Source organism: Diaphorobacter sp. ED-3, assembly GCF_027625375.1.
Classification (GTDB): Bacteria; Pseudomonadota; Gammaproteobacteria; order Burkholderiales; family Burkholderiaceae_C; genus Diaphorobacter; species Diaphorobacter nitroreducens.
Map to the genome: position 1 here is coordinate 3028604 of NZ_CP115182.1, position 56363 is coordinate 3084966.

A 56363-nucleotide genomic window follows, 5' to 3' on the forward strand; every position below is an offset into this window, starting at 1 on the left:
GATGGGCTTCATGTGCGGGCAGGCGTGAGGAGAGGGGCACAAGTGGGGCTGCGGCCCCGCCGGGCGCAGGGCGCCTCGGTCAAACCTATAATTTGACCACAGTTCCACCCAAGGCCCCGGCCGCCCCACAACCGCGCAGGGTGCGGGCAGCCTCCGCAACGCCCATGAAATTCCAGCCCGAACGCCCCGATACCCAGTCCATCACCGCCTACGGGCCGGACTGGATCGGCGTGGACGCCGATCGGGTGACCGAGAGCGTCATCATCGGTGCGCGCGGCCAGCGCATCGCCTGGAACTGCCGCCGCTTCGAGGACCTGACTGCCGCGCACTTCGCGCAACTCGCCGAACTGGACGCCGAGGTGGTGATCTTCGGCAGCGGCCTGCGCAACCGCTTTCCACCGCCCGCCTGGTTGCAGCCACTGATGGCGCGGCGCATCGGCCTGGAAACCATGGACACCCAGGCCGCTTGCCGGACCTACAACGTCCTGGCAGGCGAAGGGCGCAACGTGGTCGCGGCGCTGCTGTTGGAAACCGAGTAACGGCAGATTCCCCCTGGCGCCGTATCCGAGTGCCAGGGCGTCGGTTCTCCTGGAGGGGGTTTCGGGGTAAAATAGTCTGTTGCGGTCGGGGGCACCACCCAAAAAAGAGTACACCCCCACTCCCCCGGCTTTTCTTCGACTAATTCGTGAGAGATAGAAGTGCCATGGCGATCGTTGTCAACAAACCCCTTCCTGAATTTGAAGCCAACGCGACTGGCGGAATCAAGGTTTCCAACGTCTCGCACCAGGGCCAGATTCTGATTCTGTATTTCTACCCGAAGGACAACACCCCGGGCTGCACCACTGAGGCCATGCAGTTCCGCGACAAGTTCAAGGATTTCGAGAAGGCCGGTGCCGTGGTCTTCGGCGTGTCGCGCGACAACATGAAGTCGCATGACGACTTCAAGGAAAAGCTGGAGCTGCCCTTCGAGCTGATCGCCGACACCGAAGAGAAGATGTGCCACATGTTCGGCGTAGTGAAGAACAAGATCATGTACGGCAAGAAGGTCAAGGGCATCGAGCGCAGCACCTTCCTCGTCAATCCCGAAGGCATTCTGGTGCAGGAATGGCGCGGCCTGAAGGTGCCGGGCCATGTGGACGAGGTATTGAAGGCCGTGAAGGCGATCAAAGCCCCTGTCAAGAAAGCCGCCTGAACACCTGACGGCTCTACCGTGGGCCGCCACGGGGAGCATGCATAATGGGTCAATGCTGCTGAGAAACGCAACACGCTCCCCGCAATCCAAAGCCGCCTCGGTCTCCTAGGCGGCTTTGTGCTTTTTGAACGTTACTTTCCTCAAGGCTCCCTGCAATGCCCCTGCCCCCCGCCCCGACCCAGCGCGCCGCCCTGCTCAAACCAGACGCCTATCGCATGACGGTTTTCGAGGATGACGAGGCCGCGGAGGCTTCCGCGGCCCCGCCCGCTACAGCGGCCGCTCCCACTCGCAAGCGCGCGGCCACCAAGACCAGCGCCGCCAAGAAAGCCGCCGCACCTGATACCGCCATCCCATCCGGTGCAGGCCGCTCGACCAAAGCAGGGGTATCTGCTGCATCCGCCCATTCGCGCGCACGCCCTGCGGATGAGGGCGCAGTGCGCATGAGACCCCCTGTCACCGCAGTGCCCCCGGCTGCCCCGCCGCGCGCCGCACCGGACGCTGCACCTCGCAAGAAGCGTGCTGCCGGGCCGAAGAAGATGTTCGTGCTCGACACCAACGTGCTGCTGCACGATCCCACGAGCCTGTTCCGCTTCGAAGAACACGACATCTTCCTGCCAATGATCGTGCTGGAGGAACTCGACGGCCACAAGAAGGGCATGACCGAGGTGGCCCGCAACGGCCGCCAGGCCAGCCGTACGCTGGATGCGCTGGCGGCAGCCCATGGCAGCGCCGACATGGCCTTGGGCCTGCGCCTGGATTCCACGGGCCAGCGCGCCGCCGGCGGTTGCCTGTACTTCCAGACCGCCCCCCTGAACTACCAGTTGCCCTCCAGCCTGCCCCAGGGCAAGGCCGACAACCAGATCCTGGGCGTGGTGGAAGCGCTGCGCAAGCTGCATGCGCCGCGCGAGGTGGTGCTGGTGTCCAAGGACATCAACATGCGCGTGAAGGCGCGCGCCCTGGGCCTGGTCGCGGAGGATTACCAGAACGACAAGACGCTGGAAGACGGCGACCTGCTCTATTCGGGCAGCCTTGCGCTGCCAACGGACTTCTGGACCAAGGCCGGCAAGAACGTCGAAAGCTGGCAGAGCGGCGTGCACATGTACTACCGCATCAACGGCCCCGTGGTGGCGCAGCTGATGATCAACCAGTTTGTGTATTTCGAGGCGCCGGGCGAGCCCAGCCTGTATGCGCGCGTGACCGAGATCCGGGACAAGACGGCGGTACTGGAGACGCTCAAGGACTATGGCTCGTCCAAGAATACGGTCTGGGGTGTGAACACCCGCAACCGCGAGCAGAACTTCGCCATGAACCTGCTCATGGACCCCGACGTGGACTTCGTGACGCTGACCGGCACGGCCGGCACCGGCAAAACGCTGATGGCACTGGCCGCGGGCCTGACCCAGGTGCTGGACGAGCGCCGCTATACCGAGATCATCATGACCCGCGCCACGGTGAGCGTGGGCGAGGACATCGGCTTCCTGCCCGGTACGGAGGAAGAAAAGATGGGCCCCTGGATGGGCGCGCTGGACGACAACCTGGAATTTCTTGCCAAGGGCGACGGGGGCAATGCTGGCGAGTGGGGCCGCGCGGCCACCAATGAGCTGATCCGCAGCCGCATCAAGATCAAGAGCATGAACTTCATGCGCGGGCGTACCTTTCTGAACAAGTACGTCATCATCGACGAGGCGCAGAATCTGACGCCCAAGCAGATGAAGACGCTGGTCACCCGCGCGGGCCCCGGCACCAAAATCATCTGCATGGGCAACCTGGCACAGATCGACACGCCCTATCTCACGGAAGGCTCCTCCGGCCTGACCTATGCGGTGGACCGGTTCAAGGGCTGGCCGCACAGCGGGCACATCCTGCTCGCGCGCGGCGAGCGCTCGCGCCTGGCCGACTTCGCCAGCGAGGTGCTCTGATGGCCGTGGGCTGGATGTCCGCGCTGAAGCTTGTGCCCTGGGGCGACGTGATCGAGGCCACGCCCCAGATCATGCAGGCCGCGCGCAAACTCATCAGCAACACGCGCAAGGCGCCGCCGCCCGAGGCGCCCGCGCAGCGGATCGATAGCACGCCCGATCAACTGGCAGTACTGCAAGCGCGGATGGCCCAGCTGGAGGAAGACCAGCGCGCGTCCGCCGCGCTGATCGAATCGCTGGCCGAGCAGAACGCCCAACTGGTGCGCGCCGTCGATGGGTTGCGCCGGCGCAGCCTGCACCTGCTGCTCGCCGTCTGCGGGCTCGGCGTATGCACGCTGGCGCTGCTCGCCTGGGCACTGTCGCGTTAAGACCGCTCAATCACTACTAAATAAATAGCTACTAGCGCTTACCCAGTAAGCGCTAGAGCCATTTTTGACTCTTAATAGTAATCGTCACCTGCGCCCACCGCCAGGTTCTCAAAGCGCGTCTGGTTCTTCTGGAAGAACAGCTTCACCGTGCCCGTGGGGCCGTTACGCTGCTTGCCGATGATGACTTCGGCAATGTTCGGCTCCTTGGACTCCTTGTTGTAGTAGTCGTCGCGGTAGATGAACATGATGATGTCCGCGTCCTGTTCGATGGCGCCCGATTCGCGCAGGTCACTCATCATGGGACGCTTGTCGGTGCGCTGCTCCACCGAACGGTTGAGCTGCGACAGTGCGATCACCGGGCACTGCAGCTCCTTGGCCAGCATCTTCAGGCCCCGCGAGATCTCGCCCAGCTCGGTGGCGCGGTTGTCGGAGCTGTTGCTGCCCGAGCCGCTCATGAGCTGCAGATAGTCGACCACGATCAGGCCGAGCTTGCCGCACTGGCGCGCCAGGCGGCGCGCGTTGGCGCGCAGCTCGGATGGGGTCAGGCCCGGCGTTTCGTCGATGTGCAGGCTCACGGTGCGCAGCCGCTCGATGGCTTCGGTCAGGCGCGGCCACTCCTCGTCGCTGAGCTTGCCGGTGCGCAGGTTGCCCTGATTCACGCGCCCGATCGAGCCCACGATACGCACCGCCAGCTGGGCGGCGCCCATTTCCATCGAGAAGATGGCCACCGGCAGGCCCTCGTTGAGCGCCACATGCTCGGCAATGTTCACGGCGAACGAGGTCTTGCCCATGGAGGGGCGTGCCGCGAGCACCACCAAGTCGCCTGCCTGCAGACCGCTGGTCATGCGGTCCAGGTCGGCGAAGCCCGTGGGCACGCCGGTCACGTCCATGGGGTTGTCGGCCATCTCCTGTACGCGGTCCAGCAGGTCGATCACGAGCGAGTCAAGCGACTGGAAGCCCTGCTTCATCCGCGAGCCCTCTTCGCCGATGGCGAAGATCTTCTGCTCAGCCTCGTCCAGGATGCGCTCCACCGGCCGGCCCTGGGGATTGAAGGCGTTGGTGGCGATGTCGTCGCTGGCGGTCACCAGCTTGCGCAGGATGGCGCGCTCGCGCACGATCTCTGCGTAGCGGCGGATGTTGCTGGCACTGGGCACGTACTGGGCCAGGCTGTTCAGATAGGCCAGCCCGCCGATCTCCTCGGCCTTGCCCATGCCCTGCAGATGCTCGTAGACCGTGATCACGTCCGCAGGCTTGCTGGCGTTGATCAGCGCGCCGATGGCGGCGTAGATCTGCTGGTGCTCGTGGCGGTAGAAATCGCCATCCACCAGCAGGTCACCCACGCGGTCCCACGCCATGTTGTCCAGCAACAGGCCGCCCAGCACGCTGGACTCTGCCTCGATGGAATGGGGCGGAACGCGCAACTGGGCCACCTCGCGATCCAGCGATGGGACGGCATAACCGTCAGGAAGGGTGGGCACAACGGCAGACATGGGACTCAGGGGCTTTCAGGAGGGCAAGCAGACGATGCTAGCGGGCGGTGCCACGCCCGTCATTGCACAACTCTGTGGATAAGGCGTGCAAAGGCAGTGGGCAGCAGGTGCACAGGTGCGGGTGAAAAAACAAAAGCCGCCCAAGGGCGGCTTTGTATGGCAGAGCCAGGGTGTGAACCGATCAGGCCGTTTCGCCGTAGACGGACACGGTGACTTCAACGGCCACGTCGGTGTGCAGGGCCACCGTGACGGTGTTGTCGCCCACGACCTTGATCGGGCCGTTGGGCAGGCGGACTTGCGACTTCACCACGTTGTAGCCTTGCTTGTTCAGCTCTTCGGCGATGTCATGGTTGGTCACGGAGCCGAACAGACGGCCGTCCACGCCAGCCTTCTGGGTCAGCTTGACGGTGGTGCCGGCCAGCTTTTCGCCTTGTGCCTGGGCGGCAGCCAGCTTCTCGGCGGCGGCCTTTTCAAGTTCGGCGCGCTTGGCCTCGAACTCGGCCTTGGCGGCTTCGGTGGCGCGGCGGGCGCGACCCGTGGGGATCAGGAAGTTGCGGGCGTAACCGTCCTTGACCTTGACGATCTCGCCGAGGTTACCGAGGTTCACGACCTTGTCGAGCAGGATGATTTGCATGGTAATCGTGCTCCTTAGATCTTGTGCTGGTCGCTGTAGGGCAACAGGGCCAGGAAGCGGGCGCGCTTGATGGCGGTGTTGAGCTGGCGCTGGTAGATCGCGCGCGTGCCGGTCAGGCGCGCGGGGATGATCTTGCCGTTCTCGGCGATGAAGTCACGCAGGGTGTCGACATCCTTGTAGTCGATTTCTTCGACGCCTGCGACCGTGAAGCGGCAGAAGCGCTTGCGCTTGAACAGCAGCGACTGGGTGTTGCGCTTCGGGCGCTTGTCCTTGTTGAATTTCTTGAACGTGGCCATTTTCGGACCTCTTGAAAATTAATCTTGTTGAATATCCTGGATGTGGAACACCAATCCCTTGCCGCCGCGCCCCGTAGCCAAGAAGCCCTGGAACCTCCAGACGCTTCCCAGTGCTTGCCGGGCCAGGCGCTCCGCAAGAGCGCCAAATGCGAGGGCTTTCACGCTGGCCTTGACCTGCCGATCCGCCCCGGCTTCCCGCTGGAGCGACTCGTGCTCGAGTCGTATATCCAGCGCCGGCAGGCCGGCGGGCGTGTAGCGCAGAGGCTGGACCTCGGCGATACAGGCTGTCAGGACCCAATGGTTGTTCACACCTCCTGGCTGACAGGCTGGTCGATCAGCGCTCGTTCGAAGCGGCAAACTCGGCCTGGCTGGCCTTGCGTGCTTCTTCGCGCTCGACGGTCTTCATCATGGAGGACGCGCCCGTTTCGGCCTTCTTCTTCTGCACCGTCAGGTGACGCAGCACGGCGTCGTTGAACTTGAAGGCGTGCTCGAGTTCGGCCATCACAGCCTGGTCGGCTTCGATGTTCAGGCACAGGTAGTGGGCCTTGGCCAGCTTGTTGATCAGGTAAGCCAGTTGACGGCGACCCCAATCTTCCACACGGTGCACCTGGCCGCCGCCGGCAACGATCATGCCCTTGTAGCGCTCCAGCATGGCCGGAACCTGTTCGCTCTGATCCGGATGGATCAACAAAATGATTTCGTAGTGACGCATGCAAACTCCTTTTGGATGACACCACCCGCCGCGTCGTGTAGCGGTGTGGCAAGGCAAAGCGCGAGATTATAGCAACGCGCGCTCACCTTGTACACTGCGCACCGTCCACACTCCTGCACGCGGCACGCCAAAGCCCCCGCGTTGCACGCAAAGAACGCCATTTGCACCATTCGCGCTTGAAAACCGCGGATGCGCCCCTAACTGGCGCGCATAAGCATTCCAATTCAACCCAAGTCGACATGTCCGAGAACCAGAATCCCCCTCCCTCTCCTGAAGAGATTGAAGCAGCGATGTCCGCCAATGCCGCCGACGAACTGAACCGCCTGCAGGGCGAACTGGCCGAACTCAAAGCCAAGAGCGCCGACCTGGCCGATCAATTTTTGCGCGCCAAGGCCGAGGCCGAGAATGCCCGACGGCGTGCGGAGGATGAGGTAGCCAAGGCCCGCAAGTTCGGCATCGAGAGCTTCGCCGAAAGCCTGCTGCCTGTCTGCGACAGCCTGGACGCCGCCCTGGCCATCGAGAACGCCACGGCCGAGCAACTGCGCGAGGGGTCGGACGCCACCCTGCGCCAGCTGATGTCGGCGCTGGAGCGCAACAAGGTGGTCATCGTGAACCCCGAGGCCGGCACCAAGTTCGACCCGCACCAGCACCAGGCCATCAGCATGGTGCCCGCCGACCAGGAAGCCAACACCGTCGTGAGCGTGCTGCAAAAGGGCTATCTGATCTTTGACCGCGTCCTGCGCCCAGCGCTGGTCACGGTGGCCGCGCCCAAGTAAATAAATCTCAGCACCGCCGCTTGAAGACGGGCAAGTTATCCACAAGTTACTGGCTATCAGCCATTTCAGACATCACGGAGAAAAACATGGGAAAAATCATCGGTATTGACCTGGGCACCACCAACAGCTGCGTGGCCATCATGGAAGGCAACAACACGCGCGTGATCGAGAACAGCGAAGGCGCGCGCACCACGCCGTCCATCGTCGCGTACCAGGAAGACGGCGAGATTCTGGTCGGCGCCTCGGCCAAGCGCCAGGCCGTGACCAACCCCAAGAACACGATCTACGCCGCCAAGCGCCTGATCGGCCGCAAGTTCGAGGAAAAGGAAGTGCAGAAGGACATCGACCTGATGCCCTTCACCATCACCCGCGCCGACAACGGCGATGCCTGGGTGGAAGTGCGCGGCCAGAAGCTGGCCCCCCCGCAGATCTCCGCGGAAGTGCTGCGCAAGATGAAGAAGACCGCCGAGGACTTCCTGGGCGAGCCGGTGACCGAGGCCGTGATCACGGTTCCCGCGTACTTCAACGACGCCCAGCGCCAGGCCACCAAGGACGCCGGCCGTATCGCGGGCCTGGATGTGAAGCGCATCATCAATGAGCCTACCGCCGCCGCGCTGGCTTTCGGCCTGGACAAGCAGGACAAGGGCGACCGCAAGATCGCCGTGTATGACCTGGGTGGTGGCACGTTCGACGTGTCCATCATCGAGATCGCCGACGTCGATGGCGAAAAGCAGTTCGAAGTGCTGTCCACCAACGGCGACACTTTCCTGGGCGGCGAGGACTTCGACCAGCGCATCATCGACTACATCATCGGCGAGTTCAAAAAGGAACAGGGCGTGGACCTGTCCAAGGACGTGCTGGCCTTGCAGCGCCTGAAGGAAGCCGCCGAGAAGGCCAAGATCGAGCTGTCGAACTCCTCGCAGACCGACATCAACCTGCCCTACATCACGGCCGATGCCTCGGGTCCCAAGCACCTGAACATCAAGCTGACCCGCGCCAAGCTGGAATCGCTGGTAGAAGACCTGATTGAGCGCACCATCGCGCCCTGCCGCACGGCCATCAAGGACGCCGGCATCTCCGTGTCCGACATCGACGACGTGATCCTGGTCGGCGGCATGACCCGCATGCCCAAGGTGCAGGAAAAGGTCAAGGAATTCTTCGGCAAGGAACCCCGCAAGGACGTGAACCCCGACGAAGCCGTGGCCGTGGGCGCAGCCATCCAGGGCCAGGTGCTGTCGGGCGACCGCAAGGACGTGCTGCTGCTGGACGTGACGCCGCTGTCGCTGGGCATCGAGACCCTGGGCGGCGTGATGACCAAGATGATCACGAAGAACACCACGATCCCGACGAAGTTCGCGCAGACCTTCTCGACGGCCGAGGACAACCAGCCCGCCGTGACGATCAAGGTGTTCCAGGGCGAGCGCGAGATTGCCAGCGCCAACAAGCTGCTGGGCGAGTTCAACCTGGAAGGCATTCCCCCGGCGTCGCGCGGCACGCCCCAGATCGAAGTGACCTTTGACATCGACGCCAACGGCATCCTGCATGTGGGCGCCAAGGACAAGGGCACGGGCAAGGAGAACAAGATCACCATCAAGGCCAACTCCGGCCTGTCCGAGGACGAGATCCAGAAGATGGTGAAGGACGCCGAGCTCAACGCCGCCGACGACAAGAAGAAGCTGGAGCTGGTGCAGGCCCGCAACCAGGGTGAGGCCGCCGTGCACACGGTGAACAAGAGCCTGTCCGAGCACGGCGACAAGCTGGACGCCGGTGAGAAGGAAAAGATCGAGGCCGCCGTGAAGGACCTGGAAGCTGCCCTCAAGACCGAGGACAAGGCCGCCATCGACGAGAAGACCACCGCACTGATGGCTGCCAGCCAGAAGCTCGGCGAGAAGATGTACGGCGATGCGCAGGCCGCTCAAGGGGCCGAGGCTGCCGGTGCGCAAGCTGCCGCCAGTGGCTCCGCCGGCGCCGCCGCGCAGGACGACAACGTGGTGGATGCCGAGGTCAAGGAAGTCAAGAAGGGCTGATCGCGCCAGCGCATCCCGTGCCTAGCCGCCGCGTCGAGCCCCGCCAGCCGGGGTTCGCGCGGCGTTCGTGCTCCCAACCGGCCTGAAGATTGCCCATGTCCAAGAGAGATTTTTACGAGGTCCTTGGCGTTCCCAAGAACGCCTCGGACGATGAGATCAAGAAAGCCTATCGCAAGCTCGCGATGAAGTACCACCCTGACCGCAACCAGGGTGACGCTGCCAAGCCTGCCGAAGAGAAGTTCAAGGAGGCCAAGGAAGCCTACGAGATCCTGTCCGACGCACAGAAACGCGCCGCCTACGACCAGTACGGCCACGCGGGCGTAGACCCCAACATGCGTGGCGGCATGGGTGGCGCCGAGGGCTTTGGTGGCTTTGCCGAAGCCTTCGGAGACATCTTCGGCGACATGTTCGGCGGCGCGCGCGGGCGCGGCGGCCGGCAGGTGTACCGCGGCAACGACCTCTCCTACGCGATGGAAATCACGCTGGAGGAAGCCGCCAAGGGCAAGGAAGCGCAGATCCGCATTCCCAGTTGGGAAAGCTGCGAGACCTGCCACGGCAGCGGCGCCAAACCCGGCACCAGCGCCAAGACCTGCGGCACCTGCCAGGGCTCTGGCACGGTGCAGATGCGCCAGGGTTTCTTCAGCGTGCAGCAGACCTGCCCCCACTGCCGCGGCACGGGCAAGATCATTCCCGAGCCCTGCACGGCCTGCCACGGCCAGGGCCGGGTCAAGAAACAAAAGACGCTGGAGGTGAAGATCCCCGCCGGCATCGACGACGGCATGCGCATCCGCTCCACCGGCAACGGGGAACCGGGCACCAATGGCGGGCCGCCGGGCGACCTGTACATCGAGATCCGCATCAGGAAGCACGACATCTTCGAGCGCGACGGCGACGATCTGCACTGCCAGGTTCCGGTGAGCTTCATCACCGCGGCGCTGGGTGGAGAGATCGAGGTGCCCACGCTGCAGGGCAAGGCGGCCATCGATATCCCCGAAGGCACACAGGCCGGCAAACAGTTTCGCCTGCGGGGCAAGGGCATCAAGGGGGTGCGCTCCAGCTACCCCGGCGATCTGTACTGCCACATCATCGTGGAAACCCCGGTCAAGCTCACCGAGCACCAGCGCAAGCTGCTCAAGGAACTGGACGAGTCGCTCAAGAAGGGCGGTGCCAAGCATTCGCCGTCCACCGAGAGCTGGACCGACCGGCTCAAGAGCTTCTTCAGCTGACCCCCTGGACAAGGCCCGCGGACAGCGGGCCTTTTTTTGCCTGGGCTTTGGTCAATCCCGATCTGTTTATTCAGGAACGACCGGCCCATCGTTGACAAAAATCAGGTTATGGGTATTCACCGCGACCTAAGGTACGCAGCCTGCGCAGGATCAGACGATCCGCGCACAAGCCAGCCGAAAGAGCGCCCCCGTGACCGACCCAGCCCGCCAACCGACTTCCCCCGACATCCCTTCCGCACCCGAACTGGTCTGCCCCGCCGGCAGCCTGCCTGCACTCAAGGCGGCCGTTGACGGCGGAGCCGACTGCGTCTACCTCGGACTGCGCGACGCGACGAATGCACGCAATTTCGCGGGTCTGAACTTTGACGAGGCGGCCATCCAGAACGGCATTGCCTACGCCCATGCGCGCGGGCGCAAGGTGCTGCTGGCACTCAACACCTACCCGCAGGCCGCCAACCCCGCCCCCTGGCGCGCCGCCCTGGACCGCGCGGCCGCCTGGGGGATCGACGCCGTGATCATGGCCGATCCCGGCCTGATGCAATACGCCATGCGCCACCATCCGCAGCTGCGGTTGCACCTGTCGGTGCAGGGCTCGGCCACCAACCACGACGCCATCAACTTCTACCACCAGCAGTTCGGCATCCAGCGCGCCGTGCTGCCGCGCGTGCTCTCGCTGGAGCAGGTGCGCCAGGTGATCGACCGCACGCCGGTGGAGATCGAGGTGTTCGCCTTCGGCAGCCTGTGCGTGATGGTCGAAGGGCGCTGCGCGCTGTCGTCTTATGCCACGGGTGAGTCGCCCAACACGCACGGCGTGTGCTCACCCGCGAAGTTCGTGCGCTGGCAGGAGACGCCCAAGGGCCTGGAGTCGCGCCTGAATGGCGTGCTCATCGACCGCTACGGCAACGGCGAGAACGCCGGCTACCCCACGCTGTGCAAGGGCCGCTTCGACGTGGGCGACGAGAGCAACTACTACGCGCTGGAGGAACCCACCAGCCTCAACACGCTGGAACTGCTGCCCAAGCTTGTGAAGATGGGCGTGCGTGCCTTCAAGATCGAGGGCCGTCAGCGCAGCCCCGCGTACGTGGCCCAGGTGACCAAGGTCTGGCGCGAGGCCATCGACCACTGCATGGCGCAAGGCCACCTGTACAGCCCCAAGACCGCCTGGATGGCCAGCCTGGACCAGGTGGCCGAGGGCCAGCAGCACACGCTGGGCGCCTACCACCGCCCCTGGAAATGAAGTGCGAAGAACACCCCCCTGTGCCGTTGCCCGGCAGCCTGGGCCTGGGTCACGCCGATTTATGCGGCGGGGACTGCGCTTGGCCCCCTGAAGAACTGAGAGCATCAAGATGAAATTAGCCCTGGGCCCGCTGCAGTACTACTGGCCGCGCGATACCGTTTTTGATTTTTACCAGGCCATGGCCGAGACGTCGGTGGACGTCGTCTACCTTGGCGAAGCCGTGTGCTCGCGCCGCCGCGAGCTGCGCCAGAGCGACTGGATCGACATCGCACGCATGCTGCGCGACGCCGGCAAGCAGGCTGTGCTCTCCACCATGGTGCTGCTGGAGTCCACCTCCGACGTATCTGCCATGCACAAGATCGCCCAGGACGAGGAATTCCTCATCGAGGCGAACGACATGGGCGCCGTGCACCAGCTTGCAGCCAAGCGCGCCTTCGTCGCCGGCCCCCAGCTCAACCTGTTCAATGCCGATTCGCTGAACTGGATGGTCGGCCTGGGCGCCAGCCGCTGGGTCATGCCATTGGAGATGCGCCAGGCCGACCTGGCCGTGCTGCAGCAACACAAACCCGCGGGGCTGGAAACCGAAGTCTTCGCCTACGGCCGCATGCCCTTGGCGTTCTCGGCGCGCTGCTTCACGGCACGCCACTACAACCTGCCCAAGGACGACTGCGGTTTTCGCTGCATCGAGCACCCGGACGGCCAGCTGCTGGCCACCCGCGAAGGCGAGGGCTTCCTGGTGCTCAACGGCATCCAGACCCAGTCGGCGCGCGTGCACAACCTCATCCAGGACGTACCTGCGCTGCGCGTGCTGGGCGTGGAACTGCTGCGCCTGTCCCCCCAATCGCAGCATATGACAGAGGTCATTGCCGCCTTCGACGCGGCCCGCAAGGCGCCCCAACCCGATGCAGGTGCCCTTGACCGCATGCGCCCCCTGATGCCCGAGGCCCCCTGCAACGGTTACTGGCACGGCAAGCCCGGACTGGATCTGGTGCAGCCCGCCGTGACATCCTGAGCCACCGCACTTACTCCTTCAAGCCATGACCGCTACCCCACCCGCACCGTTCACCCTGCCGCGCCCCGTGGGCGCCGTGCTCTCGCGTTTGCCCGCCTATCCGGGCTCGGTCCTGCTGGTTACGGCCATCAACCTGGCCCTGTCGCGCCACCTGCCGCAGGACGTGAAGGACCTGCTCAAGGACAAGCGCCTGTCCATCCGCGTGCGCGACGCGCGCGTGGCCTTCGACTTCACCTGGAACGGCCAGCGCTTTGCGCCCAGCGCGCCGCAGGCCAACCCGGACCTCGCGATCAGCGCCAATGCGCAGGACTTCGTGCTGCTGGCGCAGCGTCGCCAGGACCCGGACACACTGTTCTTCAACCGCCGCCTGGTGATGGAGGGCGACACCGAGTTGGGCCTGGTGGTCAAGAACGCGCTGGACGCCATCGACCTGCCCGTGCTCGACCCGCGCCACTGGGCGCCGCGCGCCGTGCTCTCGCGCTGGGCCCCGCAGCTTGCGCGACAATTGCCGCCTCTTCCGCCCTTCTTTGGAGGTCGTTCGTGACGGAACCTGCCCCTTGCGATGTCCACCCGCTGGTCTATTCCTGCTCCGGCTGCTCCAGCGCCGCGCAGCTGGCCAACCATGTCGCCGTGCGGCTGGACCGTGAGGGTGTGGCGGAAATGTCGTGCATCGCTGGCGTGGGGGGCGACGTGCCCAAGCTGGTCAAGCTGGCGCGCTCGGGCCGTCCCATCATCGCGCTCGACGGCTGCCCCCTGGTGTGCGTGAAGAGCAGCCTGGCGCGCCACGGCATTACGCCGGCACGCCACTTCCAGTTGCATGAATACGGCGTGAAGAAGCGCAACCACCAGGACTTCGACCCGGCCGAGGCCGCCCAGGTGCTGGCGCGCATCCAGGCCGACCTGCACGACCATCCCCTGCGCTCCAAGGCCGCCGCATGAGCCAGCCGCCCCGCCGCGTGATCGTGGGCATCTCGGGCGCCAGCGGCGCCGTGTATGGCGCACGCCTGCTGCAGGCGCTGCAAGACATGCCCAACGTGGAATCGCACCTGGTCGTCTCCGACGCCGGCTGGCGCAACCTGCGCCACGAGCTGGACATGGACCGCGCCAGCGTCGAGGCGCTGGCGGACGTGGTGCACGACCTCGCCAACGTGGGCGCCAGCATTGCCAGCGGCTCGTTCGCCGCGCACGGCATGGTGGTGGCGCCCTGCTCCATGCGCACGCTGGCGGCCGTGGCCCACGGCCTGGCGGACAACCTGCTCACGCGCGCGGCCGACGTGGTGCTCAAGGAGCGGCGTCGCCTGGTGCTGATGGTGCGCGAATCCCCTCTGCACCTGGTGCATCTGCGCAACATGGCGACGGTGACCGAGATGGGCGGCATCGTGTGCCCGCCCATGCCCGCGTTCTACCAGCGCCCCACCAGCGTGGGCGAGATCGTGGACCACAGCGTGGCCCGCGTGCTGGACCTGCTGGGGCTGGAGCATGCCCTGGCGCCGCAATGGCAGGGCCTGCCGTTGGACTCCTGAAACAATAGCTGGTAGCGCTTACTGGATAAGCGCTGGAGCCTGATTTCATTCAAAGCATGCATTACCGCGACCTGCGCGACTTCATGGCCCAGCTGGAGGCCGCGGGCGAATTGCGCCGCATTGCCGAGCCCGTATCCCCTCACCTGGAAATGACCGCGCTGGCCGACCGCGTACTGCGCGCGGGCGGCCCCGCATTGCTGTTCGAGCACCCCACGGGCCATACCATGCCGGTGCTCGCCAACCTGTTCGGCACGCCCGGGCGGGTGGCGCGCGCGCTGGGCGTGGCCGGGCTGCCGGAGATCCGCGCCTTCGGCGAGGTGCTGGCGCAGCTCAAGGAGCCCGAGCCGCCGCGCGGCATGAAGGACCTGTGGGGCAAGCGCGATCTGCTCAAGACGCTGTGGAGCATGGCCCCGGCCACCGTGCGCCGCCCGCCCTGCCAGGAGGTGGTGTGGGAGGGCAGCGACGTCGACCTGACCCGCCTGCCCATCCAGCACTGCTGGCCTGGCGATGTGGCGCCATTGGTCACCTGGGGCCTCACTATCACGCGCGGGCCGCGCAAGGCACGCCAGAACTTAGGGATATACCGCCAGCAGCTGCTGGGCAAGAACCAGCTCATCATGCGCTGGCTGTCGCACCGCGGCGGCGCGCTGGACTTTGCCGACCACTGCCGGCTCAACCCCGGCCAGCCCTATCCGGTGGCCGTGGCCATCGGGGCCGACCCGGCCACCATCCTGGGCGCCGTCACGCCCGTGCCCGACACGCTGTCGGAATACCAGTTCGCCGGGTTGCTGCGCGGCGCGCGCACCGAGGTGGCGCCCGCTTTAGGCGTGCCGCTGTCGGTACCGGCCAGCGCCGAGATCGTGCTGGAAGGCCACATCCATCCCGACGCCAACCACAAGAGCGGCTGGCAGCACGCGCTGGAAGGCCCCTACGGCGACCACACTGGCTACTACAACGAGTGCGCCGAGTTCCCGGTGTTCACCGTCGAGCGCATCACGCAGCGCCAGGACGCCCTGTACCACAGCACTTACACCGGCAAGCCGCCCGACGAGCCGGCCATGCTGGGCCTGGCGCTCAACGAGCTGTTCGTGCCGCTGCTGCAGCGCGCCTTCCCGGAGATCATCGACTTCTACCTGCCGCCCGAGGCGTGCAGCTATCGCATGGCGGTGGTGCGCATCCGCAAGGCCTATGCGGGCCATGCACGGCGCGTGATGATGGGCGTGTGGAGCCACCTGCGCCAGTTTCTGTACACCAAGTTCATCGTGGTGGTGGACGAGGACGTGGACGCACGCGACTGGAAGGAAGTCATCTGGGCCCTGACCACACGCATGGACCCGGCGCGCGACACCCTGTTGATCGAGCACACGCCCATCGACTACCTGGACTTCGCCTCGCCCGTGGCAGGCCTGGGCAGCAAGATGGGGCTGGACGCCACCAACAAATGGCCCGGGGAGACCCAGCGCGAATGGGGCCGCCCCATGGCCATGGATGCCGGCGTGAGCCAGCGCATGAACGCGCTGGCCGACGCGCTGGGACTGTAGAACCCGTCTGCGATCGCCTCGCCGGGTGGGCGAAGCCGCAGGAAGCCCTCCAAGGAGACTGCCATGACCACGACACCGCCCCGCTGGGACCCGCAAGCCCCCGAAGTCCTGCGCGACCAGCGCGCCGCCTACGACCAGCTGCGCGAGCGCTGCCCGCTGGCGCACAGCGACGCGCAGCACTGGTCCGTGCTGCGCCACGCCGAGGTCATGCAGGTGCTCAGCGACCATGCCACCTTCAGCAGTGCGGTGTCCGCCCACCCGGCCGTGCCCAACGGCTACGACCAGCCCCTGCACACGCAGTACCGCCGCGCGCTCGACCCGTTCTTCGCCCCCGAGCGCATGGCGCACTTCGAGCCCGTGTGTCGCGCGCTGTCGGCCGCCACGGTGCAGGAGGCCCTGGCCCTGGGCGGCGAACTGGAGATCACCCACGAGTTCGCCCTGCCCTTCGCGGTGCGCGTGCAGTCCGCGTTCCTCGGCTGGCCCACGCTGCTGCAGGACGAGCTGCTCGGCTGGCTGCGCCGCAGCCAGGCCGCCACCCGCTCGGGCGACCGCACGCAGACCTCGGCCGTTGCGCAGGAGTTCGAAGACCTGGTCGGGCGCGTGCGCCAGGCCCGCCTGGAGGCGCCGCCCACGCAGGACATCACCAGCGAACTGATGCACACCCGTGTGGAGGGCCGCCTGCTGGACCTGCGCGAGCTTGCCAGCGTGCTGCGCAACTGGACGGTGGGCGAGGTCGGCACGATTGCCGCCTCCATCGGCATCCTGCTGCACTGGCTGGCGAGCCACCCCGACTGGCAGCAACGCCTGCGCGCGCAGCCCGGCCTCTTGCCCACGGCCATCGACGAGGTGCTGCGCATCGACGGCCCGCTCGTGGCCAACCGCCGCATCACCACCCGCGACGTGACGCTGGGCGGCTGCCCCGTGCCGATGGGCGAGCGCCTGTCCATCCACTGGATCGCCGCCAACCGCGACCCGCGCGTGTTCGGCGACCCGGATGAATTTCGCATGGACCGCGACCCCGCGCTCAACCTGCTGTATGGCGCAGGCATCCACGTCTGCCCCGGCGCGCCGCTGGCGCGGCTGGAACTGCGGGTGCTGATGGAGGAGTTGCTGGCGCGCACCAGCGCCATCGCACTGCCCGCAGGCCATGCGCCTACGCGGGCCACAGCCCCGGACGCCGGCTACGCCGCGCTGCGGGTGCGTTTGCATCAAACACCCGCGTAGCGCCGCCTGCTACGCTGACGGTCGTCACTTCACAAAGCCATTCCATGTCCGTCAGCATCACTTTCCTCGGCGGGGCCGGCACCGTCACCGGCTCCAAATACCTCGTACGCCACGGCGGCCAGGCGCTGCTCGTGGACTGCGGCCTGTTCCAGGGCTACAAGCCGCTGCGCCTGCGCAACTGGAACCCGCTGCCGGTGGCGCCGCAGGACATTGACGCCGTGCTGCTCACCCATGCCCACCTGGACCACTCGGGCTACCTGCCGCTGCTGGCCAAGGACGGCTTTGGCGGGCCGGTGTTCTGCACGGCCGGCACGCGCGATCTATGCGCCATCCTGCTGCCCGACAGCGGCCATCTGCAGGAAGAAGACGCGGCTTTCCTCAACCGGCACAAGCTCAGCAAGCACGAACCCGCCCTGCCGCTGTACACGCGCCTGGACGCGCAGCACTGCCTGTCGCTGCTGCAAGTGCAGCCCACGCACCAGACCTTCGAGCCCATCCGCGGCTGGCGCGCCACCTTCCAGAATGCAGGCCACATCCTGGGTGCGGCCAGCGTGCTGCTGGAGGTGGGAGGGCGGCGCATCCTGTTCTCGGGCGACCTGGGCCGCCCGGACGACCTGCTGATGCACGCGCCCGACGCGCCGCCCGCGGCCGACACCGTGCTCATCGAGTCCACCTACGGCGACCGCAGCCACCCGCCCGGCACGGTGCTGGACGAGCTGGGGCCCGCGCTGGCACGCCTGGCCGCGCGTGGCGGCGTGGCGGTGGTGCCGGTATTCGCCGTGGGGCGCGCGCAGACGGTGATGTACGCCATCGCCCAGTTGAAGGCCCGCGGCGAAGTGCCTTCCGGACTGCGCGTGTACCTGGACAGCCCCATGGCCGTGAGCGCCACGGAGCTGTTCCAGAACCACCTGAGCGAGACCCGCATCAACCACTCCGAACTGCACGCCATGGCGCGCGGCACGACGCTGGTGCACAGCGTGGACGAATCCAAGGCGCTGGCCCGTCTGCACGGGCCGCGCGTGATCCTGTCGGCCAGCGGCATGGCCACCGGCGGGCGCGTGCTGCACCATTTGGCGCTGCACGCGGGCGACCATCGCAACATGATCATCCTCACCGGGCACCAGGCGGGCGGCACGCGCGGCGCCCGCATCGCCGCAGGCGAAAAAACCATCCGCATCCACGGGCGCGACGTGGCCATCCGCGCCGAGGTGGTGCAATTGGCCACGGCCTCGGCCCACGCCGATGGCGACCAATTGGTGGCCTGGCTGCGCTCCATGCCCTCCACACCCCGGCAGGTGTACGTGGTGCATGGGGAGATGGCTGCGGCCGACATGCTGCGCCAGCGCATCGACCACGCGCTGGGCTGGCCCGTGGAAGTTCCCGAGCATGGCGACAGCGTGACGCTCTAAAACAAGAGCCAAAACAGCCTCCAGCGCTTATTTGATGAGCGCTTCAAGCTATATTTTTCATAGCAAATCCGCCGCTATGCCCCATCCAGCGGCATGTGAGCCATCGCGTATCGCGATGACAAATGACAGACATAAGGGGGAAAATAGGGGACTCACCTCGTCAAACGAGAAGTCACCCACCCCCGATGAAAAGCTCAGAGCGCAGCTTTGCGCGCCGCATTGACCTCACCTCGCTGCAACTGTTCGTGGCCGTCTGCGAACTGGGCAGCATCGGCCGCGCGGCCGAGCGGGAGTTCATCGCCGCCTCGGCGGTGAGCAAGCGCCTGTCCGACCTGGAGGCTGCGGTCGACACGGCCCTGCTGTACCGCCACAGCCGCGGCGTGACGCTGACCCCCGCCGGCGAAAGCCTGCTGCACCATGCACGCAACGTGCTGTTCGGGCTGGAGCGCATGCAGGGTGAGCTTTCCGAGTACGCCGACGGCGTGCGCGGCCATGTGCGCATGCACGCCAACATCTCGGCCATCGTGCAGTTCCTGCCCGAGGACCTGGGCGCGTTCGCCCAGGCACACAGCCAGATCAAGATCGATCTGCAGGAGCACCTTTCGCCCGACGTGCTGCAGGCCGTGCACGAAGGCGCGGCGGATCTGGGGATCTGCAACGTGCCCGCCACGGCCGCCCACGAAGGCCTGCAAAGCCGCCCCTACCGCAGCGACCGGCTGGTGCTGGTCGTTCCCCAGACGCACGCCCTGTCGACCCGCGCATCAATCCGCTTTGAGGAAGTGCTGGACTGGGACATCGTCGGGCTGCACGCGGGCAGCAGCATCAGCCTGGCCATGCGCCAGGCCGCCGCGCAGGCCGCGCGCCCGCTGCGCCAGCGCATCCAGGTCACCAGCCTGGACGCGATGTGCCGCATGATCGACAACGGCCTGGGCGTAGGCCTGCTGCCCGACCGGGCGTTTTCGCTGATGCGCGGCGTGGGGCAACTGGCCGCCGTGCCGCTGGACGAACCCTGGGCCCGGCGCGCGCTGCGCCTGGTGGCGCGCGACTTCGAGGCCCTGCCCGTCACGGCACGGCTGCTGGTCGAACACCTGGCGCCCGCGCCTGCCGCGACGCCCGCCGAGGACGGCGACACCCCCACCTAGAATTCTCACCACCCCACTGAACCCAAGAAACGAGACTGCCATGGGACGCACCCTGTACGACAAGATCTTCGACGAGCACGTCGTCCACACGGAAGAGGACGGCACCGCCGTGCTCTACATCGACCGCCACCTGGTGCATGAGGTGACCAGCCCGCAGGCCTTCGAGGGTCTGCGCGAGGCGGGCCGCAAGGTCTGGCGCGTGAGCTCCATCGTGGCCACGGCCGACCACAACACTCCCACCACCGGTTGGGAGCGCGGCTACGACGGCATTGCCGACCCCATCAGCAAGGAGCAGATCGTCACGCTGGACAAGAACATCCAGGAGTCCGGTGCGGCAGCGTTCTTCCCCTTCCTGTCCAAGCGCCAAGGCATCGTGCACGTGATCGGCCCCGAGAACGGCGCCACCCTCCCGGGCATGACCGTGGTCTGCGGCGACAGCCACACCAGCACCCACGGCGCGTTCGGCGCGCTGGCCCACGGCATCGGCACCAGCGAGGTGGAGCACGTGATGGCCACGCAGACCCTGCTGGCCAAGAAGGCCAAGAACATGCTGGTCCAAGTGAATGGCAAGGTCGCCCCTGGCATCACGGCCAAGGACATCGTGCTGGCCATCATCGGCAGGATCGGCACCGCGGGCGGCACGGGTTACACGATTGAATTTGCCGGGGAAGCCATCCGCGACCTGAGCATGGAAGGCCGCATGACCGTGTGCAACATGGCCATCGAAGCCGGCGCGCGCGCGGGCCTGGTGGCAGTGGACGACAAGACGATCAACTACGTCAAGGGCCGCCCGCTCGCACCCACGGGCGTGGAGTGGGACCAGGCCGTGGCGTACTGGAAGACGCTGCACTCGGACGCGGACGCCAAGTTCGACGCGGTGGTGGAGTTGAACGCCGCCGAGATCGTGCCGCAGGTCACCTGGGGCACCAGCCCCGAGATGGTGCTGGGCATCGACGCCGTGGTGCCCGACCCGGACAATGAGAAGGACCCGTCCAAGCGCGGCGCCATCGAGCGTGCGCTGACCTACATGGGTCTGCAGCCCGGCAAGCCGATGGATGACATCTTCGTGGACAAGGTGTTCATCGGCTCGTGCACCAACAGCCGCATCGAGGACATGCGCGAAGCCGCCGCCGTGGTGAAGAAGCTCGGCCAGAAGGTCGCCAAGAACATCAAGCTGGCCATGGTGGTACCTGGCTCGGGCCTGGTGAAGGAACAGGCCGAACGCGAGGGGCTGGATGCGATTTTCAAGGCCGCGGGCTTTGAATGGCGCGAGCCCGGTTGCTCCATGTGCCTGGCCATGAATGCCGACCGCCTGGAGCCCGGCGAGCGCTGCGCTTCCACGTCCAACCGCAACTTCGAAGGCCGCCAGGGCGCGGGCGGGCGCACGCACCTCGTGAGCCCCGCCATGGCCGCGGCCGCCGCCATCCATGGCCACTTCGTGGACATCCGCCAGTTCGCTTAAGGAGCCTCCCACCATGAAAAAGTCTCTCGCCGCCCTGCTCGCGCTGGCCTTCGTGCTGGCCGGCTGCAACACCGTCAAGGGCATGGGCCAGGACGTGCAGCGCGCCGGCAGCGCCATCGAACGCGCCGCCAAGTAGGCCCCTCCACACCGCCATCCCAGGAGCTCCGCATGAAGAAAGCCCTCGCCTGCCTCGCCACCACGCTGCTGCTAGCCAGCCCCGCCCTGTCGTGGGCCGCCAACCGCGCCTGCGTCATCGAAGGCAGCATCACCTTCAGTGGCAAGACCACGCAGGTCAAGGACTGCATGGAATTCGCCGCCGGCGTGCCCGACGACCAGATCAAGGGCAGCTGCGGCGGCCTGGCGCAGATGTCCGCCCAACTGGGCGGCAAGCCCGGCAAGGTGAGCTACCTGCCGCAGTGCCCGCGCCCGGCCAGCGGCGCCTGCAAGGGGCTGATGGGTCAGCCCGTGGATGCCTACTACTACAACCTGACCGCCGATGCGCTGCAGGACAAGCGCAAGGCCTGCGAAACCTCCAGCGCACAGATCAAGGCCGGCACTTGGACCAACGGCCAGTAAGCCCGCGGGCCCCAACGCCACTTCTTTCCGGACACACCACCATGCAGAAATTCACCCTCCACAAGGGCCTCGTCGCCCCCATGGACCGCGAGAACGTCGATACCGACGCCATCATCCCCAAGCAGTTCCTCAAGTCGATCAAGAAGACGGGCTTCGGCCCCAACCTGTTCGACGAGTGGCGCTACCTCGACAAGGGAGAGCCGGGCGTGCCCGAATCCCAGCGCAAGCCCAACCCCGACTTCGTGCTGAACCAGCCGCGCTACCAGGGCGCGAGCATCCTGCTGGCGCGCAAGAACTTCGGCTGCGGCTCCAGCCGCGAGCACGCGCCCTGGGCGCTGGACCAATACGGTTTTCGCGCCATCATCGCGCCGAGCTTTGCCGACATCTTCTTCAACAACTGCTTCAAGAACGGCCTGCTGCCCATCGTGCTGCCCGAAGCCACGGTGGACCAGCTGTTCAACGAAGCGGCCGCCTTCCCCGGCTACCAGCTCACCGTGGACCTGGAGCGTCAGGTGGTGGTGCGTCCCCAGGGCGAGGAGATCCCCTTCGACGTGGTGCCGTTTCGCAAGTACTGCTTGCTCAACGGGTTTGACGACATCGGGCTGACGCTGCGCCATGCCGACAAGATCCGCGCGTTCGAAGCCGCACGCCTGGCCAGCAAGCCGTGGCTGAGCCACACCATGGCCGCGTGACCCACCACCGGCCCTGACCGATTGATTACAAGCAAAAACAGCCTCCGGCGCTTATCCATCAAGCGCCAACAGCTATCAAAACAGAAGTGAATGACCATGAAAATCGCAGTTCTGCCGGGTGACGGCATTGGCCCCGAGATCGTCGCCGAGGCCGTCAAGGTGCTCGAAGCCCTGGACCTGAAGCTGGAGATGGAGATCGCACCCGTGGGCGGCGCCGCCTACGAGGCCGCGGGCCACCCGCTGCCGGAGTCCACGTTGAATCTTGCCAAGAGTGCCGACGCCATCCTGTTCGGCGCCGTGGGCGACTGGAAGTACGACACGTTGGCGCGCCCGCTGCGCCCCGAGCAGGCCATCCTGGGCCTGCGCAAGCACCTGGGCCTGTTCGCCAACTTCCGTCCCGCGATCTGCTACGAGCAGCTCACGCATGCGTCCAGCCTCAAGCCCGAGCTGGTGGCCGGCCTGGACATCCTCATCATCCGCGAGCTGACCGGCGACATCTACTTCGGCCAGCCGCGCGGGCGTCGCACCGCCGCCGACGGCCACTTCCCCGGCGCCGAGGAAGCATTCGACACCATGCGCTACAGCAAGCCCGAGATCGAGCGCATCGCCCGCGTCGCGTTCGAGGCCGCGCGCAAGCGCAACAAGAAGGTCACCAGCGTGGACAAGGCCAACGTGCTGGAAACCTTCCAGTTCTGGAAGGACGTCGTGACCGAGGTGCACAAGGACTATCCCGACGTGGAGCTGCAGCACATGTACGTGGACAACGCGGCCATGCAGCTGGTGAAAGCGCCCAAGGCGTTCGACGTGATCGTCACCGGTAACATGTTCGGCGACATCCTCTCCGACGAAGCCTCCATGCTCACCGGCTCCATCGGCATGCTGCCCTCGGCCAGCCTGAACGACAAGAAGCAAGGCCTGTACGAGCCCAGCCACGGCAGCGCCCCGGACATCGCCGGCAAGGGCGTGGCCAACCCCCTGGCCACCATCCTCAGCGCCGCCATGATGCTGCGCTTCAGCCTGAACCAGGAAGAAGCCGCGCGCCGCATCGAAGCCGCGGTGCAGCAGGTGCTGGCCCAAGGCCTGCGCACGCCTGACATCTACAGCGACGGCACCACCAAGGTGGGCACGGCACAGATGGGCGATGCCGTGGTGAAGGCCCTCGCTGCCTGACAGGCGGCCTCCCGCACAACGCGCCAGCGGCCCTTCGGGGCCGCTTTTTCGTGGCGCGCAAGCGGCACCAGCGGCACAAGCGGCATCGCAAGTCCGGATCCGGCCAGACGCATCGCCCACGGGCCGGGAGACTCTTCCTTCACCCAACCCGAAGGAGCGTCCCATGTCCCAACCGTCCCTCTCCCATCGCGTCGCCATCGTCACCGGCGCCAGTTCCGGCATCGGCCGCGCAGCGGCCCTGCTTTTCGCGGAGGCCGGCGCGGCCGTCGTCGTGGGCGCACGGCGCCAAGCGGAGCTGGACCAACTCGTCGCTGCCATCACCCAGCAGGGAGGGTCGGCTGCGGCAGTGGCCGGCGACGTGCGCGACGAGGCCTACGCACAAGCGCTCGTCGCCACTGCCGTGGAGCGTTTTGGCGGCCTCGATATCGCCTTCAACAACGCGGGCACCATGGGGCCGCTGCAACCCACGCCGGACGTGCAGTCGAGCGATTGGCGCAACACCCTGGAGACCAACCTCACCAGTGCCTTCCTGGGCGCCAAGCACCAGATTCCCGCAATGCTGGCGCGCGGAGGTGGTTCAATCATCCTCACCTCCACCTTCGTGGGATATACCGCCGCATTTGCGGGCACGGCCGCGTATGCCGCGAGCAAGGCCGGCCTGATCGGCCTGACCCAGGCACTGGCCACGGAGTTCGGAGCGAAGGCCATCCGTGTGAATGCCTTGCTGCGCGGCGGCACCCTCACCCCCATGGCGCGCACCATGAACGGAACACCCGAGGCGCTGGCCCAGGTCGCCCAACTGCATGCACTCAAGCGCCTGGCGCAGCCCCGGGAGATTGCCCAGGCCGCGTTGTACCTGGCGTCCGACGCGGCATCGTTCGTCACCGGGACAGCCATGCTGGTGGATGGCGGGGTGTCCATCCAGCGGGGATGGCCGCAGCGCAGCGGCGATGGCGGCATGCCCAGCCATGGGCCTGCATGGGTTCCGCTACAATGCCCAGCTATGTTTGCCGCCCGCCCGTTCGCCCTGAACACCGCCTCTGCCGCCAAGGCACGCAAGGCTGCGCGCGCAATCACCAAAACCACGACCATTACGGGCTGATCCAGCTCCGGCATCGTCGTGCGCCCTCCCTGGCCTAGACGAGCCGGGGGCGGAAGAAAGCAGCCACCGGTCGCGTGCGTACTGTTTTTTACTTTGAAAGGGCGATGAAATGAGCAAGTTGGTAGGTTTGGTCGGCTGGCGCGGCATGGTCGGCTCGGTCCTGATGGACCGCATGGCGCAGGAAAAGGACTTCGATCTGATCGAGCCCCTGTTCTTCTCCACCTCGAACGCAGGTGGCAAGGCGCCCGCCCAGGCCAAGAACGAGACCACGCTGCAGGACGCGTTCGACATCGAACAGCTCAAGCGCTGCGACATCATCCTCACCGCACAGGGCGGCGACTACACCAACGAGGTGTACCCCAAGCTGCGCGCGGCCGGCTGGAACGGCCACTGGATCGACGCCGCCTCCGCCCTGCGCATGGAAAAGAACGCGGTCATCGTGCTCGACCCGGTGAACATGCCCGTCATCAAGAACGCACTGGCGAACGGCGGCAAGGATTGGATTGGCGGCAACTGCACCGTGTCCTGCATGCTGATGGGCGTGGGTGCGCTGTACAAGGCCGGGCTCGTCGAGTGGATGAGCACCCAGACCTACCAGGCGGCCAGCGGCGGCGGCGCGCAGCACATGCGCGAACTGCTGACGCAGTACGGCACGCTGAATGCCGAGGTGAAGGCCCTGCTCGACGATCCCAAGAGCGCCATCCTGGAAATCGACCGCAAGGTCATCGCCAAGCAGCGCAGCCTGTCGGGCGCGGAGACGGCCAATTTCGGCGTGCCGCTGGGCGGCTCACTCATCCCGTGGATCGACAAGGACCTGGGCAACGGCATGTCCAAGGAAGAGTGGAAGGGCATGGCCGAGACCAACAAGATCCTGGGCCAGGGGGAAGGCTTCAACACCGCCGCAGTGCCGGTGGACGGTTTCTGCGTGCGCGTAGGCGCCATGCGCTGCCACAGCCAAGCACTGACCTTCAAGCTCAAGAAGGATGTGCCCGTGGCCGACATCGAAGCCATGATCGCTGCCGACAACGACTGGGTGAAGGTGGTTCCCAATACGCGGGAGGCGACGCTGAAGGACCTGACTCCCGTGGCCGTCACCGGCACCATGACCATTCCCGTCGGCCGCATCCGCAAGCTGGCCATGGGTCCGGAGTATGTGGGCGCGTTCACCATCGGCGACCAGTTGCTGTGGGGCGCCGCCGAGCCGCTGCGCCGCATGCTGCGCATCCTGCTAGACGCCTGACGCAGATTCAACGCCACCTTCGGGTGGCGTTTTTTCGAGGTCATAGATTGATACGGCCCGTTACCGATCGTTGTCCATTACCAACAGGAATAAGGCCGTCCCGGCCTCTTCCCGCACCGTATAAAACGTGGCGCGACACCTCAGCTTGTCAGTGCAAAACATTGATGCTATGGTGCTTTTTACATATTTTCACGCGCCTGGGCGGCTCGATCACGACCAGAAAAATACCGCCCCCTCGGCACCATCCATCTCTTCATTCGTCGCACACATGCATCGCTGGAAATTTTCTGTCCTGGCCACCGCGGCCATCCTCTCGGCTGGTCTTTACACCACCGATGCAAGTGCTCTCGCCCTGGGCCGCGTGAATGTCCAGTCGGCGCTTGGCGAGCCCCTGCGCGCGGAAATCGAACTGCCCCAGATCACTGCTGCCGAGGCCGAATCGCTGCGCGTGAGCACCGCCAGCCCTGAAGTTTTCCGCAGCCAGGGCATGGAATATTCCCCCGCTGCGCACAGCGTGCAAGTGCAACTGCACCGCCGCACGAATGGCTCCATGGTGCTGCGCTTGAGCAGTACCCGCCCGGTCAACGATCCCTTCGTGGATTTGGTTATCGATGCGACCTGGAGTTCCGGCCATATCGTGCGTAGCTACACGATGCTGTTCGACCCGCCGGCGAGCCGCCCGCAGGCGGCGGTGACCGCCGCACCTCAGGTAACGTCACCCCGTGCCGCGGCAACTGCGCCGCGCACCCCCGCCACCACCGCGGCGCCCGCGCCTGTCGCACGCCCAGCAACCCCTCCCGCACCCGCCGTAGCCGGCCGTCCCACCCCCGCAGAGGCACCCGCGTTCGCTGGCGGTGACGAGATTCGCGTGCGCCCGGGGGATACGGCCGGCCGCATCGCGGAAGCCCATCGCCCCGCTGGCGTCTCGCTGGACCAGATGCTGGTAGCAATGATGCGCGCCAATCCGGACGCGTTCGTCAACAGCAATGTGAATCGTCTGCGTTCCGGCGCAGTGCTGCAGATGCCTAGCGAAACGGAGGCTCAAGCCACGGACGCCACCGAAGCTCGCAAGATCGTCGCTGCGCAAAGCCGCGATTTCAATGAATTCCGTCGCCGCATGGCTGCGACAGCTCCCAAGGCCGAGGTTGCGGCCGCAGAGCGCTCCGCGCGCGGCACTGTGCAGACCCAGGTGGACGAGAGCAAGCCCGCCGCTGCCGCCCCCGATAAGCTCACTCTCTCCAAAGGCAGCGTTCAGGCCCAGAAGACCGAGGAGCAGATGGCCCGCGACAAGCAGGCCGAACAGAACAGCGCCCGCATGGCGGAGCTGTCCAAGAACATCTCGGACCTGAACCAGCTCAGCGGCGCCTCCGCGCCAGCCGGCGCTGGCGCAGCTGCGCCAGGAGCCACAGCGCCTTCCGCCCCTGCCAGCCAGCCGGCGGTGGCAGTACCCGCCGCCGGGGGGTTGCCCGCGCCCGCTACCGCGGCTGCAAGCGCCGACATGAGCACTGCCACGGCAGAAGCTGCCGCGCCAGCGCCCGAGGCCTCTGCCGCCGAGGCGGCTGTTCCCGCCGAAGCAGCATCCCAGGCCTCTGCCGCAGCACCCGCTCCCGCCGCCGTGGCCCCGCGTCCAGCCCCCCAGCCCGTTCCCTACGACGAGCCCAGCTTCCTGGATGCCCTCACGGAGGACCCGCTGCTGGCAGGAGGCGCACTGGCGCTCGTACTTGCGTTGCTGGGCTATGGCGGCTACCGCGTGGTCCAAAGCCGCCGCAACCAGGGTGCCCTGGACAGTTCGTTCTCGGAAAGCAGCCTGCAGCCGGATTCTTTCTTCGGCGCCAGTGGCGGTCAGCGTGTGGATACGGCCAACAGCGAACTCACGACCGGCTCCTCGTCCATGACCTATTCGCCCAGCCAACTGGATGCCGGTGGCGATGTGGATCCGGTGGCGGAAGCCGACGTCTACCTCGCCTACGGCCGTGACCTGCAGGCGGAGGAAATTCTCAAGGAGGCGCTGCGCCACCATCCGGAGCGCGTCTCCATCCCCGCCAAACTGGCCGAGATTTATGCCAAGCGCCAGGACCGCAAGGCGCTGGAGTCCGTCGCCAACGACGTGTTCAGGCTCACCAACGGCCAGGGGCCCGACTGGACCCGCGTGTCCGACCTGGGCCGTACGCTCGACCCCGAAAATCCGCTGTACCAGCCCGGTGGCCGTCCTGCCGTTGCCGCCAGCGCCACAGCGGCCGCTGCATCGACCGCGGCCTTTGCAAGCACGCTGGGCGCAGCAACTGCTCCCGCGACACCCACGGGCGGACCGGACTCTGTGCTGCCAGACCTCGATCTGGACTTGGATCTCGACCTGCACGAAGCACCGTCGGCCCCGGCGCCAAGCACGTTTGCCATGGCCGCAGCCAACAACACCGCCGCAGCCGCGCCGGTAGTGCCGGCCGCCCAGGCGCCCGTCCCGTCCCTGGATCTGGGCGACTTGGAACTACCCCAGGCCTCCTGGGACGAGCCAGCGGTGACGCCGCAGACGACGACAGAGCCCGACGTGCAAAGCGAGTCTCTTCCGTTGAACCTGGACGATGACTTGTCCCTGATGGACTCCGGCGTCGCCCCCCTGACCAGCCGCGACGCGAAGGCCGCCACCTCGGAATCCCTGGAATTCGACCTCGGCGATCTGTCGCTGGACCTTGACACCCCCACGGCGGCCGTTCCCGTCGCGCCCTCGGTCGCCGCCAAGGCAGCGTCCTCCGCTGCCGACGCGCTGCCGGACGACCCTCTGGCCACCAAGCTCGCACTGGCGGAAGAGTTCAACACCATTGGCGACAGCGAAGGCGCGCGGGCCCTGGTGGAAGAGGTCATCGCCGAATCGTCCGGTGAGCTGAAGGCCCGCGCCCAGCGACTGCTCGCCGAACTGGGCTGATGTCCATGCGGCGGTGGGCACGCGGCCATTGCCGCGCTGACGTGCCATTGCCCTCCGAAAGGAGCATCCGATGAGGATGGCCCTGGGCGTCAGTTACAACGGCCAGGCGTACAACGGCTGGCAAAGTCAGCCCTCTGGCAACACGGTACAAGACCGTCTGGAAGCGGCCCTGGGCCGCTTTGCCACGCAGGAGGTGCACACAATCTGTGCCGGGCGCACCGACGCCGGCGTGCACGGGCTGATGCAGGTGGTGCACTTCGATACGGAACTGCAGCGTGCGCCGTTTTCATGGGTCCGCGGTACCAACACCTTCCTGCCGGCGGACATCGCCGTGCAGTGGGCGCAACCCGTTCCCGATGCCTTTCATTCCCGCGCCTGCGCCGTGGCCCGGCGCTATGCCTACGTATTGCTGCAGTCGCCCGTACGCCCCAGCGTTGATGCCGGGCGCGTGGGTTGGGTCTTTCATGCCCTCGATGAGCAGGCCATGCACAAGGCCGTGCAGCATTTGCTGGGCGAGCATGACTTCACGTCATTTCGCGCCTCGGCCTGCCAGGCCAAGTCGCCGGTGAAGACATTGCACCGCATCGACATCACACGCCGGGCTCCGCCAGCGGGCGAGTCCACCGGCACCCACGGGTGTGTCCCCTGCTACTGGCGCTTTGAATTCGAAGGCAATGCGTTCCTGCACCACATGATCCGCAACATCATGGGCTGCATCGTCGCCATCGGCCAGGGGCTGTATCCGCCCGAATGGATGCGCACGGTGCTGGAGGCGCGGTCGCGCGACGCGGCTGCTCCTACCTTTTCGCCCGATGGCCTGTACTTCCAGGGCCCGGTATACGGCGCGGAATGGGGCCTGCCGACGCGCACGGCTGCGTATGATTGGCTGCCATGAGCAGCCCGACCGCGCCACTGAGCACCCCCGTCCACTCCACCGCGCGCACACGCATCAAGATCTGCGGCCTCACGCGCGAGCAGGACGTGGACGCGGCCGTCGCCAGCGGTGCCGACGCCGTCGGCTTCGTGCTCTATCCCGCGAGCCCGCGCGCCGTCACCCCAGAGCGCGCAGCGAAACTGGCCCGGCGGCTGCCGCCCTTTGTCACGCCAGTGCTGTTGTTCGTGAATGCCCATGCTACTGATGTGATAGCTGCCTGCGCTGATGTACCGGGCGCTACAGCGCAATTCCATGGTGACGAAACGCCCGAGGACTGCCTGCGCTCCAGCGACGGGGGCCGCATTCCCTTCCTGCGCGCCGCGCGCATTCCCCTGGGCGAAGGTGCGGCACGGTTCGACCTCGTAAAATACGCCCACGATCACTCTCACGCCCGCGCCATCCTGCTCGACGCCCATGTCGAGGGCTATGGCGGCGGTGGCAAGGCATTCAATTGGTCACTCCTTCCAACAAACGTCGACTGTCATCTCGTTTTGTCTGGTGGACTCACGCCTGCAAACGTGACCGATGGCATACGGCAAGTGCGCCCGCGTTGCCGGGCGCTGGCCGTTGATGTCAGTTCCGGCGTGGAGGCCACGGGCCCCGATGGTCTGCCCCTGAAGGGGATCAAGGACGCCGGCAAAATCGACCGCTTCATCGCCGCCGTACGCGCGGCCGATGCGGCACCAGTTCCTTATTTGTAAATGCCTGCATATACCCAACCCGATGCTTCGGGCCATTTCGGCCCCTATGGCGGCAGCTTCGTCTCCGAGACGCTGACGCACGCCATCAACGAACTGCGCGAAGCCTATGCGCGCTACCAGAACGACCCGGAGTTCCTCAAGGAATTCCACTATGAGCTTGCGCACTTCGTGGGCCGCCCCTCGCCGGTTTACCACGCGGCGCGCACCAGCCGCGAGATGGGCGGCGCGCAGATCTACCTCAAGCGCGAAGACCTGAACCACACCGGCGCACACAAGATCAACAACGTGATCGGCCAGGCCATGCTCGCCAAGCGCATGGGCAAGCCGCGCATCATTGCCGAGACCGGCGCCGGCCAGCACGGCGTGGCCACCGCCACCATCTGCGCGCGCTATGGCCTGGAGTGCGTGGTGTACATGGGCGCCGAGGACGTCAAGCGCCAAAGCCCCAACGTCTACCGCATGAAGCTGCTGGGTGCCACCGTGGTGCCCGTCGAGTCGGGCAGCAAGACGCTGAAAGATGCGCTCAACGAGGCCATGCGCGACTGGGTGGCCAACGTGGACAACACCTTCTACATCATCGGCACCGTGGCAGGCCCCCACCCCTATCCCATGATGGTGCGTGACTTCCAGAGCGTGATCGGCAAGGAATGCCTCACGCAGATGCCCACCATGCTGGCCGAACAGAAGATCGCCGCCGAGCAACCCGACGCCGTCGTGGCCTGCGTGGGCGGTGGCAGCAATGCCATGGGCATCTTCCACCCCTACATCCCGTTCGAGAAAACCCGCCTGATCGGCGTGGAAGCCGCAGGCGAAGGCCTGGACAGCGGCAAGCATTCCGCGAGCCTGCAGCGCGGCTCCAGTGGCGTGCTGCACGGCAACCGCACCTTCATCCTGCAAGATGAGAATGGCCAGATCACGGAGACGCACAGCATCAGCGCCGGCCTGGACTACCCCGGCGTAGGCCCCGAGCACGCCTGGCTGCAGGAAATCAAGCGAGCCGAGTACGTGGGCATCACCGATACGGAAGCTTTGGAAGCCTTTCACTACCTGTGCCGCACCGAGGGCATCATCCCGGCCCTGGAATCCAGCCACGCCGTAGCCTACGCGCTCAAGCTCGCCAAGACCATGACGCCCCAGCAATCCATCCTCGTGAACCTGTCCGGCCGCGGCGACAAGGACATCGGCACCGTGGCCGACCTGTCTGGCGTGGACTTCTACGACCGTCCCTCCATGCGCGGGTTGACCGTCAAGGGAGGACCCGCCGCATGAGCCGCATCGCTGACACTTTTGCAGAGCTGCAGTCCAAGGGCCGCAAGGCGCTCATCCCCTACGTCACAGCAGGCTTTCCCTTCGTCGACATCACACCGGCCCTGATGCACGGCATGGTCGAGGCCGGCGCCGATGTGATCGAACTGGGCGTGCCCTTTTCCGACCCGATGGCCGACGGCCCCGTCATCCAGAAGGCGGGCGAGAAGGCCCTGGCACTGGGCGTGGGCCTGGCCCAGGTGCTGGAGATGGTGCGCAGCTTCCGCCTGCGCAACAGCACCACGCCCGTGGTGCTGATGGGCTACGCGAATCCGGTGGAGCGCTACGAGCAACGCCACGGCAAGGGCGCCTTCGCCCGCGACGCGGGCGAAGCCGGCGTGGACGGTATGCTGATCGTGGACTACCCGCCCGAGGAGTGCGAGCAGTTCGCCGCCGACCTGCGCGGCCACGGCATCGACCTGATCTTCCTGCTGGCGCCTACCTCCACGGCGAAACGCATGCAGCAGGTGGCTCGCGTAGCCAGCGGCTACGTCTACTACGTCTCGCTCAAGGGCGTGACCGGCTCCGGCGCGCTGGATACGGCCGCCGTCGAGGCCATGCTGCCGCGCATCCGCGAGCATGTGAAGGTCCCCGTCGGCGTGGGCTTTGGCATTCGCGATGCCGCCACCGCGCAGGCCATCGGCCGCGTGGCCGATGCGGTGGTCATCGGCAGCCGCATCATCCAGCTCATCGAAGACCAGCCCCATGAGAAAGTGGTCGGTATCACCGTGGACTTTCTGCGTGGGGTGCGCAAGGCGCTGGACGCATAATGACGGCCCTGCGCGCCGGCCACGGCCCGCGCGCAGCCGCGATCTGAACAGAGGAAACCTATGTCCTGGCTCGAAAAACTCCTGCCTTCCAAAATCCAGCAGACCGACCCTACCGAGCGTCGCCAGATGCCCGAGGGCCTGTGGATCAAGTGCCCGAGCTGCGAGAACGTGCTCTACAAGACTGATCTGGAGCACAACGAAAACGTCTGTCCCCAGTGCGGCCACCACCACCGCATCGGTGCCCGTGCGCGGCTCAACGCCTTTCTGGACGGCGAGGGACGCTATGAGATCGGCCAGGAAGTGCTGCCGGTCGACGCTCTCAAGTTCAAGGACAGCCGCAAGTATCCCGAACGCCTGAAAGAAGCCCTGGAGAACACCGGCGAAACCGACGCGCTCATCGTGATGGGCGGCGCGGTCAAGAGCATCAACGTCGTAGTGGCCTGCTTCGAGTTCGATTTCATGGGCGGCTCCATGGGTTCCGTGGTGGGCGAGCGCTTCGTCCGCGGCGTGGAAACCGCCATCGAGCAGAAGGTGCCCTTCATCTGCTTCACCGCCACGGGCGGCGCACGCATGCAGGAAGGCCTGCTCAGCCTGATGCAGATGGCCAAGACCAATGCGGCCCTCACCCGTTTGGCCAAGAAAGGCCTGCCCTACATCAGCGTGCTGACCGACCCTACCATGGGTGGCGTGTCGGCCGGCTTCGCCTTCGTGGGGGATATCGTGATCGCCGAGCCCAAGGCCCTGATCGGCTTTGCCGGCCCGCGCGTGATCGAATCCACCGTGCGCGTCACATTGCCCGAGGGTTTCCAGCGCGCGGAGTTCCTGCAGACCAAGGGCGCTGTGGACTTCATCTGCGACCGCCGCGAACTGCGCCAGACCGTGGCGCAATGCCTGTCCATGCTGCAGCGCCTGCCGGCCGACGCGGTAGCCTGAACCATGGACATCAAAAACAATAGCTGCTAGCGCTTGCTGGACGGGCGCTAGCAGCTATTTTTATTGAGAACAATGTCGCTACATCATGACGCTGGCCTGCAGATGCCCCAGCACGATCATCACGACCTGCAGCAGCACCAGCACCACCAGCGGCGACAGATCCACCCCCCCCAGTAGCGGCAGAACACGGCGCACGGGGCGCAACAACGGCTCGCACAGGCGGGTGATCACATCGCTGATGGGCGATCGCGTCTGCACCCACGAGAGCACGGCATAAACGATCAGCAAGCCCATCAGTCCCGACACGGCCACGCGCGCCAGGCCAAAAAGCGCCATCCACGGCAGCCAGGCCAGTCCCATCCCCCCGCCCACCAGAAGCCACAGCAGCAGATACTGGACCAGTTGCAGCAGCAGCGCCGCCGCAAGGCAAGACAGATCCCACCGCCCCGCCGACGGAACGAGCTTGCGCAGTGGCAGCACCAGCCAGTCGCTCAGGGCAAACACGAGACGGCCCACGGGATTGGCAAACGACACCCGCTGCAGCTGCATGTACAGCCGCAACAGGCAAGCCCCGGTAAGCAGGCCGCTGGCAACGTCGAGGAGAAAAGACAGAATTTGAAACATCATGGCCGATTAGCAAATAGGTCGACCCCGTTGCGGTGCGCCGCACACGGGTTCAACGTGGGATGATAGCGACGCTACGCATGCCGCCATGTCCGATCCCCTCACGCTGACCTCCCTGCCCCTGTTTCCGCTCAACACCGTGCTGTTTCCCGGTGGTGTTCTACCGCTGCGTGTGTTCGAGGTGCGTTACCTGGACATGGTGCGCAAATGCCACCGCGCGGGTGCCCCCTTCGGCGTCGTGGCCCTGGCCCGCGGCCATGAGGTGCGCCAGGCGGGCGCCCTGCCGGAAAGCCTGTACAGCGTCGGCACATTGGCCATGATCGAGCATTTAGAAGAACTGCAAGCGGGGCTGATGCACGTACGTTGCCGGGGGATCGCCCGCTTTCGTGTCGTGCGCAAACAACTGCTGCCCCACGGGCTGTGGACCGCCAATGTGGAACAGATCCCTTGCGACACGCCGGTCCAAGTTCCCCCAGACTTGCAGCGTGCAGCTAGCACACTGACGCAGGTGTTGTCGTCATTGCGCGAGCAGGCGGCAGGAGCAGCCGGGGGACCAGCCGCACACGCACAGCCCTCACGCACAGATCTCCAAGACTGCGGTTGGCTTGCCAATCGCTGGTGCGAGTTATTGCCCATTCCGTTGGAACTCAAGCAGCAGCTCATGCAACTGGACAACCCGCTGGTGCGGCTGGAGCTGGTGAGTGACATCCTGGAACGTACCGGCATTTCTGGCTAGCGTTGCATGCAGGCCAAACTGAAGGTGATGCAAGTGATCACCAAGGGCGAACGAGGAGGTGCCCAGACCCATGTGCGCACCTTGTGCCAGGCTCTGGCCTCCCGCATCCATTTCAGCGCTGTCATTGGCGGCACGGGTCCCACGCCGCTCGAAAGCGACCTACACACGCTGGGACTACCGATTTACCGCCTGCCAAGCCTGCGCAATTCGCTGGCGCCCTGGCATCTGTTCCGTTCGGTACTGCAACTGCGCGCCCTGATCCGCGAGCACGAACCCGACATATTGCACGCGCACAGCGCCGTATCGGGCGTAGTCGCACGCCTGGCGGGCAGACTGTGCCGCAAGCCCGTGATCTACACAGTGCATGGCTTCGCTTTCAAACCCGAAGTACCCCGGGTACGCCGCACAGTGGCGTGGTGCTGTGAATGGTTGCTGGCGCGTTGGACGGAGCACATGGTGTGTGTATCGCAGCACGAGCGACAACTTGCCCGAGGTTTGCCGATTCGCGCTGACCGGCTGACCGTCGTACCCAATGCCATAGAAAACAATAGCCAGCGCGCTCAGCCTGGGCTGGAACCCGTGCGCGTTGCCATGGTAGCCCGGCTGGCCGCACCCAAGCGCCCCGACCTGCTCCTGCATGCCCTGGTCCGGCTGCGCGATGGCCTGGGGCATGAGGTAGCGGCCAGCATCATCGGCGATGGCCCGGATCGCACGGCCTTGCAGGCGCTGGCATCCGGGTTGGGCTTATTTCAAGTGAGTTTTGTGGGCGACGTGGATGACGTGCCCCAGCGCCTCGCACAGCACCACCTTTTCGTGCTGCTGTCTGACCACGAAGGTCTTCCCATCTCCGTGATCGAAGCCATGCGGGCGGGGCTGCCCGTCGTGGTCAGTCGGCTACCTGGGATGGCGGAATTGCTCCCCTCCGAACAATACGGATTCCTGGTGTCCAATGACGTGGAGGCCATCGCTCAAGCCATGGAGCGCCTAATCCGCAGCCCCGCGCTGCGCGAGCACATGGGCCGAATGGCCCGCCGCCATTACGAAGAACATCATGCCCCGGAACGCATGGCGTCGGCCATACTCTCCATCTACACCCAGGTCCGTGCATGACCCAGCCTGTTGTCACCTCCCGACCCTGCGCCGAACCCGACCCGGCACGGCGTGATGGCGCGCTGCTGTGGTGGAGCCTGCTCGGCCTGTTGCCTCAAGCGCTGGGTTACGCCATAGCGCACAAGATGCAACACGCAGGCTGGGTCACACCGCTGTTCCCCGCCACCGTGCTGTGGTGTGCGGTGTCCTACCTGTTGGCAACACGCTGGCTGCACCAGGGCGCCCATCTACCGCCGCGGGAGCAGGGTGGCTTTTTGCTGGTGGTGATCACGGTGGCCTTTCTGCTCACCCCGTTGGGCTTTGCACTGCTGCAAGCGCCCTATTCGCGCGGCGCCGTATTGATGGCCTACATGCTGGCCTTGGCTTGGCTGCTGTGCGGGCATGCGCTGTGGGGGACCCGCCGTACGCTGCACCTGGCCTACGTGGATGCCGACTTACCCTACGTCCTGCGCCAAATGCTGCGCCCGCAGGAGCAAGGCGATGACCGACTGCGCCTGACCAGCTGGGTGGCCGGACTACCAGCGCGAAAACAGCGCGCAGCCGTGGACGGTGTGGTGCTAGACCGGCTGGCTGATCCCGACCCGCAACGCCAACAGTGGATCAGCGAGCTCAAACTCCAGCGCATCCCTCTCTACAGCGCAGAAGCGGCAGCGGAAATGCTGTCGGGCCGCAAAATCACCGGGACGCTGGGCGAGCAAGATCTATGGCAACTGACCAATTACCCTGCTTACGACATCGCCAAGCGCATGCTGGACTTGGGCCTGACCCTCATCATGGTGCCGCTATGGGTTCCGCTGTGTATGGCCGCGGGGCTGGCAGTGAAGTTCGATTCACCCGGCCCCATGTTGTACTCGCAGCAGCGCATGGGTCGCCACGGACGCAGCTTCCGCATATGGAAGCTGCGCAGCATGCGTCACGAGCCTGCCAGCCACATCGTTCAGTTCGCCAAACAGCAGGACGACCGTATCACGTCAGTTGGCCGCTTCATCCGCCGCACGCGGCTCGATGAACTACCCCAGCTCTGGAACGTACTGCGCGGAGAAATGAGCCTGATCGGCCCGCGTCCCGAGCAGGCAGAGTTCGCGCACAACTTTGCCGCAGCCATGCCCGCCTACCCCTACCGCCACTTGATGCGCCCCGGTCTCACGGGCTGGGCGCAGGTGCAGCATGGCTATACCGATAGCGCCGAGCAGACCGCTATCAAGCTGAGCTATGACCTGTATTACGTGACGCACTGCTCCATGGCTCTGGATCTGCTCATTGCCTACAAGACGGTGCACACGGTGCTCACAGGTTTCGGAGCGCGCTAGTTGTCAACGTGCCTTCACTCGCGCAACCAGCACATCCGCCAACAACGGCCTGCGCACTGCCAGCCGATGCAACAGGCGTCCCTTCATCGTCCCCGGCGCCGCCACCTGGCAGCTGTGCAGTTCGGCGCCCACTAGCCCTGCATCCGCCAGCACCTTCAGTAGTGTGAAGGGTGAAAACCACGCCCGATGGTCGGTGTTGACATGCTCCACCCCGCACACGCCGTGAAGCGCATTGCGCAGGGACAACGCATTGGGCACACTGACGACGAACTCCGCCTCTGGCAGGCACTGCGCCAGCCGCCGCAGGAACGCGGCGGGGTCAGGCAGGTGTTCAATTACATCAGGCACCAGCACCATGTCGGGCGCACACCGGGCCAGCACCTGCGGGGCCTCGGGAGCGAACACGTCGAGCTGCTGCACGTGGTCAAAACCCAGGCTGCGCGCCGTGTCCACAGCGGTGGCGTTGATGTCGATACCATGGCAGATCCGTGCGTTGCGGCTGAGAAGCGCGTGCAACCAACTGCCATCGGAGGCGCGACGTGCAATCAGTGGTGCATGGTCGGCAAAGCCCACATGCAGCACGCACTGCTGCGCGACCCAGCCGGCCAGCAAATCACCGCGTGGCTGGGCATGTCCGATAATCCCCGGCCTGAAAGGCAAATCGTCGCTGAAAGCCTCGCCCAGCAAATAGGTTTCAATGTGTGGCATCGTGCGATTATTGGCGCGCCCTCCACCAGAATGCACACGCGCTACATCCTGTTGTTGCAAGAAGACATGGCCGTTGGCGGTATTCACACCGCCACACAGACGCTGGCGAATGCACTGCGGTGCGCAGGCCAGATACCGGTCGCCTTGGCCCTGCGCAATACGCACATCGGAGCGCTTCTGCGTGCCGTTTGGCGGGCCGACATCATCGTAGCCACGAACGGCTTTCTGCCGTCCTATGCAGCCTGGCTGCTGGGCATGCTGCTGCGCCGGCCCGTGGTGGCATGGCTTCACGGCCCCACGCAGGAGGTGCTGGAGCACGCCCATGCCAGTGCTGCCAAACGCGCCTGGCTGCGCTGGCTGTATCGCCGACTACGCTGGGTGGTGTTCGTCTCAGCCCACACACGCGACTCGTTCCTTGAATTCACGGGCGGTGCAGCGGCAGGGCAACGCCTGGAGGTGATTCCTAACGCCCATCCTGATTGGCAGCCCGCGCCAATGGGCGCGTCACCGCAATACCTGGGTTTCGTGGGTAGGCTTGCGCCGGAGAAGCAGCCCGAATTGCTGGTGCAGATGCTGCGCTTGCTGCCGACTACTTATCGGCTTTGCATGGTAGGCGATGGCCCTTCACAACCGGCACTGCGTGCAGCCGGTGCTGACCTGCAGCAAGTCGGCCGGCTGGAGTTGCGCCCTTTTCACCTCGTACAGGCCACGGTGTACGCCCCATGGCAAGTTACCGTGCTCGCATCGCTCTACGAAGGCTGCCCCATGGCAGCGCTGGAATCGCTGGCCGCTGGCAGGCCCTGCGTAGGCCTGCCTATCCCCGCGCTGCGCGAAATGTTGGGGCCAGACATGCCCTATGCGCTGGCCCACGACTGCAGCGCGGCTGCGCTCGCTCGCGCCGTGCAAACCGTGTGCGCCATGCCACCCGAACAACTGGCGCACGACATGGCCCAGGTGCTGCGCCGCTACAGTCCTGAGCGCTTTTCGCATAACTGGCAACGCGTGCTGCAGGAGGCGGCGTGCTGATCCACTTCATTCACCCCGGCAGCGCTTACCTGCCCGAACTGGCGGCATATGGCGACTTCCTTGCGGCGCTGGGGCACAGCGCGCAGGTGCATTCCCGCCCTGCGAGCGTGCCTGCAGATGCGGTCATCTGTTGGTGGATGTGCGGCCGCGTGCCGCACGACGCGGCGCGGCGGCTCAGCCATGCCTTTCACATCCATGAATACGCATCGGCTTCAGTGCCGCCCTGGCCCAAGGTCAAGGACCGGGCCAAGCGCGCCCTGCAGCCCGTGCCGCAGTACCGCCTTTTCCAGAATACCTGGGTGCGCGATCGGCTGGGATTTTCCGACGGCGTGCCGTACGAGTTCCGTGACATGGGCGTGGAGCCATCCTTTCTTGCCACGTGTGCGAGACGGGCTGCGCCCGAGTTCGACGGAGTCTATCTGGGGGACATGCAACGCCTGCGGCAGTTTGTGCCACTCTTGACCGCACTACAACAGGCAGGCCAGCGCACTCTGCTGATTGGCGAGCCGCCTGTCGATCTGCGTAAAACACTGCACACCTTGGGGCACGTCACGGGTCGCGTTCCGCACGGTCAGGTACCCACCCTGCTGCGCCGCGCGCGCTACGGACTGAACCTGGTTCCTAACCAATTGCCGTACAGCCAACAGACGTCCACCAAACTCATCGAATACTGCGCGGCAGGTTTGCCAGTGGTCAGCACCGACTACGACTGGGTGCGGGCCTTCGAAGCGCGGCACGGAGCGCGCTTTGCCTACCTGCCCATACCAGACATGGCTGGCTGCGTGGTGCCTGATGTATCCACACTGGCATGGCCGCGCGTACTTGAACGACTGGCACTCTGGCGCCGCCTGGGGCTGTGCCCGTGAACCGCACCTCGCTGCTGATGGCCGGAGCCAGCCTGATCGCGCTGATCGCACAAGCGCTCATGGGTGCGGCCATGCTCCACTTCTTCACGCCCACGGCGGCAGGCCACTTCGCCGTCGTAGCACAAGTGGCGTTTTTCTGGGTCACGCTGGCACTGGCACAAAGCCCACTTCAGTTCCTTGCCGACGCACACCTGCCCCCACAGCGGGCGCTTCGTGCTGCTCTGCGCGCCAGCCTGTTGCGCTGGATACTGCTGCTGCCCCTGGTGGCCGCAGCCCTATGGTGGTCGGATCCCGTCCTCCCTTTGGCCACCGTGGTGGCCTGGGCCGGGCTGCTAGCGCTGTTGCAAATGGGCTGGTACCTGGCCCAGCCCTGGGTATTGCGCACGGCATCACCGATGTCCGCCGCCTGCGTACGCACAGCCCCCCCCTTGCTGGCGCTGGCGCTGGCCGCCGGGCTGGGTATGCGTGGAAGCGCTGACAACGCCACCGGCCTACTGGCCGCGGCGGCGTGCGGCTATGCAGTGGGGGCGCTCTGGTTGCTTCACGGTAGCCGCACCGACCATCCACCTCAATCCGCAGCAAGGCAATCCGACGGCCGCAGCGCTCTCTTGCGCATGGCGCACGCGGTAATGGATGCCGTGGCCGGCGTAGCTCTGGTGTTGGCCTGGCAGCGGCAGCATGGCACGGCGGACGCCAGCTATCTGGCAGTGCTGCTACGGCTGTTCGGCTTAATGCCCGCCATCGTGCACGCGGCTTGGTCACAAGTGCTGCTGGCACAAGCGCGGCCCTCACGCTTGAAGTCGCTGGGCGTAGGGATGGGAGCTGCCCTGGTCACAGGGCTGATCGGTCTGGGGAGCGCCGCCGTACTGCAGACCACACTGCTGGCGCCTCCATGGCAGGGCCTGCTGCCCTATATCCTGCCCATCATGCTGTGGCAGGGTAGCGCATGCATCTTCGCGGCACTGAGCCATCGGCCCTTCCAGCAGGGACTGGCGCGCCGCTACTCATTGCTGACCATAGGTTTCAATATCATGCAGATAATGGTGCTGCTCGCCCCCCTGGGTTGGACGCCGCAGGTGCACCTGTGGTGGCTCGCCGGCCTTTGCACCACTGGGCTGCTGATGCTGTCGGCCTGGATGGCAAAATAGAGGGTTTCTGCCCAAGTTCCAGCCAGCACTCCGCCATGTCCACTGAAGCCACTCCTGCACCAGCCCCCCAGGACGAAAACCAACTCATCGCCGAACGCCGTGAAAAGCTCAAGGCTCTGCGCGAGAACCAGGCCCAGGGTCAAGGCGTGGCATTTCCCAACGACTACAAGCCCCAGCACCATGCCGCAGTGCTGCAGCAGCAGTACGGCACATTGGATGGAGAAGCGCTCGAAGCCCAGGCGATCACGGTGAGCGTGGCCGGCCGCATGATGCTCAAGCGCGTCATGGGCAAGGCCAGCTTCGCGACCCTGCAGGATGGATCGCTGGGTGACACCGGCGGGCGCATCCAGCTCTACGTGACACGCGACGCCATTGGCGAGGAAGCCTATTCCGACTTCAAGCGCTGGGACCTCGGTGACATCCTGGGTGCCGAAGGCACGCTGATGAAGACCAAGACCGGCGAGCTATCGGTCAAGGTGTCGCGCCTGCGCCTGCTCACCAAGAGCCTGCGCCCCATGCCCGACAAGTTCCACGGTGTGGCCGACCAGGAGGTCAAGTACCGCCAGCGCTACGTGGACCTGATGACCGACGAGGCCGCGCGCCGGCGCTTCGTCGCGCGCAGCAAGGCTGTGGGCAGCATCCGCTCTTTCATGATGGAGCACGGCTTCCTGGAGGTGGAAACGCCCATGCTGCACCCCATTCCCGGCGGCGCCAACGCCAAGCCCTTCGTCACCCACCACAATGCGCTGGAGCAGGAGATGTTCCTGCGCATCGCGCCCGAGCTGTACCTCAAGCGCCTGATCGTCGGCGGCTTCGAGCGCGTGTTCGAGATCAACCGCAACTTCCGCAACGAAGGCATCTCGGTGCGCCACAACCCCGAGTTCACGATGATGGAGTTTTATGCGGCCTACTGGAACTACCGCGATCTGATGGATTTCACCGAGGCGCTGGTGCGCGATGCCGCACTCAAGGCCACGGGCACGCTGCAGCTCACCTACGGTGGCCGTGCGGTGGATCTGGCCCAGCCCTTCCAGCGCCTCACGATCCGCGAGGCCATCTACCAGCACACCGAGGCCGGCGCACATGTGGACGATGCCGCCTGGCTCATCAGCGCGCTCAAGAAACTGGGCATGACCGAGGAGAAGGACCGCCTGTCCACCCGGACCCTCGCCAGCCTGCAGGTGCTCTACTTCGAGGAAGAGGTGGAGGACAAGCTCTGGCAGCCGACCTTCATCATGGAGCACCCGACCGAGATCAGCCCTCTGGCGCGCGCCAACGACCTGCGCCCCGAGGTGACGGAGCGCTTCGAGCTCTACATCACCGGCCGCGAGTTCGGCAATGGCTTCTCGGAGCTGAACGACGCCGAAGACCAGGCCGCCCGCTTTCATGCGCAGGTGGCTGCCAAGGACGCGGGCGATGACGAGGCCATGTTCTTCGACCACGACTTCGTACGTGCGCTGGAATACGGCATGCCGCCCACAGGTGGTTGCGGCATCGGCATCGACCGGCTGATGATGCTGCTCACCGACAGCCCGAGCATCCGTGACGTGATCCTGTTCCCGGCCCTGCGGCGCGAGCACTGACCCGTGGGCATGCGTGGCCGCACGTGGCCACGCTGACATCCCGCCGCACCAGCGGCCTCCACTGCGCCACCTCATGAGCCCTCCTGCCAGCGCCAACGCATTTCCGCAGTTCCTGCTTGAGCCCTTCAGCGTGCTGCTGGTGGAGGACCAGGCGTCCGTGCGCGCCACACTGGCAGGCGAGCTGCGCCATGTGGGGGTGTCGGAAGTACTGGAGGCCGCCTCGGCCGACGCGGCGCTACAGCTGTTCAAGCTGCGGCGTCCCGACCTGGTGCTGCTGGACATACACCTGCCTGGCGGCAACGACGGCTACTGGGTGGCCCAGCGCATGCGCGAGGCAGAACCCGGCGGCTGGACGCCCATCATCTTCCTCTCGGGGCTGGATGGCGACCTGGATGTGTGGCGCGGCATCGAAGCCGGCGGAGACGACTATCTCGTCAAGCCCGTCAAGCCGATCGTTCTGGCCGCCAAGCTGCGCGCCATGCGCCGGCTGCGCGACATGCGCAGGCGCCTCGTGGAACTGACCGAAGAGCTGCACGTGGCCAACCAGCACCTCAACGAGATGGTGGAGATGGACCCGCTCACGGGGCTGGTCAACCGCCGCGGCTTCGACCGCATCCTGCACAGCGAGATCCTCGCCGCGCGGCGCGACGGAGTGCCGCTCACGCTGATGCTGTGCGACCTGGACCATTTCAAGAGATACAACGACACCCTGGGCCATGTGCAGGGCGATGCCTGCCTGAAGGAGGTCGGCCGCGTGCTGCACGACGTCTGCATGCGCCCGCGCGACGTGGCCTCGCGCTATGGCGGCGAAGAATTTGCACTCATCCTGCCCAACACGCCGCGCTCGGGCGCCATGACGTTCGCGCGCGCGCTGGGCAAGCTGTTGAAGGCCCGCGCCATCGCCCATCCGGGCTCGCCCAACGGCGAAACGCTCACGCTGTCGGGTGGCATTACCACGTGCGTGCCCGACGACGGTACCAGCGCCGAGACCATGCTCATGCGCGCCGACGAGGCCTTGTACGCCGCCAAGGCCCAGGGCCGGGACCGCTTCTTCAGCTTCGAGATGCAGATGGACACCATCGAGCAGCGGCAGATCTGAGCCGCATCCGACGTTGGCCCACCCGTTCGTTCCCCCGACATGCTGCCGCGACTGAAAACCGCCCTCCCCCTCTGGATGCACGACTGGCTCGACATCATCGTGCCCGGTGTGCAGATCGTGCTCATCGTCCTGGCCGCGCTGCTGCTGCAGCGCCTGCTGCTGCGCATCATCATGCGGGCCAGCAACCACTACCAGTTCCCGCACGAACTGCTCACACCCATCAACGCCGTGGTGCGCTGGCTCATCCTGGGCAGCGCCGGCCTGCTGGTGCTGGAGCGCCTGGGGGTGTCAGCGGCCGTGCTGTGGACGGCCTTCACCGGCTTCGCCACAGTGGGCGCGGTGGCGTTCTTCGCGGCATGGAGCGTGCTGTCCAATCTGTTTTGCGCCTTTCTGATCTTCACCGTTGGCCCGTTCCGCGTGGGAGACCACATCGAACTGCTGGACACCGCCGACAAGCCCGGCGCCCTGGGCCGCGTGATGGACATCAACTTGCTTTACACCACGCTGGAGGACGCCACCGCCCCCGAGCCTGGCACGCTGCTGCAGATTCCCAACACACTGATCTTCCAGCGCGTGGTGCGCCGCTGGCGTGCCGGCACGCCGGTGCCGGAGTCACGGCTACATCCTGCTCCGGATTCCGCCGCCTGCGCCGCCACCGCTCGCGAGCCCGCCAGCACGCCCGCGCCCAAGCCGGCGAGCTTTCCTTGATGGCCCAAGTACCTCGACGGGGTTGATGCTCATCAAAATATAGCTGTCCGCGCTTGATGGGCGGGCGCTGTAGGCCTTTTTGACATATATTCGGGCACCCCACGGCCGCACAGCGCGGTCACTGCGCCCCGGGTGACGGGCAAAACCCTATCGCCCCCGCGCATGTCAGTCCGCCGTAAGCCCCGCGGACAACGCTGCCCGTCTTTCGGCAACAGGCCTAGCAAAAACCTTCCGGCAGGGCCACCCCCGGTTACCCTGTTGCCAACGCCACACATCCCGCTAATCTTTGCGGCCTACGTCTCAGGCCCCCACCGGGGCCTGTTGATTTTTCAGACCGCTTTACCCAAAGTTGAAAGAGTCCTATGAGCATTCCGTTCCGCATGCACACCGTCGTTGCCGCACTGGGTCTGGCCGGTGCCGCTTTGTTCTCCACCGCGCATGCGCAAGTCAAGATCGCCATGGTGATGCCCACCACTGGCCCGCTGACGCAGTACGGTGACATGGTCAAGGAAGGCGTGACCACGGCCGTCGAGATGGCCAACGCCGCTGGCGGCGTGGGCGGCAAGAAGATCGAGTTGGTCTCCATCGACGATGCCTGCGAACCCAAGCAAGGCCCCGTGGCCGCCAACCGTGTGGTGAATGCCAAGATCGGCTACGTGATCGGCCCGGTGTGTTCGGGTGCCTCCATCGCTGCCGCTCCCATCTACAACAACGAGGGCGTGGTCGTCATCACCCCGTCGGCCACCTCCCCGGCGCTCACCGACGGCAAGAACTACCACTTCATCTTCCGCACCATCGGCCGTGACGACCAACAGGGCCCTGCCGCTGCCAAGTTCATCGCCGAAAAGGCCAAGCCCAAGAAGGTCGCCGTGCTGCACGACAAGCAGTCCTATGGCCAGGGCATCGCCTCCTCCGTGCGTGACGACCTGAAGAAGGCCGGCATCACCGTGGCGCTGTTCGAAGGCATCAACGCCGGCGACAGCGACTACTCCGCCGTCATCACCAAGCTCAAGAGCGCTGGCGTGGACTTCGTGTACTACGGCGGCTACCACCCCGAGATGGGCCTGCTGCTGCGCCAGGCCGGCGAGCAAGGCCTGAAGGTGCGCATGATGGGCCCCGAGGGCGTGGGCAACCCCGAGGTGAACGCCATTGCGGGTAACGCCGTGGAAGGCATGCTGGTGACGCTGCCGGCCGACTTCGCTGCCAACCCCAAGAACGCTGCCGTCGTGGCCGCCTTCAAGGACAAGAAGCGCAATGCGTCCGGCGCCTTCCAGCTGACCTCGTTCGCCGCCACCCAGGCACTGCTGGACAGCATCAAGGCCGTGGGTGACAACCCTGCCAAGGTGGCCGACCACCTGCACAAGAGCACCATCGAAACGGTGCTGGGCCCCGTGTCCTGGAACAAGCAGGGCGACCTGAACAGCTTCGACTTCCAGGTCTTCCAGTGGCACAAGGACGGCAGCAAGAGCCTGGCCGCCAAGTAAACCCACCTCCCCGTCCCAAGGGTGCGTTGCGCAAGCCACGCACCCTTGGTCCATTGCATTCGGCCCCTGGAGGGGCCTTTTCCTGTTGAGGGGTGGCATGCATGTCTGATCTCATACCCCAGCTGGTACAACAGCTGTTCAATGGTCTTTCGCTGGGCGCCATCTACGCGCTGATCGCGATCGGCTACACGATGGTCTACGGCATCATCGGAATGATCAACTTCGCCCATGGCGACATCTACATGATCGGCGCCTACATCGGCCTGGTCACGCTGTCGGCCGTCGGCGTGCAGAGTGGCCTGCCGGTGTGGGCGATCATCGCCCTGATGCTGGTGGTAGCGGTGGCCATCACGGGCGTCTACGGCTTCGTGGTGGAGCAGGTGGCCTATAAGCCCCTGCGCAGCAGCCCGCGCCTGGTGGCGCTGATCTCGGCCATCGGCATGTCCATCTTCCTGCAGAACTGGGTGGCGCTGGGCCAGGGCGCGCGCGACATGGCCGTGCCCTCGCTGATCCCCGGCGCGCTGCGCTTTGGCAGCGAAGGCGGCTTCGAGGTCTACGTGCCCTACTCGCGCATCCTCATCATCGCCGTGGCGGTGGTGCTGATGATTGCGCTCACGCTGTACATCCAGCACTCGCGCATGGGCCGCGCCTCGCGCGCCTGCTCGCAGGACATGCACATGGCCAACCTGCTGGGCATCGACACCAACCGCGTGATCTCGTTCACCTTCATCCTGGGCGCCATGCTGGCGGCCGTGGGCGGCGTGCTGATCGCGCTCGCCGTGGGCAAGCTCAACCCCTTCATCGGGTTCATCGCAGGCATCAAGGCGTTCACGGCGGCCGTCCTCGGGGGCATCGGCTCCATTCCCGGCGCCATGCTGGGCGGGGTGATCCTGGGCGTGGCCGAGACCTTCGCCGCCGCCTACATCTCGTCGGAGTACAAGGACATCGTGGCCTTCGGCCTGCTGGTGCTCATCCTGCTGGTGCGCCCCACGGGCCTGCTGGGCAAGCCTGAAGTGGAGAAAGTCTGATGCACGCCACCGGTTTTTCTTCCCATCTCAAGAACGCGCTGATCGCCACCTTTCTGGCGGCCATCGTGGTACTGCCCATCTTCACGCTGCACCTGGAGCGCGCAGGCACGCGCACCATCATCGTGCCCGAGTGGCGCACGCTGCTGTGGGGGTGCCTCGCCGTGTTCGTGGTGCAACTGCTGCGCCCGCTGCTGGGCGCGCGGCTGCCCAAGCTGTCGCTGCCCAGCCTGCCTCAGGCGGCGCCGGGCCAGCGCAAGGTGCTGATCTTCGTGGCGCTGATGATCGCAGCATCGTGGCCGTTCTTCGCCGGCCGCAACGCCGTGGACATCGCCACGCTGGCCATGATCTACGTGATGCTGGGCCTCGGCCTGAACATCGTGGTGGGCTTCGCCGGCCTGTTGGACCTGGGCTTCGTGGGCTTCTATGCCGTGGGTGCCTACACCTATGCGCTGCTGTTCCACTGGGCCGGCTGGAGCTTCTGGGAAGCCCTTCCCCTGGCCGGCGCGGCGGCGGCGCTGTTCGGCTTCGTGCTGGGCTTTCCAGTGCTGCGCCTGCGGGGTGACTATCTGGCCATCGTGACGCTGGGCTTTGGCGAAATCATCCGGCTGCTGCTGGTCAACCTGACCGACTGGACGGGCGGACCAGACGGCATCTCCAGCATCCCCAAGCCGTCCGTGCTGGGCCTGGAGATGACGCGCTCGCCCACCGTGGAGGGCGGCACCACCTTCCACCAGTTCTTCGGGATGGAGTTCAACTCCCTGCACATGGTGATCGCCCTGTACCTGATGGCGCTGCTGCTCGCGGTGGTCACGCTGTTCATCAGCAACCGCCTGATCCGCATGCCCATCGGCCGCGCCTGGGAGGCACTGCGCGAGGACGAGATCGCCTGCCGGTCGCTGGGCCTGAACCCCATGAAGATCAAGCTCTCGGCCTTCACGCTGGGCGCCATGTTCGCGGGCTTCGGCGGCGCGTTCTTCGCGGCGCGCCAGGGCATCGTGAACCCCGAGTCGTTCACCTTCATCGAGTCTGCGCTGATCCTGGCCATCGTGGTGCTGGGCGGCATGGGCTCGCAGCTGGGCGTGATCGTGGCGGCCATCATCCTCACCGTGTTGCCCGAACTGGCACGCGAATTCTCCGAGTACCGCATGCTGATCTTCGGCCTGGTCATGATCCTGATGATGGTGTGGCGCCCGCAGGGCCTGCTGCCCATGAAACGCCACCATGTGGAGGTGCCCGCATGAGCGCCCCCCTGCTTGAGGTCAAGGACCTGTGCATGCGCTTCGGCGGCCTGCTGGCGGTGGACCATGTGGCCTTCGACGTGAAGCCGCAGGAGGTGTTTGCCATCATCGGCCCCAACGGTGCGGGCAAGACCACGGTGTTCAACTGCATCAGCGGCTTCTACCAGCCCAGCAGCGGCCAGATCGCGCTGCAGGGCCAGGCCATCGCGGGCTACACCAGCCACCAGGTCGCGCGTCAGGGCGTGGTGCGCACGTTCCAGAACGTGCGCCTGTTCAAGGGCATGACGGTGCTGGAGAACCTGCTGGTGGCCCAGCACCACCAGTCGCAGGCGCCGCTGCTCGCGGGCCTGTTCAATACGGCAAGCTATCGCCGGAGCGAGGCCGAGAAGATCGATCAAGCCATGCACTGGCTGGACGTGATGGGCCTGCGCGAGTTCGTGAACCGCGAGGCAGGCAACCTGGCCTACGGACACCAGCGCCGCCTGGAGATCGCGCGCTGCATGATCACCAAGCCGCGCCTGCTCATGCTGGACGAGCCCGCCGCGGGCCTGAACCCGCAGGAGAAGAAGGACCTGCAGGCGCTGATCGACCAATTGCGCCGCCAGTACGGCGTGACGGTGCTGCTCATCGAGCACGACATGGGGCTGGTGATGGGCGTTTCCGAGCGCATCCTGGTCATGGAATACGGCAAACCCATCGCCATGGGCACGCCCGACGCCATCCGCAACGACGAACGGGTCATCAAGGCCTATCTGGGGGAAGCGTGATGGCCCAGCCCATGCTGCAAGTAGAAAACCTGTCCACGCACTACGGCGCGATCTGCGCCGTGAATGGCGTGAGCCTGCACGTGAACCAGGGCGAAATCGTCTCGCTGATCGGCTCCAATGGCGCGGGCAAGACCTCGCTGCTCATGACCCTGTGCGGCACGCCGCGCGCCAGCGGCGGCACCGTGCGCTTCGAGGGCGAGGACATCACCCAGCAACCCACGCACCTCATCATGCGCAAGGGCATCGCCGTCTCGCCCGAGGGACGCCGCATCTTCTCGAACCTGACCGTGGTCGAGAACCTGAAGATGGGCGGCTTCTTCCAGGACGGCGCGGCCATTGAGGAGGGCATGGAACACGTGTTCAAGCTGTTTCCGCGCCTGAAGGACCGCGCAGCGCAGCGTGCGGGCACCATGTCGGGTGGCGAGCAGCAGATGCTGGCCATCGGCCGCGCGCTGATGAGCAAGCCCCGCCTGCTGCTGCTGGACGAGCCCACGCTGGGCCTGGCGCCGCTGATCATTGCGCAGATCTTCGAGATCATCCAGGCCATCCGTGCCGAGGGCGTGACCGTGTTTCTGGTGGAGCAGAACGCCAACCGCGCCCTGCAGATCGCCGACCGCGGCTACGTGCTGGAAAACGGCCGCGTGGTGCTGGAGGACACAGGCGCCGCCCTGCTCACCAATGCGGACGTGCGCAAGGCCTATCTGGGCGCTTGACGCAACGCTGGTGCGACACGAAAGCGGCCTACAGGCCGCTTTTCTTTTGATAGCTGCTCGCGCTTACCCCATAAGGCTTGGAATCATATTTCCTTCAGATTCCACCTGAACGCCAAGCGCGCCCTGCTTTGCAACGCGTGCGGTGCTGAGGCCCCCGCGTTTCCCGTGGCAAGTGCCGGGACTGCCCCACGTCGCAGCCCAAAGAATGGCCGCCGCAGTAGCGTGCCTCCTACCACTCAGTAGGAAACCGCTGACCTGTTTCCCTGTACGCGACCATTTCAATGGATCTGCAGGCAATCCCGCCTGTCCACCTCTTTGGAGAACGACCATGGCACAGCAAGGCAACCAAACCCAGAATCAGCAACAACAACAGCAGCAGAACCAGCAGAACCAGCAAAACCAGCAAAACCAGCAGAACCAACAGAACCAACAGCAGGGCCAACAAGGCCAGCAGGATCCGAGCCGGCAGCAGAACCTGAACCCGCAGGATCAGCGTGATCAGCAGAAATTGCAGAGCCAGCAGAGCCCCAACCAAATGGGCGGCAAGCAGAACCAGCGGGATCGCTGAACGTGGTAACCCCAACGGTGCCTGGGCGCGCAAGCGCTTTCGGCACCTGCGGGCAGGCACCGCCGCTGCCGCCGTCTACCAATCTCCCGAACGGGTTTCCCGGCCCCAACAGCTTGGCCGACTACCGCCCGCCGCTGGCTTGGCACCCAGCGCACAGCTCCGCGGCACCCTCTTCATTCGCACCAAAGGCGCGGTGAGTGCGGTCAGGCCCACCTGATGCGTGTGAACATCCTTCCCCATCCAGCCATGCCGGCGCCCGCAGGGCGTGTCGTCCGCACGCGGGCTTGTCCAGGGCCCGCACCGTGCGGCGGACTTTATGTAAGAGCATAGGCCGCTGCGGCGGCACGCCGCCGTCAGGCCCTGACGGGGTAGCGGCTGGAGATGGCGATCCGGTTCCAGGCGTTGATGACCACTCCAGCCATTCAACGGCGGCTATCTCCTCCTTGGACAAGACGCCTGCTGCTTGTGCGTAAACGGCATCGGGCACCTGCCCGTCCGCGACCAAGGTGACGGCTTCCACCCGTTCCAGAGCGGCGCGCTCCTTCGGGCTGAAGTAATCGGTCTCACGCCACGCGGGCAGCACCGCAATGCGGTCGCCGCTCTCCTGGCTGGCCAGCGCGTCCCGTGCGTGCAGCGTGACACAGAAGGCGCACCGGTTGAGCTGGGATGCCCGCAGGCGCAGGAGGTGCGTGAGCCCCGTCGCGATGCCGGCCTGTGCCGCAGCCTCGGACGCCAACCGGTCCAACTCCACCACCGCCTGATACAGCGCGGGGGCGCTCTTTCCAAGATTCACCCGTTCACGCATACCGCTCCCGATGCCAGTCCGGCAGAAAAACCCGGCGCCAGCGATGGGCTACCGCTGGCTGGCCCGGCGTTCCGGCCAGCCCTGATCGTCGCAGATGCGCGGCAGAACACCCGGCCGACACGGTCGTAAGACCGCGTTGGCATGCAGGACAAAATGCGAATCGAATTTGTCTCTAAGCCTTGTGTATCAAGCGCAAGCAGCTCCTAAAAATGAAGCACAACCGGCATATCTAATATCTACTCCCCCAGGCACACGTCGATCGCCCGCGCGATGGCGATCAGTTCATGGTCCAGCGGCACCTTGCGCTGGGTGTTGGCCACCTGGGCGATGGGGACACTGGCGATGTGCCCGCCCTGTAGCGTGACCATGTGGCCGAACTGGCCATCGATCACCAGTTGCGCCGCCCGGTGACCGAAGCGCGTGGCCAGCACACGATCGAACGCGGTCGGGTCGCCCCCGCGCTGCACATGGCCCAGCACGGTAGTGCGCACCTCGCTTTGCAGGTGCGGCTGCAGCCGCTGGCGCAGCACATGGCCCACGCCACCCAGGCGCACGGGGTCGGGGCTGTGGGCCACCTGCTCGCGCACCGTGAGGCCGGCGCCGCGCTCCTTGGCGCCTTCGCCGATGCAGATGACGGTGTAACGCTGGCGCTGCTCGCGCCGACGGCAGCGCTCGATGATGGGCTGCAGGTCGTAGTCGATCTCGGGCAGCAGGATCACGTCGGCCGCGGCGGCAATGCCGCTTTCCAGGGCCAGCCAGCCCGCATGGCGGCCCATGGTCTCGACGATCATGACGCGGTGGTGGCTGTAAGCCGTGCTCTCGATGCGGCGCATCGCGTCGGTGGCCGTGGCCACGGCGGTGTCAAAGCCGAAGCTGCGCTCGCACAGCGCGATGTCGTTGTCGATGGTCTTGGGCACACCCACGCATTGCAGCCCGATCCGCGCCAGGCCATGGGCCAGGCTCATGGTGCCGTCGCCGCCAATGGCCACCACCACGTCCAGGCCCAGCGCGCGCACGTTGCGCTCCACCTGGGCCAGCGTCGCTTCGTCCTTCAGCGGGTTGGCGCTGTTGCTCGTGCCCAGGATGGTGCCGCCCATGTGCACGATGCCCGAGACCTGGTCCCAGGTGAGCAGCCGCGCGCGCGACGCTTCGCCCATCAGGCCCTCGAAGCCGTCTTCGATGCCCAGTACCTCGCAGTGTCCGTGGTGGATCAGCGACTTGGTGACCGCGCGGATCACCGCGTTCAGCCCCGGGCAGTCGCCCCCGCCGGTGAGTACGCCGACACGCATCGCCGCCACCCGTTTCAAGGCAGCAGGTCCAGCGCGTGCATGTACGCTGGCTGCACCATGAGGTCGTCCCACGGCTGGGGCAGTGTCTCGGGCAGCAGAGCCAGGCGGCGCGCCTCGCTCGCACCGCTGGCCTGCCAGCGGCCCGCGGCCTGCGCGGAAGCCAGGCCATCGATGAGTTCGTCCACCGCCGCGCCGCCGCCCAGGCTCTGGTTGCACAGCAGCACCAGGTCGCAGCCGGCATTGAGCGCGGCCACACCGGCGTCGGTGTAGCTGACCACCTCGCCGTCCAGGCCGTTCAAACGACGGGCGCCCTCCATGCTCAGGTCGTCGCTGAAAACGGCGCCGTCAAAGCGCAGCCGTCCGCGCAGGATGTCCTGCAGCCACTTGGTGGAGAAGCCCGCCGGGCGGTTGTCCACCTTGGGATAGATCACATGCGCGGGCATCACGCTGGTGAGCACCGTGGACAGCCACGGGTACGGGGCCGCGTCGTCGGCCAGGATCGCCGTGAGACTGCGGCGGTCCACCGGAATCTCGGTGTGCGAATCGGCCGCTACGAAGCCATGGCCCGGGAAGTGCTTGCCGCAATTGGCCATGCCGGCCTGCAGCAGGCCCTGCATGAGCGCGCGCGCCAGCATGGCGACCACGCGCGGGTCGCGGGCAAAGGCCCGGTCGCCGATCACGCCGCTGGCGCCGTAGTCCAGGTCGAGCACCGGCGTGAAGGAGAAGTCCACACCGCAGGCGCGCAGCTCGCTGCCCAGCACGTAGCCCGCCGCCGTGGCGGCGTCCATGGCGCGCAGGGCGCCGCTGCCTTCGCGGTGCTTGCTGCCCTTGCCGTCGTCCATCCACAGCTCGCCGAAGGCACGCATGGGCGGGATGTGCGTGAAGCCATCGGTCTTGAAGCGCTGCACGCGACCGCCCTCGTGGTCCACGCAGATCAGCAGATCGCCCCGCACGGCCTTGATGGCGGCGGTGAGTTCCAGCAACTGCGCGCGGTGCTCCCAGTTGCGCGCGAACAGGATCACGCCGCCCACGAGCGGGTGGGCCAAGCGCTGGCGATCGGTGGCGGTGAGCTGCGTGCCGGCCACGTCGATGATGAGGGGTGCGTGTTCTGTCATGGGTTGCATGCTTTCATTTTGATAGCTACCAGCGCTTGCCACACAAGCGCTTCGGGCTGATTTGGCTTCAATCTTTCTCGACCACGCAGAAGCTGGCGGCGTAGTCGCTCTCGTCGGTCACGCTCAGGTGGCAGCGCAGGCCGCGCGCGGCAAACCAGTCCTGCAGCGCGCCGTGCAGCACGATTGTGGGCTGCCCGCTGGGCAGGTTGGCCACCTCGCAGTGCCGCCAGGTCATGGGCATGTGCAGCCCCAAGCCGATGGCCTTGCTGAACGCCTCCTTGGCAGAAAAGCGCGTGGCCAGGTAGCGCACGCCGCGCTCGGGCCAGCGTGCCGAGCGTGCGCGCCAGGTCGCCAGCTCGCCATCGGCCAGCACCTTTTCGGCGAAGCGATCGCCATGGCGCGCCAGGCTGGCGCGGATGCGGCGCACGTCGCAGATGTCGGTACCGATGCCGTAGATCATGGGGTTATGAGTCAAATAGGTCTCTAGCGCTTATCCAACAAGCGCCAGCAGCTATGGTTTCAGGAGTCCCCGCTCCGTCATGCCCTGGGCGATGCAGCGCTGGTAGGCGCGCACCGTGTCGCCGTAGCCCAACTCCAGCGCATCGGCGATCAGCGCATGGCCGATGGACACCTCCAGCACGCCGGGCACGTGGGCCAGGAAGTCCGCCAGGTTGTCGCGGCTGAGGTCGTGGCCCGCGTTCACCCCCAGGCCGACATCCAGCGCGGCCTGGGCGGCAGCACGGTAGCGCTCCAGTTGCACGGCCTGCTGCGGCGTGCCCCAGGCGGCGGCGTAAGGCTCGGTGTACAGCTCCACGCGGTCGGCCCCCACGGCGCGCGCGGCGGCCATCTGCTCGGGCACGGGGTCCATGAACAGGCTCACGCGCACGCCCAACTGCCGGCATTCGGCAATCAGGGGCGCCAGGCGCTCGGCATCTTGCGGAAAGCTCCAGCCGTGGTCGCTGGTGAACTGGTCCTGGCTGTCGGGCACGAAGGTGGCCTGGTGCGGGCGCACCTGGCGGATGAACTCCATCAGGTTGTGCGTGGGGTTGCCCTCGATGTTGTACTCGGCCTGCGGCCATTGCTTGAGCAGCTCGGCCAGTTGGTACACATCGTGCGCACGGATGTGCCGCTCGTCGGGGCGCGGATGGACGGTGATGCCCTGCGCCCCCGCCTCCAGGCACAGCTGCGCGGCGCGCAGCACGCTGGGGATGCCCAGATGGCGCGTGTTGCGCACCAGCGCCACTTTGTTGACGTTCACGGAGAGGGCGGTGCGCGCGTGGGAGGTGGTCATGGGATGCGAAGCGGTGGCGTGAAGCTAGGCAATATAGCAATCTGCGACGGGGGCGGGGACGACGCTGCGCAAGGCCGCGGCGCGCGGCGGCGCGGGTTGCGGCCGCGCCGGGGCGCCTGCACAACGCCGCCGGGCCACCTCAGTCCGTCTCGCGCACCGAGTAGCGCTCGCCGCCGATCACCAAGTCGCGCCAACGGGGTGGCTGGGTCTGGACGCCCTGCTCCACCCACTGCCCGGCCCGCGCGCCCTGCACATGCCGGAGGTTGCCCTGCAGACGCCCCACCGTCCGCCACTGCGCACCGTCCCGCGCGAACACCTGGCTCGCATAGCCGCTGAGCAGCACCTGCTCCGCCTGCCCGTCACCGTCCAGGTCGATGCGCAGGACGGGACAGGGCGCGGCCTCGGTGCAGGTCAGCGACAGCTGGTTCCCCCGCAGCTGGGTGAGCAGGAATTCAAGCCATGCGGCATCGGGCGCCGCCTCGGCGGGAAACGGCTGCAACCGGGCGCGCAGGGTCTCGGCGGTCCAAACAGGCGTTCCACGGCCCCGCGCGTACCGGTGCGTGTCCTGCTGGGCCGCCTGGGCCTGTTCCCGGATCTGCGCGGCCTGGGGGTGGCTCTGCTCCTGCGCCAACTGCTCCAACGCCGCGCGACCGGCCCGGCCCGCGTCCCAGCGCAGGTAGCGGAAGTCGAAGGCCTGCACGTCCACGCGCTGCGCTTGCAGGCGCGCCAGTTGGCTGGCGACAGCGATGCGCGCCGGGTCCAGCACGGGCGTGCAGGTCAACAAGGCCAGCGCAACGGCCAGCCAGGCCGCCGCCACGTTCACCCGCCGCGCCAGCGCCATCCAGGGCGCACCGCGCCGCAGTGCGGCCACCGCATACCCGACGGCGTAGACCGCCATCAGGGCCACGGCCAGCGCGGCCCAGACGCGGTCCGCGCTCCAGCCATACTGCGCCACCCGCAGTCCCAGCGCATAGGCGCACAGCGCGGCATACACGGGCATTGCCAGCAGGCCGGCCGCGCAAAAGCGCTGCAGCCCGGGGCCGAAGCGCTGGCTTTCCGCCCGGCCGTCGCTCCAGGCCACGTTGAACAGAAACACCAGCCACGCCATGAGCCCGAGCATGAGCGCCGTGGCGTGCCCGGTCTTCCACAGCGGTGCCAGGCCGCGCACCGGCAGCGCCACGAGGAACAGCAAAGCGATCATGCAGGCCAGCGGCAACAGCCAGCCCAGCACCTGGAGCATCGAACGCCAGAAACCCGCCAACGCTTCTTCCCGCGCCGCGTACAGCGACAACCCTATGCTGAACGCCATCGGGGTAGCCATGTAGACGAACGGGCGGCTGGTGAATGTGTCCAGAAATAGCGACACGCCCAGCACCTTGAACAGCCCGGCCAGCAGGAACAGCAGGGCCCAGAACAGCCCGGCGAACAGGCCCGCCAACAGCAACTGGAAGGCATGGCGCCAGGCCGTGGCGAAGAGCCGGGCGTAGTCGCGCGCCCAGGTGCCGCTGGCCAGGCGTTGCTCGGCAAAAGGCAGCAGCACGAACCAGCTGCAGGACAGCAGCACCCCCAGGGCCATGGCGGCGCGGCCGCGGTTCTCACCCAGCGAGGCATGGCCCG

The 56363-nt window shown here is 66.1% G+C and carries 57 protein-coding genes and 1 pseudogene (2 of these 58 running past the window's edge); 44 read left to right on the plus strand and 14 right to left on the minus strand.

The window, feature by feature from the left end:
* Window positions 1–12 carry the start of a pyridoxal phosphate-dependent aminotransferase gene (locus PCQ86_RS14705; protein WP_011806328.1) on the minus strand. It extends 1221 nt beyond the left edge of the window, so 12 of the gene's 1233 nt are visible here — the first part of the coding sequence; its start codon is at window positions 10–12; its stop codon lies beyond the left edge, outside the window.
* Between the two features lie 152 nt (window positions 13–164).
* Between PCQ86_RS14705 and PCQ86_RS14710 the strand changes: the two genes are divergently transcribed.
* From PCQ86_RS14710 to PCQ86_RS14725, 4 genes are all read left to right on the plus strand, one after another.
* A complete protein-coding gene (locus PCQ86_RS14710) occupies window positions 165–539 on the plus strand; it encodes an Mth938-like domain-containing protein (protein ID WP_015913925.1) in 375 nt (124 codons plus the stop codon).
* A 164-nt stretch (window positions 540–703) separates the two neighbouring features.
* Window positions 704–1192: a peroxiredoxin gene (locus tag PCQ86_RS14715; RefSeq protein ID WP_011806330.1), complete on the plus strand. Its 489-nt coding sequence runs from the start codon at window positions 704–706 to the stop codon at window positions 1190–1192.
* A gap of 155 nt (window positions 1193–1347) precedes the next feature.
* Window positions 1348–3111 carry a PhoH family protein gene (locus tag PCQ86_RS14720; protein ID WP_270174085.1) on the plus strand — a complete coding sequence of 588 codons (1764 nt, stop codon included), beginning with the start codon at window positions 1348–1350 and terminating at the stop codon, window positions 3109–3111.
* Window positions 3111–3476: a hypothetical protein gene (locus PCQ86_RS14725; protein WP_015913927.1), complete on the plus strand. Its 366-nt coding sequence runs from the start codon at window positions 3111–3113 to the stop codon at window positions 3474–3476. Before PCQ86_RS14720 ends, PCQ86_RS14725 begins: the two co-directional genes overlap by 1 nt.
* 71 nt (window positions 3477–3547) lie before the next feature.
* Here the strand turns inward: PCQ86_RS14725 and dnaB are convergent, their stop codons facing one another.
* From dnaB to rpsF, 5 genes are all read right to left on the minus strand, one after another.
* Window positions 3548–4966, minus strand: a complete 1419-nt coding sequence (gene dnaB, locus PCQ86_RS14730; protein WP_011806333.1) for a replicative DNA helicase — start codon at window positions 4964–4966, stop codon at window positions 3548–3550.
* A gap of 181 nt (window positions 4967–5147) precedes the next feature.
* A complete protein-coding gene (gene rplI / locus PCQ86_RS14735; protein ID WP_011806334.1) occupies window positions 5148–5600 on the minus strand; it encodes a 50S ribosomal protein L9 in 453 nt (150 codons plus the stop codon).
* 14 nt (window positions 5601–5614) lie between these two features.
* Window positions 5615–5896, minus strand: coding sequence for a 30S ribosomal protein S18 (gene rpsR, locus PCQ86_RS14740; RefSeq protein ID WP_011806335.1), 282 nt, complete (start codon window positions 5894–5896; stop codon window positions 5615–5617).
* A gap of 18 nt (window positions 5897–5914) precedes the next feature.
* Complete coding sequence (gene priB / locus PCQ86_RS14745; protein WP_011806336.1) at window positions 5915–6205, minus strand: primosomal replication protein N; 291 nt, start codon at window positions 6203–6205, stop codon at window positions 5915–5917.
* Window positions 6206–6230: 25 nt separating this feature from the next.
* Window positions 6231–6608 (minus strand): 30S ribosomal protein S6, encoded by a 378-nt coding sequence (rpsF, locus tag PCQ86_RS14750; RefSeq protein ID WP_011806337.1) that lies wholly within the window; start codon window positions 6606–6608, stop codon window positions 6231–6233.
* Window positions 6609–6847: 239 nt separating this feature from the next.
* Here rpsF and grpE point away from each other — a divergent pair, with 239 nt between their 5' ends.
* From grpE to accD, 25 genes and pseudogenes are all read left to right on the plus strand, one after another.
* On the plus strand, window positions 6848–7384 hold the full coding sequence (grpE, locus tag PCQ86_RS14755) for a nucleotide exchange factor GrpE (protein WP_011806338.1): 537 nt from the start codon (window positions 6848–6850) through the stop codon (window positions 7382–7384).
* 86 nt (window positions 7385–7470) lie between these two features.
* Entirely contained in the window at window positions 7471–9411 is a 1941-nt protein-coding gene (gene dnaK / locus PCQ86_RS14760; RefSeq protein WP_103737462.1) for a molecular chaperone DnaK, read from the plus strand.
* 95 nt (window positions 9412–9506) lie between these two features.
* The gene (gene dnaJ, locus PCQ86_RS14765; RefSeq protein ID WP_135148585.1) at window positions 9507–10637 is read left to right on the plus strand and encodes a molecular chaperone DnaJ; all 1131 of its coding nucleotides are present in this window, start codon (window positions 9507–9509) and stop codon (window positions 10635–10637) included.
* Between the two features lie 190 nt (window positions 10638–10827).
* Window positions 10828–11874, plus strand: a complete 1047-nt coding sequence (gene ubiU, locus PCQ86_RS14770) for a ubiquinone anaerobic biosynthesis protein UbiU (protein WP_011806341.1) — start codon at window positions 10828–10830, stop codon at window positions 11872–11874.
* A 109-nt stretch (window positions 11875–11983) separates the two neighbouring features.
* Complete coding sequence (locus PCQ86_RS14775) at window positions 11984–12886, plus strand: U32 family peptidase (protein ID WP_270174086.1); 903 nt, start codon at window positions 11984–11986, stop codon at window positions 12884–12886.
* 25 nt (window positions 12887–12911) lie between these two features.
* Window positions 12912–13430 (plus strand): ubiquinone anaerobic biosynthesis accessory factor UbiT, encoded by a 519-nt coding sequence (ubiT, locus tag PCQ86_RS14780; protein ID WP_135148583.1) that lies wholly within the window; start codon window positions 12912–12914, stop codon window positions 13428–13430.
* Entirely contained in the window at window positions 13427–13825 is a 399-nt protein-coding gene (locus PCQ86_RS14785; protein ID WP_015913934.1) for a putative zinc-binding protein, read from the plus strand. The genes ubiT and PCQ86_RS14785 overlap by 4 nt, the downstream gene beginning before the upstream one ends.
* On the plus strand, window positions 13822–14409 hold the full coding sequence (locus tag PCQ86_RS14790) for a UbiX family flavin prenyltransferase (protein WP_011806345.1): 588 nt from the start codon (window positions 13822–13824) through the stop codon (window positions 14407–14409). The genes PCQ86_RS14785 and PCQ86_RS14790 overlap by 4 nt, the downstream gene beginning before the upstream one ends.
* A gap of 56 nt (window positions 14410–14465) precedes the next feature.
* Complete coding sequence (gene ubiD, locus PCQ86_RS14795) at window positions 14466–15950, plus strand: 4-hydroxy-3-polyprenylbenzoate decarboxylase (protein WP_123675921.1); 1485 nt, start codon at window positions 14466–14468, stop codon at window positions 15948–15950.
* Window positions 15951–16013: 63 nt separating this feature from the next.
* Window positions 16014–17174, plus strand: a complete 1161-nt coding sequence (locus PCQ86_RS14800) for a cytochrome P450 (protein ID WP_270174087.1) — start codon at window positions 16014–16016, stop codon at window positions 17172–17174.
* 44 nt (window positions 17175–17218) lie between these two features.
* Window positions 17219–18583, plus strand: coding sequence for an MBL fold metallo-hydrolase (locus tag PCQ86_RS14805; protein ID WP_270174088.1), 1365 nt, complete (start codon window positions 17219–17221; stop codon window positions 18581–18583).
* 185 nt (window positions 18584–18768) lie between these two features.
* Window positions 18769–19725 (plus strand): LysR family transcriptional regulator, encoded by a 957-nt coding sequence (locus PCQ86_RS14810; protein WP_047350751.1) that lies wholly within the window; start codon window positions 18769–18771, stop codon window positions 19723–19725.
* 40 nt (window positions 19726–19765) lie between these two features.
* Complete coding sequence (leuC, locus tag PCQ86_RS14815; RefSeq protein WP_103737457.1) at window positions 19766–21187, plus strand: 3-isopropylmalate dehydratase large subunit; 1422 nt, start codon at window positions 19766–19768, stop codon at window positions 21185–21187.
* 13 nt (window positions 21188–21200) lie between these two features.
* Complete coding sequence (locus PCQ86_RS14820) at window positions 21201–21323, plus strand: entericidin A/B family lipoprotein (RefSeq protein ID WP_172207920.1); 123 nt, start codon at window positions 21201–21203, stop codon at window positions 21321–21323.
* A gap of 32 nt (window positions 21324–21355) precedes the next feature.
* Window positions 21356–21763, plus strand: coding sequence for a hypothetical protein (locus PCQ86_RS14825; protein ID WP_011806352.1), 408 nt, complete (start codon window positions 21356–21358; stop codon window positions 21761–21763).
* A 41-nt stretch (window positions 21764–21804) separates the two neighbouring features.
* The gene (leuD, locus tag PCQ86_RS14830; protein ID WP_011806353.1) at window positions 21805–22455 is read left to right on the plus strand and encodes a 3-isopropylmalate dehydratase small subunit; all 651 of its coding nucleotides are present in this window, start codon (window positions 21805–21807) and stop codon (window positions 22453–22455) included.
* Between the two features lie 96 nt (window positions 22456–22551).
* Entirely contained in the window at window positions 22552–23625 is a 1074-nt protein-coding gene (gene leuB, locus PCQ86_RS14835; RefSeq protein ID WP_252100973.1) for a 3-isopropylmalate dehydrogenase, read from the plus strand.
* 163 nt (window positions 23626–23788) lie between these two features.
* Window positions 23789–24556: pseudogene (locus PCQ86_RS14840) on the plus strand (SDR family oxidoreductase); the annotation flags it as partial.
* Between the two features lie 280 nt (window positions 24557–24836).
* On the plus strand, window positions 24837–25967 hold the full coding sequence (asd, locus tag PCQ86_RS14845; protein WP_015913943.1) for an aspartate-semialdehyde dehydrogenase: 1131 nt from the start codon (window positions 24837–24839) through the stop codon (window positions 25965–25967).
* A 268-nt stretch (window positions 25968–26235) separates the two neighbouring features.
* The gene (locus tag PCQ86_RS14850; RefSeq protein ID WP_270174089.1) at window positions 26236–28887 is read left to right on the plus strand and encodes a FimV/HubP family polar landmark protein; all 2652 of its coding nucleotides are present in this window, start codon (window positions 26236–26238) and stop codon (window positions 28885–28887) included.
* Between the two features lie 70 nt (window positions 28888–28957).
* Window positions 28958–29782, plus strand: coding sequence for a tRNA pseudouridine(38-40) synthase TruA (truA, locus tag PCQ86_RS14855; protein WP_220637788.1), 825 nt, complete (start codon window positions 28958–28960; stop codon window positions 29780–29782).
* Window positions 29779–30522, plus strand: a complete 744-nt coding sequence (locus PCQ86_RS14860) for a phosphoribosylanthranilate isomerase (RefSeq protein ID WP_270174090.1) — start codon at window positions 29779–29781, stop codon at window positions 30520–30522. Before truA ends, PCQ86_RS14860 begins: the two co-directional genes overlap by 4 nt.
* Window positions 30523–31791, plus strand: a complete 1269-nt coding sequence (gene trpB, locus PCQ86_RS14865) for a tryptophan synthase subunit beta (RefSeq protein WP_011806360.1) — start codon at window positions 30523–30525, stop codon at window positions 31789–31791.
* Window positions 31788–32597 (plus strand): tryptophan synthase subunit alpha, encoded by an 810-nt coding sequence (gene trpA, locus PCQ86_RS14870; RefSeq protein WP_270174091.1) that lies wholly within the window; start codon window positions 31788–31790, stop codon window positions 32595–32597. Before trpB ends, trpA begins: the two co-directional genes overlap by 4 nt.
* A gap of 60 nt (window positions 32598–32657) precedes the next feature.
* Window positions 32658–33530, plus strand: a complete 873-nt coding sequence (accD, locus tag PCQ86_RS14875; RefSeq protein WP_088886263.1) for an acetyl-CoA carboxylase, carboxyltransferase subunit beta — start codon at window positions 32658–32660, stop codon at window positions 33528–33530.
* 78 nt (window positions 33531–33608) lie between these two features.
* Here the strand turns inward: accD and PCQ86_RS14880 are convergent, their stop codons facing one another.
* Entirely contained in the window at window positions 33609–34157 is a 549-nt protein-coding gene (locus PCQ86_RS14880; protein WP_270174092.1) for a YggT family protein, read from the minus strand.
* A gap of 85 nt (window positions 34158–34242) precedes the next feature.
* Here PCQ86_RS14880 and PCQ86_RS14885 point away from each other — a divergent pair, with 85 nt between their 5' ends.
* From PCQ86_RS14885 to PCQ86_RS14895, 3 genes are read left to right on the plus strand one after another with little or no spacing between them, the layout of a single operon-like run.
* Window positions 34243–34890 carry an LON peptidase substrate-binding domain-containing protein gene (locus tag PCQ86_RS14885; protein ID WP_270174093.1) on the plus strand — a complete coding sequence of 216 codons (648 nt, stop codon included), beginning with the start codon at window positions 34243–34245 and terminating at the stop codon, window positions 34888–34890.
* A 6-nt stretch (window positions 34891–34896) separates the two neighbouring features.
* The gene (locus tag PCQ86_RS14890) at window positions 34897–36000 is read left to right on the plus strand and encodes a glycosyltransferase family 4 protein (protein ID WP_270174094.1); all 1104 of its coding nucleotides are present in this window, start codon (window positions 34897–34899) and stop codon (window positions 35998–36000) included.
* The gene (locus tag PCQ86_RS14895; protein ID WP_270174095.1) at window positions 35997–37310 is read left to right on the plus strand and encodes an exopolysaccharide biosynthesis polyprenyl glycosylphosphotransferase; all 1314 of its coding nucleotides are present in this window, start codon (window positions 35997–35999) and stop codon (window positions 37308–37310) included. Before PCQ86_RS14890 ends, PCQ86_RS14895 begins: the two co-directional genes overlap by 4 nt.
* Before the next feature lie 3 nt (window positions 37311–37313).
* On the opposite strand, the gene PCQ86_RS14900 is transcribed toward PCQ86_RS14895, so the two are convergent.
* The gene (locus PCQ86_RS14900; protein WP_270174096.1) at window positions 37314–38183 is read right to left on the minus strand and encodes a class I SAM-dependent methyltransferase; all 870 of its coding nucleotides are present in this window, start codon (window positions 38181–38183) and stop codon (window positions 37314–37316) included.
* Here PCQ86_RS14900 and PCQ86_RS14905 point away from each other — a divergent pair.
* From PCQ86_RS14905 to PCQ86_RS14960, 12 genes are all read left to right on the plus strand, one after another.
* A complete protein-coding gene (locus PCQ86_RS14905) occupies window positions 38163–39044 on the plus strand; it encodes a glycosyltransferase family 4 protein (protein ID WP_270174097.1) in 882 nt (293 codons plus the stop codon). The two genes, PCQ86_RS14900 and PCQ86_RS14905, sit on opposite strands and share 21 nt — an antisense overlap.
* On the plus strand, window positions 39038–39910 hold the full coding sequence (locus PCQ86_RS14910) for a glycosyltransferase family protein (RefSeq protein WP_270174098.1): 873 nt from the start codon (window positions 39038–39040) through the stop codon (window positions 39908–39910). Before PCQ86_RS14905 ends, PCQ86_RS14910 begins: the two co-directional genes overlap by 7 nt.
* The gene (locus PCQ86_RS14915; protein ID WP_270174099.1) at window positions 39907–41058 is read left to right on the plus strand and encodes a hypothetical protein; all 1152 of its coding nucleotides are present in this window, start codon (window positions 39907–39909) and stop codon (window positions 41056–41058) included. Before PCQ86_RS14910 ends, PCQ86_RS14915 begins: the two co-directional genes overlap by 4 nt.
* Before the next feature lie 35 nt (window positions 41059–41093).
* A complete protein-coding gene (gene lysS, locus PCQ86_RS14920) occupies window positions 41094–42641 on the plus strand; it encodes a lysine--tRNA ligase (RefSeq protein ID WP_011806371.1) in 1548 nt (515 codons plus the stop codon).
* 73 nt (window positions 42642–42714) lie between these two features.
* Window positions 42715–43740 (plus strand): GGDEF domain-containing protein, encoded by a 1026-nt coding sequence (locus PCQ86_RS14925; protein ID WP_103737446.1) that lies wholly within the window; start codon window positions 42715–42717, stop codon window positions 43738–43740.
* A gap of 39 nt (window positions 43741–43779) precedes the next feature.
* Entirely contained in the window at window positions 43780–44448 is a 669-nt protein-coding gene (locus PCQ86_RS14930; RefSeq protein ID WP_270174100.1) for a mechanosensitive ion channel domain-containing protein, read from the plus strand.
* Window positions 44449–44810: 362 nt separating this feature from the next.
* Window positions 44811–45932 carry a branched-chain amino acid ABC transporter substrate-binding protein gene (locus PCQ86_RS14935; protein WP_011806374.1) on the plus strand — a complete coding sequence of 374 codons (1122 nt, stop codon included), beginning with the start codon at window positions 44811–44813 and terminating at the stop codon, window positions 45930–45932.
* Between the two features lie 101 nt (window positions 45933–46033).
* Window positions 46034–46960, plus strand: a complete 927-nt coding sequence (livH, locus tag PCQ86_RS14940) for a high-affinity branched-chain amino acid ABC transporter permease LivH (protein ID WP_011806375.1) — start codon at window positions 46034–46036, stop codon at window positions 46958–46960.
* Window positions 46960–48201 carry a high-affinity branched-chain amino acid ABC transporter permease LivM gene (locus PCQ86_RS14945; protein ID WP_011806376.1) on the plus strand — a complete coding sequence of 414 codons (1242 nt, stop codon included), beginning with the start codon at window positions 46960–46962 and terminating at the stop codon, window positions 48199–48201. The genes livH and PCQ86_RS14945 overlap by 1 nt, the downstream gene beginning before the upstream one ends.
* Complete coding sequence (gene livG / locus PCQ86_RS14950; protein WP_220637797.1) at window positions 48198–48965, plus strand: high-affinity branched-chain amino acid ABC transporter ATP-binding protein LivG; 768 nt, start codon at window positions 48198–48200, stop codon at window positions 48963–48965. The genes PCQ86_RS14945 and livG overlap by 4 nt, the downstream gene beginning before the upstream one ends.
* Complete coding sequence (locus PCQ86_RS14955; protein ID WP_011806378.1) at window positions 48965–49678, plus strand: ABC transporter ATP-binding protein; 714 nt, start codon at window positions 48965–48967, stop codon at window positions 49676–49678. Before livG ends, PCQ86_RS14955 begins: the two co-directional genes overlap by 1 nt.
* Window positions 49679–50006: 328 nt before the next feature.
* Window positions 50007–50246, plus strand: a complete 240-nt coding sequence (locus PCQ86_RS14960) for a hypothetical protein (RefSeq protein ID WP_270174101.1) — start codon at window positions 50007–50009, stop codon at window positions 50244–50246.
* A 121-nt stretch (window positions 50247–50367) separates the two neighbouring features.
* On the opposite strand, the gene PCQ86_RS14965 is transcribed toward PCQ86_RS14960, so the two are convergent.
* The 6 genes from PCQ86_RS14965 to PCQ86_RS14990 all read right to left on the minus strand — a co-directional run.
* Window positions 50368–51051 carry a carboxymuconolactone decarboxylase family protein gene (locus PCQ86_RS14965; protein ID WP_270174102.1) on the minus strand — a complete coding sequence of 228 codons (684 nt, stop codon included), beginning with the start codon at window positions 51049–51051 and terminating at the stop codon, window positions 50368–50370.
* Between the two features lie 236 nt (window positions 51052–51287).
* Window positions 51288–52340, minus strand: a complete 1053-nt coding sequence (locus PCQ86_RS14970) for a 6-phosphofructokinase (RefSeq protein WP_047351555.1) — start codon at window positions 52338–52340, stop codon at window positions 51288–51290.
* A gap of 14 nt (window positions 52341–52354) precedes the next feature.
* The gene (gene nagZ / locus PCQ86_RS14975; protein WP_270174103.1) at window positions 52355–53455 is read right to left on the minus strand and encodes a beta-N-acetylhexosaminidase; all 1101 of its coding nucleotides are present in this window, start codon (window positions 53453–53455) and stop codon (window positions 52355–52357) included.
* A 67-nt stretch (window positions 53456–53522) separates the two neighbouring features.
* Window positions 53523–53915, minus strand: coding sequence for a holo-ACP synthase (gene acpS / locus PCQ86_RS14980; protein ID WP_011806383.1), 393 nt, complete (start codon window positions 53913–53915; stop codon window positions 53523–53525).
* Window positions 53916–53966: 51 nt separating this feature from the next.
* Window positions 53967–54746 carry a pyridoxine 5'-phosphate synthase gene (locus PCQ86_RS14985; RefSeq protein ID WP_047351556.1) on the minus strand — a complete coding sequence of 260 codons (780 nt, stop codon included), beginning with the start codon at window positions 54744–54746 and terminating at the stop codon, window positions 53967–53969.
* Window positions 54747–54885: 139 nt separating this feature from the next.
* Window positions 54886–56363 carry the 3' portion of a DUF4153 domain-containing protein gene (locus PCQ86_RS14990; protein ID WP_270174104.1) on the minus strand. 211 nt of this gene lie beyond the right edge of the window, so 1478 of the gene's 1689 nt are visible here — the last part of the coding sequence; the start codon falls outside the window, past its right edge; the stop codon is at window positions 54886–54888.

Bases quoted from the DNA above. Each gene is read 5' to 3' on its own strand.
- PCQ86_RS14710 (WP_015913925.1), top strand. From the start codon at position 165: ATGAAATTCCAGCCCGAACGCCCCGATACCCAGTCCATCACCGCCTAC.
- PCQ86_RS14715 (WP_011806330.1), top strand. From the start codon at position 704: ATGGCGATCGTTGTCAACAAACCCCTTCCTGAATTTGAAGCCAACGCG.
- PCQ86_RS14720 (WP_270174085.1), top strand. From the start codon at position 1,348: ATGCCCCTGCCCCCCGCCCCGACCCAGCGCGCCGCCCTGCTCAAACCA.
- PCQ86_RS14725 (WP_015913927.1), top strand. From the start codon at position 3,111: ATGGCCGTGGGCTGGATGTCCGCGCTGAAGCTTGTGCCCTGGGGCGAC.
- dnaB (WP_011806333.1), bottom strand. From the start codon at position 4,966: ATGTCTGCCGTTGTGCCCACCCTTCCTGACGGTTATGCCGTCCCATCG.
- rplI (WP_011806334.1), bottom strand. From the start codon at position 5,600: ATGCAAATCATCCTGCTCGACAAGGTCGTGAACCTCGGTAACCTCGGC.
- rpsR (WP_011806335.1), bottom strand. From the start codon at position 5,896: ATGGCCACGTTCAAGAAATTCAACAAGGACAAGCGCCCGAAGCGCAAC.
- rpsF (WP_011806337.1), bottom strand. From the start codon at position 6,608: ATGCGTCACTACGAAATCATTTTGTTGATCCATCCGGATCAGAGCGAA.
- grpE (WP_011806338.1), top strand. From the start codon at position 6,848: ATGTCCGAGAACCAGAATCCCCCTCCCTCTCCTGAAGAGATTGAAGCA.
- dnaK (WP_103737462.1), top strand. From the start codon at position 7,471: ATGGGAAAAATCATCGGTATTGACCTGGGCACCACCAACAGCTGCGTG.
- dnaJ (WP_135148585.1), top strand. From the start codon at position 9,507: ATGTCCAAGAGAGATTTTTACGAGGTCCTTGGCGTTCCCAAGAACGCC.
- PCQ86_RS14775 (WP_270174086.1), top strand. From the start codon at position 11,984: ATGAAATTAGCCCTGGGCCCGCTGCAGTACTACTGGCCGCGCGATACC.
- ubiT (WP_135148583.1), top strand. From the start codon at position 12,912: ATGACCGCTACCCCACCCGCACCGTTCACCCTGCCGCGCCCCGTGGGC.
- PCQ86_RS14790 (WP_011806345.1), top strand. From the start codon at position 13,822: ATGAGCCAGCCGCCCCGCCGCGTGATCGTGGGCATCTCGGGCGCCAGC.
- ubiD (WP_123675921.1), top strand. From the start codon at position 14,466: ATGCATTACCGCGACCTGCGCGACTTCATGGCCCAGCTGGAGGCCGCG.
- PCQ86_RS14800 (WP_270174087.1), top strand. From the start codon at position 16,014: ATGACCACGACACCGCCCCGCTGGGACCCGCAAGCCCCCGAAGTCCTG.
- PCQ86_RS14805 (WP_270174088.1), top strand. From the start codon at position 17,219: ATGTCCGTCAGCATCACTTTCCTCGGCGGGGCCGGCACCGTCACCGGC.
- PCQ86_RS14810 (WP_047350751.1), top strand. From the start codon at position 18,769: ATGAAAAGCTCAGAGCGCAGCTTTGCGCGCCGCATTGACCTCACCTCG.
- leuC (WP_103737457.1), top strand. From the start codon at position 19,766: ATGGGACGCACCCTGTACGACAAGATCTTCGACGAGCACGTCGTCCAC.
- PCQ86_RS14820 (WP_172207920.1), top strand. From the start codon at position 21,201: ATGAAAAAGTCTCTCGCCGCCCTGCTCGCGCTGGCCTTCGTGCTGGCC.
- PCQ86_RS14825 (WP_011806352.1), top strand. From the start codon at position 21,356: ATGAAGAAAGCCCTCGCCTGCCTCGCCACCACGCTGCTGCTAGCCAGC.
- leuD (WP_011806353.1), top strand. From the start codon at position 21,805: ATGCAGAAATTCACCCTCCACAAGGGCCTCGTCGCCCCCATGGACCGC.
- leuB (WP_252100973.1), top strand. From the start codon at position 22,552: ATGAAAATCGCAGTTCTGCCGGGTGACGGCATTGGCCCCGAGATCGTC.
- asd (WP_015913943.1), top strand. From the start codon at position 24,837: ATGAGCAAGTTGGTAGGTTTGGTCGGCTGGCGCGGCATGGTCGGCTCG.
- PCQ86_RS14850 (WP_270174089.1), top strand. From the start codon at position 26,236: ATGCATCGCTGGAAATTTTCTGTCCTGGCCACCGCGGCCATCCTCTCG.
- truA (WP_220637788.1), top strand. From the start codon at position 28,958: ATGAGGATGGCCCTGGGCGTCAGTTACAACGGCCAGGCGTACAACGGC.
- PCQ86_RS14860 (WP_270174090.1), top strand. From the start codon at position 29,779: ATGAGCAGCCCGACCGCGCCACTGAGCACCCCCGTCCACTCCACCGCG.
- trpB (WP_011806360.1), top strand. From the start codon at position 30,523: ATGCCTGCATATACCCAACCCGATGCTTCGGGCCATTTCGGCCCCTAT.
- trpA (WP_270174091.1), top strand. From the start codon at position 31,788: ATGAGCCGCATCGCTGACACTTTTGCAGAGCTGCAGTCCAAGGGCCGC.
- accD (WP_088886263.1), top strand. From the start codon at position 32,658: ATGTCCTGGCTCGAAAAACTCCTGCCTTCCAAAATCCAGCAGACCGAC.
- PCQ86_RS14880 (WP_270174092.1), bottom strand. From the start codon at position 34,157: ATGATGTTTCAAATTCTGTCTTTTCTCCTCGACGTTGCCAGCGGCCTG.
- PCQ86_RS14885 (WP_270174093.1), top strand. From the start codon at position 34,243: ATGTCCGATCCCCTCACGCTGACCTCCCTGCCCCTGTTTCCGCTCAAC.
- PCQ86_RS14890 (WP_270174094.1), top strand. From the start codon at position 34,897: ATGCAGGCCAAACTGAAGGTGATGCAAGTGATCACCAAGGGCGAACGA.
- PCQ86_RS14895 (WP_270174095.1), top strand. From the start codon at position 35,997: ATGACCCAGCCTGTTGTCACCTCCCGACCCTGCGCCGAACCCGACCCG.
- lysS (WP_011806371.1), top strand. From the start codon at position 41,094: ATGTCCACTGAAGCCACTCCTGCACCAGCCCCCCAGGACGAAAACCAA.
- PCQ86_RS14925 (WP_103737446.1), top strand. From the start codon at position 42,715: ATGAGCCCTCCTGCCAGCGCCAACGCATTTCCGCAGTTCCTGCTTGAG.
- PCQ86_RS14930 (WP_270174100.1), top strand. From the start codon at position 43,780: ATGCTGCCGCGACTGAAAACCGCCCTCCCCCTCTGGATGCACGACTGG.
- PCQ86_RS14935 (WP_011806374.1), top strand. From the start codon at position 44,811: ATGAGCATTCCGTTCCGCATGCACACCGTCGTTGCCGCACTGGGTCTG.
- livH (WP_011806375.1), top strand. From the start codon at position 46,034: ATGTCTGATCTCATACCCCAGCTGGTACAACAGCTGTTCAATGGTCTT.
- PCQ86_RS14945 (WP_011806376.1), top strand. From the start codon at position 46,960: ATGCACGCCACCGGTTTTTCTTCCCATCTCAAGAACGCGCTGATCGCC.
- livG (WP_220637797.1), top strand. From the start codon at position 48,198: ATGAGCGCCCCCCTGCTTGAGGTCAAGGACCTGTGCATGCGCTTCGGC.
- PCQ86_RS14955 (WP_011806378.1), top strand. From the start codon at position 48,965: ATGGCCCAGCCCATGCTGCAAGTAGAAAACCTGTCCACGCACTACGGC.
- PCQ86_RS14960 (WP_270174101.1), top strand. From the start codon at position 50,007: ATGGCACAGCAAGGCAACCAAACCCAGAATCAGCAACAACAACAGCAG.
- PCQ86_RS14965 (WP_270174102.1), bottom strand. From the start codon at position 51,051: ATGCGTGAACGGGTGAATCTTGGAAAGAGCGCCCCCGCGCTGTATCAG.
- PCQ86_RS14970 (WP_047351555.1), bottom strand. From the start codon at position 52,340: ATGCGTGTCGGCGTACTCACCGGCGGGGGCGACTGCCCGGGGCTGAAC.
- nagZ (WP_270174103.1), bottom strand. From the start codon at position 53,455: ATGACAGAACACGCACCCCTCATCATCGACGTGGCCGGCACGCAGCTC.
- acpS (WP_011806383.1), bottom strand. From the start codon at position 53,915: ATGATCTACGGCATCGGTACCGACATCTGCGACGTGCGCCGCATCCGC.
- PCQ86_RS14985 (WP_047351556.1), bottom strand. From the start codon at position 54,746: ATGACCACCTCCCACGCGCGCACCGCCCTCTCCGTGAACGTCAACAAA.